Here is a 57,671-nt window from a genome sequence, read left to right as displayed (position 1 = left end):
GGCTTCGTGCTCGGCGGCGCCGTGGTCTGCCTCGCGGTCTGGCTGGTGACCAGCCACGCCAAGCCGGCCAGGGCGCAGGAGTAGGGCAAAGCCTCATCTGTCGGGCCCCATGGCTCGGCAGATGGGCACAACTGGGGTAAGATGGCCCCCATCGTTTCTCCCGCCCCGGCGGACACCACAGCAGGGCCAGCCTTGAATCAGCTCAACCAATCCAGCCAGAACAAGCAGCAGATCTTTACCGTCACCCGCCTCAACAGCGCCGTGCGCATGATCCTGGAGCAGGATCTGGGGCTGGTGTGGCTGACCGGGGAGCTCTCCAACCTCGCGATGCCAAGCTCGGGCCACTGGTACTTCTCCTTGAAGGACATGTCGGCCCAGGTGCGCTGCGCCATGTTCAAGGGCAACAACCGCCGGGTGCCGTTCCGCCCCCAGGACGGCATGCAGGTGCTGGTGCAGGCCCGGGTCTCCCTCTATGAGCCCCGGGGCGACTATCAGCTCATCATCGAGTCGATGCAACCCGCCGGGGACGGCATGCTGGCCCTGCGCTTCGAGGAGCTCAAGCGCCGCCTCGGGGCCGAGGGGCTGTTCGACGAGGGGGCCAAGCGCCCCCTGCCCCGCGAGCCCCGCGCCGTGGGTCTGGTCACCTCGGCCACCGGCGCCGCCCTGCACGACATGCTGACCGTCTTGCGCCGCCGCGCCCCGGACTTGCCCGTCTTCATCTACCCGACCCTGGTGCAGGGCAGCGCCGCCACCGCCCAGATCGTCTCGGCGATCATGCTTGCCAACCGGCGCGCCGAGGTGGATGTGCTCATCGTCGGGCGCGGCGGCGGGTCACTGGAGGATCTCTGGTGCTTCAACGAGGAGGCGGTGGCCCGTGCCATCCACGGCTCCGCCATCCCCGTGGTGAGCGCCGTGGGTCACGAGGTTGACGTCACCATCAGCGACTTTGCCGCTGACTTGCGCGCCCCCACCCCCTCCGCCGCCGCCGAGCTGGTGGCGCCGGACAGGAGTGCCCGCGCCCAGCGCCTCGTGCACCTGCGCCAGCGGCTCACCCAGGCCATGAACCGCCACCAGACCGCCGCCCGCCACGGCTTCGCCCTGCTGCAAAAGCGGCTCGACCACCAGGATCCCAAGCGCCGGCTGGAGCAGCAGTCCCAGCGCCTCGACGAGCTGTCCGCCCGCCTGCAGCAACTGCTGGCAAGCCGCCTGCATCAGGGGGAGCGACGCCTGGCCAATCTTGAGCTGCGCCTGCAGGCCAAAAGCCCCGAGAAGCTGCTGGCCGCCGGCAAGCGCCGCCACCAGCTCGCGGAGGAGCGGCTCCATGCCCTGATTGCCCGGCGCCAGGATGTGGCCGGACACCGCCTCGCCATGCTGAGCGCACGCCTCGACGGGGTCAGCCCGCTGGCCACCCTGGGACGCGGCTACGCCATCGTACGCACCCCGACCGGCGAGGTGATCAGCCGCGCCGCTCAGGTGAACGTCGGCCAGCCCCTGGTCACCACCCTGGCCGAGGGCCAGCTGCGGGTGCGCGTGGAAGAGGTGCACAACCCCTAACCCAGCGGGGGCACTCATGGCGCCCCCGCTGCACTGCACTTCACCTCCCTCTCCCACCCTCTACACCAAGGTGGGGTGTACCGCCGCCCGGTTGCCGGATGACCCGGCGCCCCCCTGCTCCCCCGCCAGCGGGTTGCGTTGCACGTATTCAAACAGCCCGGCCTGCAGATTGACGTTCCAGAAGCGTCCCGCCAGGGTGAGCTCAAGGCGCTCCTGACCGAGCTCGGCCAGTCCGTGCGCCTGCCAGCGCTCGAACAGCGGCAGCAAATGGGCCCGCAGCGGCGCAGGCAGGCACGTCAGATCCAGCCAGCCCGCGTCCAGGCCTCCCCGCAGCAGACCGTCGATGCGCACATCGGGGGTCTGCCCCATCACCATGCCTGGGGGGCGTCGCCCTTCGGCCAGCGCCTCGTGCCAGGCGGCCAGATCCCGCCCCTGCATCAGGCCGTGGCCGTGAATGTTGCCCCCCGCCCCCGCCCCGAAGGGAAGGATCTCGGCGCCGCACTTCGCCATCTGGTTGTAACGGCTGCGCTCGGCGGGGGTGCGCCGCCAGTGGCTGCAGGAGAGGCGCTGCCAGCCTCCCGCCTCCAGCGTTTGGGCGCCCTGGGCATACATGGCAGCCCGCTGCGGGCCATCGGCGGCCCAGCCCAATGTCCCCTTCTCCCCGGCGCGGGCCAGGTTGGTGCCCGCCATGGCGATGAGCTGGTAGAGATCCACCCCGTGCACGCCGCTCGCCATCACGTCCGCAACGTCCTGGCGCCACACGAAGTCGTCCTGGCCGGGCAGACCGAAGATGAGATCCGCCGCGATGACGGCCTCGTCGTGGCGGGTCAACGCCCCTAGCCGGGCCAACAGGGTCTCCCTGTCGTCGAAGCGGGCCGCCTGCTGGCGCACGCGAGTATCAAAGCTCTGCACCCCGAACGAGAAGCGGTTGAAGCCCCCCGCCAGCGCGGTCTCCCACTTGGCGTCATCGAAACCGTTGAGGCGCCCCTCCAGGGTCAGCTCCACATCCGAAGTCAGGGGGAAGCGACCAATGGCATTGGCCAGCAGAGCCAGATCGCCCGCCGCCATGTCGGTGGGCGTGCCCCCGCCCACATAGACGGCGGAGAAGGACTGGCTCTGCACCAAGGGGGTCTTGGCCGCCCTGGTCAGCTGCTCGCAGAGGGCCGCCATATAGCGGCTCATGCGCGCCGGATTGGCGCCATTTTCGAAGAAGTTGCAGAAGCTGCAGCGCTTGCGGCAAACGGGACGTGGATGTAGAGCGCCCGCGCCTCGGCCTGGCTCGGTTGCTGCCACCAAGCCTGCCAGCCCGCCTCGTCGAGCATCAGGGGCCCGGCACCGCCGCGGCTGGCGTGGGCTGAGGTCTTGGCGGTGAAGGCGAATGCGAGGGGATCCGGGGTCGCAAGACCCGTCATGGTCGGGGTAAACAGGGGGGTCATCACTGTGGCTACCATCTGCAAATAATGCAAATGATAACCAATATCAACAAAGCCACCCTTGTGCTGGATCAAGTTCTGGACCTGGGTGCTCAGCCAGGATTCTCAGGAGCGGAGGAGGTTCAACGCCGTCGAAGCGGGTGCGGAAACAGCGGGATGAATAGAAGAAAGGGAAGGACAATGCTGGAGGAGGAAGAGAGCCACTCCCCGGCAGGAGAGTGGTATCACACACGCAGTCGGACATCAGAGACAGCCTCGTCATGCCGACGCAGGGACAAAATGGCTCAGCCGTTGTCGATGACGATGGCGACCCGGCGATTCTCCGCTCGTCCGGCGGCGGTGCCGTTGTCGGCGATGGGCGCCGCTTCACCCCGGCCGCGGATGTCCAGGTTCGCAGGTGGCATGCCCACCGACATCAGGACATCGGCCACGGAGCGGGCCCGTTTGAGCGAGAGCTGCTCGTTGTAGCTCGCCTCCCCGTTGGAGTCGGTGTGGCCGTCCACCCTGGCCCGGTTCAGACCGACGCCGATGAGGGTCTTGCCAAGACGCTCCACCACCAGGCGGGTCTGGGGAGTGAGGGCCCCGACATTGTTGGCAAACAGCACCTTGTTGGAGATATCCAGGGTCCAGCCCTCATCGGTCAGCTGAAATCCCTGCTCCCTGAGGGTGGCGATCTGCTCCGCCGTGAGCCCCTGGGGCGCACTCTGACACCCGGCCAGCACTCCCAGCAGCAGCGCAACAAGCCCGATTTTTAGCGCCTTCAAAATGATCATTGTTATGGTCCTTTCACTATGTCCGGTTCAACTTCACGTGGTTCTCCTGTGTGCTTCTTCCTCCTTACGTTGTCGTTTGGCTTGATACATGGCGTCGTCGGCGAACTGCAACAGGGCCTCCGCCGTCTCCCCCTGCTCGGGGTAGAGGGCGGCGCCGATGCTGATGCCCACCCCGAGGTGGCGGCCGTCGCTCAATACCACAGGGGTGCTCATCCCCTGCTGGATCCGCGTCATCACCTCGTGCACCTCGTGCTCGTCCCGGATCGGGGCGAGCAGGATGACAAACTCGTCGCCCCCGAGGCGGCACACCAGATCCAGCGGTCTGAGCTGGTGCTGCACCCGCCGCGCCAGAGCGATCAACACCTCGTCGCCTACCCCGTGGCCCAGGGTGTCGTTGATCTGCTTGAAGCGATCACAGTCGAGGTAGAGCAGGGCGAAGCGCTCCTGATCCCCCTGGATGGCCTGCCCCAGCCGCGCCTCGAACAGAGCCCGGTTGGGCAGGCCGGTGAGGGCGTCGTGGGTGGCCCGGTGCAGCAGGCTGGCATTTTCCCGCTTCTGGTGGGCCTGCCAGGCCTCCAGCTCGTCGAGCAGGGTGTTGAAGTCCTCCCCGAGCGCGTGCAGCTCGGCGATGTTGGCCGCCGGCACCCGCTGCTTGAGGGCGCGCTGGCGACTGACACTGTAGGCGACCTCGGCCAGGGCCTTGAGGGGCGCCGTGATGGAGCGCTGCATGCGGCGCGCCACGTGGAGAGCCCCGAGGATGCTGAGCAACAGGCGCACCAGGGTCGCCAGCAGGGTCTGCAGCAGGAAGTGCAGCAGATATTGTCCGTGCCCCACCAGGTGCACCCGGGCTATCTCCCGGCTCTCCCGCACCATGGCCACTTCCACCGGCCCCGGCAGGATCAGGCGGGCCAGGTGCTGCTCCAGGGTAGTCCAGGGGGTGGTGATGGCACGGCGCCAGCTTGCCAGCACCTGGCCATCGGGCAGCACTATGCTGGCGCTCGCGATATCCTCCCGGGAGGTGATGGTCTCCAGGGCATCTTTCGCCGCCTCCTCGTCATCGAACACCACGGCGGCCTCTGAGGTGTAGCTGATGGCGCGGGCCACCAGCTCGAGGTTGTGATCCGCATAGAGGCGCAGCGCCAGCAGCGCCGTGATGGTCAGGAACAGGCCCGCCATGCAGACGGCGGTCAGGGAGATCATCATGTGGGTGCGGCCCAGGCTCTGTCGCAGGGTGAGCCTGGGGCTTGCGGGTGCAGTCGTCATCGTGCGCCCTCGTCAGCCTTGGCGAGCTTCAGCACGGCCGGGTGCACCCGCACGCCGCTGCGGGCGAGCGCATCCAGGTTGACCCGAAAGCGGACCCGATCCGTGTCCGGCTGAAGGCAGAAGACAGCGTCGGCGATGCACTCCCTGCTCTGTTCGCTGATGCTGAGGATGGCGTGCCCCTGCAGTCGCTCGAACAGGGGGAGACGCCGCTCCGGGGCCAGCACCCCCAGATAGATCACATCGCAGCGCTGGATCAGTGCCTCGTCGTCGAGCCCGTAGCGATGCACGTCCACCGGGCGCCCGTTGGCCTGCCGCTCGATGGCAAAGAGGGCGCCGGCATATTCCGTCGGCGCCGCAATGCAGAGCCGAAGCTTTGCAGGCTCCTTGGGCCAGCGGGTGTAGCTGAGGATGTCGAGCACGGTCTGGCGCACCAGCTCGCTGCGAAGCTCGGCCGAGGTCGCCGCCACGGCCGCATTGGCCAGCACCAGCGTGCAGCCCAGTGGCAACAGCCACACAAAAATCCGGATGAAAGACAACAACTGCATGATGTCCGCACTTATGTTTACGTCGACAATGGGGTGGGCCGACGCCCATGAAGGGATAGCCTGAAGGGAGTCGTACCGAGCTTATCAGCCCGAGGGGGTTGCCCCATCCGCCCGCACGCAGGGTGCGTCACGAGGTGTCGCAGTGCCGCCCGGGGTGCGCGTCAGCGCACGCCACGGGCAGCTCAGCCGCTACTTCTTGCCAATCCCATATTCGCGCAACTTGTTGGCGATGGCGGTATGGGAGACACCGAGCCGTTTGGCCAGTTGGCGGGTGGAGGGGAACGCCGGGTAGAGCCGCTCCAGCAGGCGGCTCTCGAAACGCTTCACCGCCTCGTCGAGCCCCCCTTCGAACCACTCGTCGATGAGCGGCATGGCATCGGCCGCCACCGGCAAGTCCACGTGCTCGGGTCCAATCTCGTCCCCTTCCAGCAGGGTCATGGCCCGATAGAGGCAGTTGCGCAACTGGCGCACGTTGCCGGGCCAGCGGTAGGCGGTGAGGTACTCGGCCATGTTGCGGGTAAAGCGCGGACGCGGGCGCTGCAGTTCGCTCGCAAAGCGCGACACGAACTGCTGGGCCAGTGCCATGATGTCCGCCTTGCGCTCGCGCAGCGGCGGCAGATTGAGGCTAAGCACATTGAGGCGGTAGTAGAGATCTTCGCGAAACTTCCCTTCATGGACCAGATCCAGCAACTGCTTCTGGGTGGTGCAGATGAAGCGCACGTTGACCCTCACCTCCTGCTCGTCACCGACCCGGCGAAACACGCCATCTTGCAGCACCCGCAGGAACTTGGTCTGCAGATGGGGGGACATGTCGCCGATCTCGTCCAGCATCAGGGTGCCGCCGCTCGCCAGCTCCAGCACCCCGCGCTTGCCCTCGGTGTTGTTGCCAAAGGCGCCGGGGGCATAGCCGAACAACTCGCTCTCCGCCACGTTGTCCGGCATGGCGGCGCAGTTGAGGGCCATGAAGGGGTGGCTGGAGCGCAGGCTGGCGCCGTGGCAGGCGCGGGCCAGCAGCTCCTTGCCGGTGCCGGTCTCGCCGACGATGAGCAGCGGCGCATCCTGCATCGCGAGCTTCGCCGCCTGGGCCAGCACCTCCTTCATCTTCTGGCTCTCGGCCTGCAGGTGTTCAAAGCCCCCCACTTCCACCGCGTGCAGGGCACTGAAGTGCATGCCGACCCGGCGGGCGGATTTGAGCACCACCACGGCGCCGGCCAGAGCCTGCTTGCCCTTCTCTTCGGCCACGAACAGCGGCATCAGATCGCCCAGGTACTCTTCGCCACCGAGGCTCAGCTTGCAGGTCTGGGGCTTGATCTCCCCCGACTCCAGCCAGCGGCCAAACGAGAAGCCCTTGACCAGGGAGGAGATCGCCACGCCGCGCACCTCGTCCGGTGGCAACGCCAGGGTGGTGAGGGCGGCCTGGTTGGCCTGGGTCACCCGCCCCTTGCTGTCGAGGGAGAAGACCAGGTCCGGCAGCGCCTTGAGCAGGGCCTCTATCTCGTGGTGCTCCCGCTCGGAGGGCATGTAGGGGATGGTCTTGACGTCATAGACGCCGGGAATGCGGCGAATTTCCGGCATCAGATGCTGAAAGTCACGGAACTCCAGCTCGGGAAAATTGAGATAGATGATGCCTGAGGTATCGATTTCGATGCCGCGCAGATCGATGTTGTGCTCCACCAGTCGGTCGAGCAATTCCCGGGTCAGGCCCAGACGGTCTTCACAGCTGACTTCAAGACGCATTCGGCACACACTTCCTAGCTAACATTCTGAATAACGGGATAATACAGACTCGATCCCGCCAGTGCGAGCGCTCCCCCACAAAAATGCGGGCCTGCCCCGCTTTCACCGGGCAGGCCCTGTCTGCGCTGGCGCCAGACGGCGGTTACTTCATCAGCGCGTCGGTGCGGGCAGCCATGATGCAGTCGTTGCGATGCAAGCCGCCTATCTTGTGGGTCCACCAGCTCACGGTCACCTTGCCCCATTCAAGCAAGATCGCCGGATGATGGAACTCCGCCTCCGCCAGTTCTCCGAGGCGGTTGGTGAACGCCAGCCCCTCCTTGAAGTTGCGAAACACAAATTCACGACGCAGTTGCAGCTCGCCGTTCACCACCAGGGGCTGCCAGTCGGGGATGAGGTGCATCAGCTCCCCCAGCTCCTGATCGCTCACCCTGGGGGCATCGGCGCGGCACGCCTCGCATCGTTGACTCGCCAGTTCAGTCATTCGGGACTCCTTTCATGAAACATCGTGGGAATGAATTCGGGTCAGCTCGCCTGCTTGCCGGCAACGGGGGCAAAGCGGGGTGGACGCAAGCCAAGACGACGGGCCTCGGCCACGGCCGCCATGATCCCCTGCCCCTCCAGACCATAGAGGGTATCGAGACGAGGCAGCACGAAATAGGTCGGCTGCATGATGTCGATGCGATAGGGGGTACGCAGGATCTCCAGCAGATCGAAGGGTTGCAGATCGGGCTTGCCCGAGAGGGCATAGGCGGTCTCGCCGATGGAGGAGAGAATGCCGCCGCCGTAGATGCGCAGCCCCTCCTCCCCCTGCAGGAGACCGAACTCCACCGTGAACCAGTAGAGCCGCGCCAGATAGACCCGCTCCTCCTTGCTGGCATGGAGTCCGAGCCGACCATACAGGTGGGTGAAGTGGGCAAAGGCCGGGTTGGTCAGCATGGCGCAGTGGCCGAAGATCTCGTGGAAGATGTCGGGCTCTTGCAGGTAGTCGAGCTCGTCCCGGCGGCGAATGAAGGTGGCGACGGGAAAACGGCGATCAGCGAGCAGCGCGAAGAAGTGATCAAAGGAGATGAGGGCTGGCACCGCCGCCACCGACCAGCCGGTAGCGGGCATCAGGGCGGCGTTGATCTCGCCCAGCTGGGGGATGCGGTCCAGAGGCAGGTCGAGGCGTGCCAACCCGGCCTGGTATTCATCGCAGGCCTTGCCATCGAGCGCCGCAAGCTGGCGTGCAATCAGGATCCGCCAGGTGCCGTGCTCCTCGTCCGTGTAGTGGATCCGGCCCTGCCCATCCGGTTGGCGGGCCGTGTAGAGACTTGCCATGAGTGCTCCCATCCTTCGGGTGCCAGCCGCCATCCGGGCGGTCACTGGCCGTTGAGTCATGGGATCACTGTAACGGTTTGCCCCTCAAAAAAGCAGCCGACCCCGGGGTCGGCTGCTTTTGACAATTGTAAATAATTTGTGACATCCCTATCGAACCCCAGCCACCTCACGACTTGTTGAGATAACCCGCCAACTGGCCGATCAGCCGCTTGCGCAACTCCCCCAGCTTCGGCTTCTCGTCGGCACACCAGGGGAGCGGGCGACAGGCTTCCATGGTACGCATCCCGAGGCGCGCGGTGAGCAACCCGGCCCCGACCCCTTGGGCGGCGCGGGCGGAGAGCTTGGCGGTCAGCTCGGCCCCCAGCAGATCCATTCCCACCTCGGTCACCAGCTCGGTGGCCCCCGCATAGAGCATGTTGCGAAACACTTGGCGGATGAGGCGGATGCGGCTCCAGTAGCCAAGCTCGATGGCGTAGACATCGGCGATGTCCTCGATCATCCGCAGGTTGCGCCAGAGCATCAGCATCATGTCGACCGTGGCGAGCGGGCTCAGGGCCACCAGCACGGCGGCCTCCCCCGACCATTTGGCGACGCGGGCCTGGGCCAGCTTGTCCCGCTCGGTGAGCACCAGCTGGCTGTAGAGGGTCAGCACTTCCCGATCGTTGTGGCTCTCGTCAAGCTGGGATAGCCAGGTGCGATACCCTTCCCGCCCCTTGTCACCGCTCTTCTCGGCCAGGGCCTCGCAGAAGGCCTGCCCCTGACCCACCCCCTGATGGGCCAGCAGATCTTCGGCTCTTGAGCGCACATCCTGGCGCCGCTTCAAGGTGCGCAGCCGCAGCCATTCGCGCCCCGCCACCCCGGCGGTGCCCACCGCCACCAGGCCAGAGGCGAGCAGCCAGGCCCCGCCCCAGAAGGGGGAGGCGGCAAACTGATCCACCAGAAAAGCGCCAAACTGGCCAAGGGACAGCAGCCCCACCCCACCCAGCCCCCAGGCCAGCAGACGATGGCGGCGCCGAGGCCTGACGTTAAGCGCGGGTTCCACCTCGGTGAGCTCGTCCAGCGCGTCCAGAGGCTCGAAGCTCTCCTCTTCCAGCCGCCGGGCCGGGGCGGGTGGCTGCGCTTCGCTTGCCACCGAGGGCGCGGGCTCCAGCGTCACCTTGCCTTGCAGGGGTGCGGCGTCATCGGTGCGCCATCTTGTCTGATCGTTCATCGCATTCTCTCCTGTGGGCGCCCCTCGAGCACAGCGGGCCACCCACCCGTTATTCGAGGTGATCCCCGAGCAGGAATTCCAGCGCCGCATCGAGCCGGATATGGGGGAGCGCCTGATGGGCGCTCATGGGCAACGGGCGAAAGGCCTGAAAATCAAACCCTTGAGTTTTCCACCACTGCGCAGGCGGGATCTGGGCAGGCACCTCCCCCGGGAAGAGCAGCAAGGGATCGCCCGAGAGGGTAGTGCCACGAATGGCGGGAAATTCCCGTCCGTCTGCCACCCCCTTGCCCACCTCGGTGGCCTTGATGGCGGCGAGCGCCAGGCATTCGGTCTCTATCCCCTCGAAGCGGGCCTGACCCCGGCCACGGCTCACCAGGTGCTGCAGGAGCGACACCAGAGGTCCGTGCTGCTCCGGCGTGACGTGATCGGCCTTGCTCGCCACAAACAGCAGCTTGTCGATGCGCGGGGCGAACAGACGGCGCCACCAGTTGCTCTTGCCGTAGGCGAAGCTCTCCATGATGCGGGCGATGGCCTGCTGCATGTCACCAAAGCTCGCGGCACCGGCATTGAGGGGCGCCAGGCAGTCCACCAGCACGATCTGGCGATCAAAGCCTGCAAAGTGCTGCTCATAGAAGCCCTGTACCAGATGCTGCTTGTACTGCTCGAAGCGCTGCTTGAAGGTGGTGTAGAGGGTGCCGTCTTCGGGGGAGTGTGTGGGCATCTCCCACACCCAGGGCACGAATTGCAGCAGCGGCGCACCGGCATACTCGCCGGGCAACACGAAACGCCCGGGCTGGATGAGGTGAAGCCCGAGCGCCTGCTTGCAGGCGTGCAGATAATCGGTGTAGCGGGCGGCCAGTTCGCTGGCGGCCCGCTCCTCGAAGGCTTGATCCGCCTGCCAGTGCGGCGTCAACCAGCCTGCCGCCAGGGCTTGCAGCTCGGGGCGGCACAGTTGCTCCCGCACCTGCTCGCTCCACTGCTCGTAGTTCAGATCCAGCAGCGGCAAATCCAGCAGCCACTCCCCGGGATAATCCACCAGATCCACATAGAGGGTGGAGATCTCACCCAGGTGCCGACGCAGCGGATGGCGGGTGCGATAACGGATCTCGAGGCGTACCTCGGCCACCCCTCGGGTCGGCGCGGGCCAGGCGGGCGGATCGCCAAACAGGGCATCGAGGCCCCGTTCGTAGGGGAAGGTGGGAATGTGGGCGTTTTGCTGGGGCACCCGGCGAGCACCGAGGATGCGTCCCTGGCGCTGGGCGTCCCAGAGCGGCAGACGACCGTCGATGGCCGCGTGCTCCAGTTGATTGACCAGCGCCGTGATAAACGCGGTCTTGCCACTGCGAGAGAGGCCGGTGACCGCCAGCCGGATGTGGCGATCCCGGGCCCGGTTCACCGCGTCAACGGCCTTGTGCTGGAGCACCGACCAGGAGTGTTCGAGTTTGTTGCGTATCAAGGCGGGTCTTTTTCTCCTTGTGATCACATCAGAGAGACGGCCGCGAGGCGGTATCCTCGCGGCCCGGCACGATTAGAGCTTGCTGAACTCCCGTTGCAGGGTGAACTCCTTGGAGGTCACCAGCTTCTCGATGCGCTGCACCCTGGGCTCCAGTGCATCCAGCTCCTGGCCGATACGGGCAAGGGCCTGATGAGGTGTGACGCCTGCCTGCCAGCTGCGCGCCTTCATCCGCACCTCGGCGAACTCGGCATCTTCCTGGGAGTAGAGGGTGACCGGCTTCTTGTCGAGCAGGAACCAGGCGGCAATATAGGCGGTGAAGGTGATGAAACCGGCGAAGATGAGACCACTGATGGCTAGCAGCCGCACGATCCAGGTCTCCACCCCGAAGTACTCTGCCAGACCGGCACAGACCCCGGCAATCTTGCCCCGCTGGGGATCCCGGTACAGGTTGCGCCCTTCACGACTGACACTGTTCATACCTTGTTCCTCCAACCGGGGACTTCCGCATCCAGAATCGACGCCAATACGGTTCCGGTCCGCTCCGGCTTTTTGCCACAGTCATGACATCTCTCATTGAAAACCGTCATACCTTGTTTCTCCAACCAGGAACCTCGGCATCCAGAATCGACTCCAGGGCGCCGACCCGTTCCTGCATCTTCTCGGCACGCACCAGCAAGCCCTGCAGCTGTTCACGCTCACCATCGGCAAGACCGGCGCCAATGCGTCCCTTGGCGCGGTAGTGCAGCACCAGCCAGATGGGGGCCACCACCACCATGAAGACCACCATGGGAACCATCAATACACCCAGCAGATCTTCCATCTGTTACTCTCCCTGTTTCGGTGCCGGATTGTGCTGGCCCAACTTCTGGCGCATGGCTTCCAGCTCGCGGCTGATCTGGTCGTCCGCTTCCAGCTCGGCAAATTGCTGGGCGAGCGCCTTGTCGGACTGCCCCAGATCGGCGCGGGCTTCCATCTCGTCGATGCGGCGCTCCATGCGCTCGAACTTGCTCACCACGGCCTGACTGTCGCCACGGGCCACCTGGCTTTGCACGTTGAGGCGGCTGCTGGCGGCTTCGCTGCGAATGGCCATCGCCTTCTGGCGGGCACGGGCGTCTTCCAGCTTGGCTTCCAGCTGGCGGATCTCCTCCCCCAGCTTCTCGATGCCGCTGTCCACCGCCTGCTGCTCACGAGACAGGGCGTCGGCAAGCTCCGCCTGCTTGCTCTTCTCGATGAGGGCGGCCCGGGCCAGATCTTCGCGCCCCTTGGTCAGGGCCAGCTCGGCCTTGCCCTGCCACTCGACGACCCGCTCCTGATGGCGGCTCACCTGACGGCCGATCTCTTTTTGATTCGCGAGGAAGCGGGCCAGATTGGAGCGCTCCTTCACCAGTTCATCTTCCATTTCCTGGATGATCAGACGCACCATCTTCTGGGGATCTTCCGCCTTGTCGAGCAGGGCCGTCAGATTGGAATTGATGATGTCGGCCAGGCGAGAAAAAATGCTCATGATTGTACTCCTGTGATAGGCATCGGGTTGTGTCTCCATTGACAATGGCAACTTGTGTGCCAATCTGGAACAATATTTAACTTGTTGATTTATATGGGCACTCAGAATGCAGTTCAAGTCCCGGGGAAACAAGTGATGATTAAAATAACCAACTTTTGGTAAGATTAACCAGATTTTTCAACTCACAGGGGCAGGGATGACCACGGCCACGGAAAGTCTGTTGGGTGAATCCAACGCATTTCTAGAAATCATCGAGCAGGCATCGCGCCTCGCGCCGCTGCGCAAGCCCGTGCTCATCATCGGCGAGCGTGGGACCGGCAAGGAGCTCATCGCCCACCGCCTACATTATCTCTCGGATCGCTGGGATCAAAGCTTTGTCACCATCAACTGCGCCACCTTGAGCGAGAGCCTGCTGGAGACCGAGCTGTTTGGCCACGAGGCGGGCTCCTTCACTGGCGCCGCCAAACGTCATCAGGGGCGCTTCGAGCGGGCCGACGGCGGCACCCTGTTCCTCGACGAGCTGGCCACCACCAGCGCCCGGGTGCAGGAAAAACTGCTGCGGGTCATCGAGTACGGGGAGTTCGAGCGGGTGGGCGGTGCCAAGCCCCTCAAGGTGGATGTGCGGCTGGTGTGCGCCACCAACGAGGATCTGCCTGCACTGGCAGAGAAAGGACGGTTTCGTCACGACCTGCTGGACCGGCTCGCCTTCGACGTCATCACCCTGCCCCCCCTGCGGGAGCGGCGCGAGGACATCCTGATGCTGGCGGAGCACTTCGCCCACGGCATGACCCGGGAGCTGGGGTATCCGCTCTTTGCCGGCTTCTCGCGCAAGGCGACCCAGCTGCTGCAAGATTACCCCTGGCCGGGCAACGTGCGGGAGCTCAAGAACGTGGTGGAGCGCAGCCTCTATCGCCAGGGCAACCCCCAGCTGCCGCTGGCGGAGCTGGTGCTCAATCCCTTTGACTCCCCCTGGCGCCCCCGTGCCCGAGGTGACGCCGCCCCTTCCACGGACGCGCCGACCTCGGCAGAGACGGCCCCGACCCCGACCCTGCCGCTGGATCTCAAAGGGGCGGTGGCGGAGTACGAGATTAATTTACTCAAGCAAGCGATGCAGCAATCCCAGTATAATCAGCGCAAAGCAGCCCAGTTGCTGGCCCTGAGCTATCACCAGTTCCGGGGGATGCTGCGCAAATATCAATTGCTGGACGGGGATGACAACAGTGGCAACCAGGAGGCGGGCTGATGCCTGGCACCGGGTCTGTGCGCGCGGATAACGCGGCGCACGTCACCCCCGACGGGAGCGCCTGCACGGCCGCCCCCCGCAACGCGCCCGCCCCCTGGCGGGCAACTTTGTCTGAAAACATGGTTCCAACATGAGAATGCTCACCCCCCTGCTGCTTGGTCTCCTGGTCCTGGTCAGCGGCTGTCAGAAACGCGATGAAGCCTCCAAAACCGGGCTCATCTATTGTGCCGAAGGGGCACCCCGAACCTTCAACCCGCAGCTTGCCAATTCGGATGCGACCCTGGATGCCAGTGCACGTCCCATCTACGATCGCCTGCTCGAGGTCAATGCCAACACCCTCGGCATCGAAGGGGGGCTCGCCACCCGCTGGCAAAGCAGCGAGGACGGCCTCTCCTATACCCTGACCCTGCGCAAGGGAGTGACCTTCCACCGAACCCCCTGGTTCAGCCCGACCCGTCACTTCAATGCCGACGACGTCCTGTTCACCTGGCAGCGTCTGCTGGACGAACACCACCCCTTCCACGCCGTCTCCGGCGGCGAGTACCCCTATTTTTACAGCCTGGGGCTCGGCAACCTCATCAAGCGGGTCTACAAGAAGGGGCCCTATGAGGTGGTGTTCGAGCTGAACCGCCCCGATGCCTCCTTCCTCGCCACCCTGGCCAGCGACTACGCCATCGTGCTCTCCGCCGAGTACGGGGAGCAGATGCTAAAGGCCGGCACCCCGGCGCAGCTGGACAGCCGCCCCATCGGCACCGGCCCCTTCAGCTTCAAGGAGTATCGCCACAACGAGTTCGTGCGCTACCTGCGTCACCCCGGCTACTGGGGCGGCGAGGCCAGAATGGAGCAGCTCATCTACGACATCACCCCCAAGTCCTCCAAGCGCCTTGCCAAGCTGCTGACCGGCGAGTGCGACGTGATGAGCACCCCCTCTGCCAGCCAGCTGTCGGTGATAGACAAAGACTCCCACCTGGATCTGTCGGTACAGTCGGGGATGAACGTCGCCTTCCTCGCCCTCAATACCCGCAAGGCCCCTTTCAACAAGGTGCAGGTGCGCCAGGCCCTCGCCAGCGCCATCAATGTGCAGAATCTGCTGCAGGCGGTCTATTTCGAGACCGGCCAGAGCGCCGCCAGCCTGCTGCCGCCCCTCTCCTGGGGTTACAACCCCTCCCTGCCCCAGCGCAAGCCGGATCTCACGCTCGCTCGCCAGTTGCTCAAGGACGCGGGCTACCCCAACGGCTTCGAGATGCAGGTGCTGGTGCAACCCGGCGCCCGTCCCTACAACCCGGACGGCCTCAAGACGGCGCAACTGATGCGCAGCGATTTCGCCAAGATTGGGGTGAGCCTCAAGATAGTGCAGCAGGCCTGGCCGGTCATCGAGACCCGGCTCGCCCATGGACAATATGACAGCCTGCTCTCGGGCTGGATCGCCGACAACGCGGATCCGGACAACTTCTTCCGCCAGTTGCTGAGCTGCGCCGCCGTCGAGCGGGGCAACAACTACAGCCGCTGGTGCAGCCCGGCGTTTGATCAGCTGCTGGACGATGCGGTGACCACCCCGCAGCTCGCCTTCCGCCTGCGCAACTATTACTATGCCCAGTCCTTGCTCAACGAGCAGTTGCCGCTCATTCCCCTGGCCCATGCCCTGAGAACCCAGGTGAGTCGCAGCGACATTCAGGGGCTGACCCTGATGCCCTTTGGCGGCACCACCTTCAACCAGGCCCATCGGGAGTGACCATGACAGATAACCACTCCATCGTCGGGCCATCGGCGCACCGTCCCCAGGAGGCATAAGCATGTTTTTCTATATCCTGCGCCGCATCACCCTGCTGGTGATCACCCTCCTGGTGCTGACTCTGGGGGCCTACCTCCTGGAGTTTCGCCTCATCACCCAGGTGCTGGATTTCTGGCACGGCTATCCTGACTTCCTCCAGCGCATCGCCGCCGGGGATTTCGGGCTCTCCAGCGTCTCCGGCCAGCCGGTCCTCGACGAGATCCGTCACTACTTCCCGGCGACCCTGACCCTCTGCCTCGCCGCCTTCGCCATCTCGCTGCTGGTGGGCATCCCCCTGGGCACCCTGGCGGCCCTCTATCAGGGGCGCAGCCCGGACCTCTCCATCATGGCCGCCGGCCTCGTCGGCTATGCCATCCCGGTCTTCTGGCTGGGGCTGCTGATGGTGATGTTCTTCTCCCTGGATCTTGGCTGGCTCCCCTCCTCCGGCCAGATCAGCCTGCTCTACGACGTGCCCTCCATCACCGGGATCGCCATCGTCGATGTGCTGATGAGCCAGGAGCCCTGGCGGGAGGCGGCCCTGCACGATGCCCTGCGCCATCTGGTACTGCCTTCCCTGGTGCTGGCCGTGGTGCCCACCACCGAGGTGATCCGCCACGTGCGCAGCTCCCTCATCGACGTGATGAAACAGAACTACATCAAGGCCGCCGCCAGCCGCGGACTCTCCCGCCGCCAGATCGTCTGGCGTCACGGGCTCAAAAACGCCCTGCCCCCCGTGTTGCCGCTGCTGGGGCTGCAACTTGGCAGCGTGCTCACCTCCGCCATGATCACCGAGGTGGTGTTCGACTGGCCCGGCATCGGCCGCTGGCTGGTGAGCAGCATCGCGCTGCAGGACTACGCCGCCATCCGCGGCGCCTTCCTGGTGGTGGCGAGCTTCGTCATCTTCATCAGCGTCAGCACCGATCTGCTGACCACCATCATGTATCCGGCACGGCGTAAAGAACTCTATGCAAGACAAGATTGATTGCGGTCTGTGGATGAGCCACGGCGGCCCATGGGTCACCGGCGCACAGACGTGCCCATCCCCTTGCGACCGGCACGGGAGCCTGCATCATGCACGATAAATCGAACATCTATCCGGAGCTCAAGATCCTCTCCCCCCTGGAGCAGACCTGGGCCTCCTACCGACGCAACCCGCTGGCCATGGCGGGGCTCTGGTGCTTCGGTCTGCTGCTGCTGGTGACCCTCATCGGTCCCCTGGTGATCCCCTACGGCATCGACGATCAGCACAGCAACCACCTGTTGCTCGCCCCCTCCTGGGCCAACAGCGGCAACATCGATTACTTCCTGGGGACCGACGATCTGGGGCGCGACATCCTCTCCCGTCTGGTGGCCGGGGCCAGGCTCACCTTCGGCAACGCCCTGCTGGTGGTGCTCATCGCGCTGGTCATCGGCTCGGCCATCGGCATCCTCGGCGGCATGAGCAAGGGGGTGAAGTCGAGCGTGCTCCATCACCTGCTCGATACCCTGCTCTCCATCCCGTCCCTGCTGCTGGCCATCATCGTCGTGGCCATCCTGGGGCCGGGTCTGTTCAACACCCTGATCGCCATCACGCTCGCGTTGATACCGCCTTTCATCCGGGCCACCTACAACGCGGTCCACGCCGAGATGCAGAAGGAGTACATCATCGCAAGCCGCCTCGACGGCTCTCCGCCCCAGCGGATCATGCGTCTGGCCATCTTGCCGAACATCGTCGAGACCCTGGTGACCCAGACCACCCGCACCCTCTCCGCCGCCATCCTGGACATCTCTGCGGTAGGCTTCCTCGGTCTCGGGGCCCAGTCTCCCCAGCCGGAGTGGGGTGCCATGCTGGCCGATTCGAGCGATCTTATCTATCTGGCCCCCTGGACGGTGACCCTGCCCGGGATGGCCATCCTGTTCAGCGTGCTGGTGACCAACCTGGTGGGCGAAGGCATTCGCGAAGCACTCAAAGAAGGGAACGACTGATGTTGCCAGCCTTGTTATCTATCCCCGCCCCCGGACGCCCTGAGCGACCCGGCTGCGCCCTGAACGGGGGACGTTGCTGATGCCCCTGCTCGACATACGCAACCTCACCATCGAAATCGACACCCCCCAGGGCAAGGTCAAGGCGGTGGACAGAGTCAGCCTGACCCTGAACGAGGGGGAAATCCGCGGGCTGGTGGGGGAATCCGGCTCGGGCAAGAGCCTGGTGGCCAAGGTGATCGTTGGCATCCAGAAGGACAACTGGACGGTGCGCGCCGACCGGATGCGCTTCAACGACATGGACCTGCTGACCATGGCGCCCAAGGAACGGCGCCGCATCATGGGGCGGGAGATAGCGATGATCTTCCAGGACCCCATCAGCTGCCTCGACCCCTCGGAGGAGATAGGCACCCAGCTCGAAGAGGCCATCCCTACCAGTGCCTTCACCGGCAAGTTCTGGCAGCGCTTCCAGTGGCGCAAGAAGCGGGCCATCGCCCTGCTGCACCGGGTCGGGGTCAAGGATCACCGCAAGGTCATGCGGGCCTATCCCCACGAGCTGTCAGACGGCATGTGCCAGAAGGTGATGATCGCCATGGCCATCGCCAACCAGCCGCGCCTGCTGGTGGCGGACGAACCCACCAGCGCCATGGAGTCCACCACCCACTCCCAGATCCTGCGGTTGCTGGACAAGATGAACAAGCTGGGCAATACCACCATCCTCATCATCAGCAACGACATCGCCGCCATCGCGAACCTGACCGACACCCTCAACATCATGTATTGCGGCCAGATGGTGGAAGTGGGGACCCGGGACCAGATCCTGGAATCCCCTCACCACCCCTATACGGATGCCCTGCTCAAATCCATCCCGGACTTTGACAAACTGGTGCGCCACAAGTCCCGGCTCGAGACCCTGCCCGGGGTGATACCGCCGCTGCAGCACCTGCCCATCGGCTGCCGCCTCGGCCCACGCTGCCCCTACGCCCAGAAGCAGTGCGTGCAGACGCCGCTGATGAGCAAGGTCAAGGGGCATCAGTTCAGTTGCCACTTCCCGCTCAACATGGAAGAACCGAAGAAATGAACCGGCACCAGACCCTGATCCGGGGCACCTGCCCGCCCCGTCAGCCCCTCTATCCGGCGAGCACACCCAAGGAGACCACGTCGTGACCGAACCTTCCCTGTTGCAGGTCAGGGGCCTGTGCAAGACCTACCAGAACCGCACCGGCCTGTTCAGGCGCCGCGCGGTGGAGGCGATAAAGCCCCTCTCGTTCGATCTCGAGGTGGGCCAGACCCTGGCCATCGTCGGGGAGGCGGGCTCGGGCAAGAGCACCCTGGCCCGCATTCTGGCGGGCATGATTGAACCGAGCGGCGGGGAGATCGCCATCGAGGGGCAACCCATGGTCCACGGCGATTACCAGACACGCTGCAAGCTGCTGCGGATGATCTTCCAGGACCCCAACACCTCCCTTAACCGGAAAATCCGGGTCGGCCAGATCCTGGAGACCCCCCTTCGCCTCAACACGGCCCTGAGCGAGGAGGAGCGCCGGGAGAAGGTGATCCAGACCCTGCGCATGGTGGGCATGCTGCCCGACCACGCCCTCTTCTATCCCCAGATGCTCTCCGCCGGCCAGCAGCAGCGGGTGGGGCTGGCACGGGCGCTCATCCTCAATCCCAAGATAGTGGTGGCGGACGAGGCGCTCTCGACCCTGGATATTTCGGTACGCTCCCAGATCATCAACCTGCTGCTGGAGATGCAGGAGACCATGGGGCTGAGCTATGTGCTGGTGGCCAACGATCTGGGGATCGTGAGCCACATCAGCGACGAGGTGCTGGTGATGCACGAAGGGCGTGTGGTGGAGCGCGGCAAGACCTTGCGGGTCTTCGCCGACCCCCAGCACGACGTCACCCGCCGCCTCATTCAGAACTACAACAACGAATACCGCCGCTGATCCCGCGGCGCGTTTCCCCTTGTGCCAGACATAAAAAAACCCGGCCTGATGTCTCATCAGTCGCCGGGGGATTGCGCTCAAAAAGTGATTGCGTCGCTCGTAGTAGGAACAGGGGAATGGTAGGCAGCCCCCGTCACCTCAACAACTGTCAGATCTGACAGGCAGTCCGCTATGGAACCGGAATTGCGGATCCGGCGAACAGATGAGCTCGGCCTCCAGGCGACCGAAGAAGGCCACCCGCTCGCTGATGTCTTCGTCTGCGAACGTCTGTGCCAGGGCCAGGTAGTCCTGATAGTGACGCGCCTCCGAGCGCAGCAGGGAGACATAGAAGCGGCCAAGCTCCTCGTCCAGATGAGGGGCCAGCCTGGCAAAACGCTCGCAGGATCGCGCTTCGATATAGGCACCGATGATCATCTTGTCCACCACGGCCGCCGGCTCGTAGGTGCGCACATGGGTCAGCAGGCTGCGGGCATAGCGGGAGGCGGTGACGGGACCATAGGGGATGCCCCGTGCGGCCATGATCTCCAGCACCTGCTCGAAGTGGTGCAGCTCCTCCTGGATGAGGCGCACCATGGGGAACAGCAGGGGATTGCGCTCCAGCTCGGCAAACACGCTCCTGTCTGATTCGCCCATGGTGCGCTTGCCGAGGATCTCCGCCTTCTCCGGCAAGGCATCGAGCTCCCGGTAGAAGGTCAGCTTGGGCAGCAGGTGACGCTTCTCCTTGGGCAGGCAGTAGCGGCGCACCAGGCTGTGGGCGGTGAGTGCCGCCTTGTTCTCGCAGTTGGCGTGATCGATAAGCAGGGTCGGCAACTGGGCGGGATCCCGCGCCATTTCCACCCACTCATCCGGGGTCTCGCAATGCAGGAACTGGCGAACGGGGGCTAACAGGTCATCCATCTGAACTCTCATCTGTTGATACGACACGCGGCGCCTGGCGCCGGGGGGCCTATGCTAACGGATCCCGCCCGGCCTGCCCACCGCCATCATGGCTCAGCCCGTCAGACGCCTGAGGGAGTCACGGCGGATCAGGGTGCCGCTGAAGGCGGGCAGTGCGTCCCGGCTCCCCTCCTCCACCATGGTGATCAGGCGGTTGATGGTCTCCTGGATCATCCCGTTCACCGGCATCTTGACGCTCGACAGCGCGGGAATGACGTAAGGGGCCAGGGGGATGTCGTCAAACCCCACCACCGAGACCTCGTCAGGCACCATCACACCGGCTTCGTGCAGCCGTTTGATGGCCCCGATCGCCATGTCATCGTTGCTGGCCACCAGGGCGCTGAAGCGAGCGCCTCGCGCCAGCAAGGTCGAGACGGCGGCCGCGCCACAGGCGGGGGTCCATTTGCCGGGGGCGATCAAGGTCTCCTGCACGGGGATGCCGTGCCGGATCAGCGCCTGCCGGTAACCGGCCAGGCGCTCGGCGCCGGTGGGGGAATCCGCAGAGCCTGCAATGAAGGCGATCTCCCTGTGCCCCATGGCCACCAGCTTCTCCACCACCGCCTCCGCCGCCGCCTGCTGATCCGCATAGACGCAGTGGGCCGGATGGCGGCTCAGACGCCGGTTGAGCACCATGATGGGCTGCTCATGCTGCTCGATGATCTCGTCCATCTCCTCCACCCCAAGAAAACGTGGATAGATGATGACGCCATCGCAACGGGAATCGAGCAGATACTGGATGGCCTGGCGCTCCTCGTCGGCGCTGTGCTTGCCGTCCGCCAGTATGAGCTGGCGCCCGCGATCCTCTGTCATCCGCGCCACCTGGGAGAGCAGCTCGCCGAAGTAGACGCCGTGGTAGAGGGTGTTGGTGACCACCAGTCCCAGGGTCCGGGTGTGCCTGGTCGCCAGCTGCCTCGCCACCAGGTTGGGGCGATAGCCGCACTCCTCGATGGCCTGCTGCACCCGGTCCCGGGTCTCCTGGCTGGTGTAACCGTTGCCCGACAACACCCGGGAGACCGTCGCCTTCGACACCCCTGCCCGCCTTGCCACCTCCAGCATCGTCGTCATTGTGTTCTCCCTTGCTCGTAACGGGGCGCAGTGTACTGCACCGCCCCCGGCTTGTCGTCGCACGAATGGCGTGCAGGCCCGGGTTCAGTGATGCCATTCACGGATCCGGACGCTCGCTGCACAAGATGCTTGTCTCCCGCGCTCAGGCCGCGCACTCTACGTGGAACCGGTTCCACACTCAGTTTCATGCGCGTTCCCGCCCTTCGCGGCGGCGGGGGCGAGCAGGCCCACTTGGTGAAAAGGATCTACCTCGATGTCAAAAAACTATGCGGCTCTGGCCGGTACCGTCATCACCGCACTCGGCGGCGCCGACAACGTCGTCGCCGTGACCCACTGCATGACGCGGCTGCGCTTTGTGCTCGGCGATCCCGCCCGGGTCAATGGCCCTGCCCTCAAGGCGATCACGGGCGTGCTCGGGGTGGTGCAGGCGGACAACCAGTGTCAGGTGATCATCGGCAACACCGTCTCCCACGCCTATCGCGAGGTGCTGGCCCTGCTGCCCCAGGGCGGCGGGCAGACTCCGCTTCCGGAAGTTTCCGCTGGCTGGAGCCTGCGCCGCATGGGCGCCGCCATCCTCGACGCCCTGATCGGCACCATGTCCCCCCTCATCCCGGCCATCATCGGCGGCTCCATGCTCAAGCTGCTGGCCATGGTGCTGGAGATGACCGGCGTGCTGGAGAAAGGCTCCTCGACCCTCACCATCCTCACGGTGGCCGGGGATGGGGCCTTCTTCTTCCTGCCCCTGATGGTGGCCGCCTCCGCCGCCGTCAAGTTCAAGACCAACATGTCCCTGGCCATCGCCATCGCAGGCGTGCTGGTGCACCCCAGCTTCATCGAGCTGATGGCCAGAGCCGCCGAAGGGGAGCAGGTGACCTTCGCCCTGGTCCCGGTGACCGCGGTCAAATACACCTACACCGTCATTCCGGCGCTGGTGATGACCTGGTGCCTCTCCTACATCGAGGGCTGGGTCGACCGCATCACTCCGGCGGTCACCAAGAACTTCCTCAAACCCATGCTGATCGTGCTGATCGCGGCGCCGCTGGCCATCCTCTTCATCGGCCCCGTCGGCATCTGGATTGGCACCGCCATCTCCGGCCTGGTCTACACGGTCCACGACTACCTGGGCTGGCTGTCGGTGGCCATCATGGGGGCGCTCTGGCCCCTGCTGGTGATGACCGGCATGCACCGCGTCTTCACCCCGACCATCATCCAGACCATCGCCGAGACCGGCAAGGAAGGCATGGTGATGCCCTCCGAAATCGGCGCCAATCTCTCTCTTGGCGGCTCGTCCCTGGCGGTGGCCTGGCGCACCCGTAACCCGGAACTGCGCCAGACGGCGCTCGCGGCGGCCGCCTCCGCCATCATGGCGGGGATCTCCGAACCCGCGCTCTACGGTGTGGCCCTGCGCCTCAAGCGTCCGCTCATCGCGAGCCTCATCAGCGGCTTTGTCTGCGGCGCCGTCGCCGGCATGGCGGGGCTCGCCAGCCACTCCATGGCCGCCCCCGGGCTCTTTACCAGCGTGCAGTTCTTCGATCCGGCCAACCCCATGACCATCGCCTGGGTGTTCGGCGTGATGGCCCTCTCGGTGGTGCTCTCCTTCGTGCTGACCCTGGTGATGGGGTTCGAGGACATCCCGGTCGAGAGCCCGGCCCCCCGCGCCGAGCCCGTGCAACCCGTCGCCACCAGCCAGGCACAGGCCGGGCTGTGACACCCCATTCAGACATGACAAGAGGTAACCAATGTCGTTAACAAGATTTCCCGAGGGCTTTCTCTGGGGCGGTGCCCTGGCCGCCAATCAGGCGGAGGGCGGCTATCTCGAGGGGGGCAAGGGGCTGACCACGGTAGACATGATCCCCCATGGCCCGCGCCGCATGGCGGTCAAACTCGGCCAGGAGAAGCGCATCACCCTGCAAGATGACGAGTTCTACCCAAGCCACGGGGCTATCGATTTCTATCACCGCTATCGGGAGGACATCGCCCTGATGGCCGAGATGGGCTTCACCGTGTTTCGCACCTCCATCGCCTGGGCCCGTCTCTACCCCAGGGGGGACGAGCGCGAGCCCAATGCCGAGGGCATCGCCTTCTACCGCGCGGTGTTCGAGGAGTGCAGAAAGTACAACATCGAGCCCCTGGTGACCCTGTGCCACTTCGATGTGCCCATGCACCTGGTGACCGAGTACGGCTCCTGGCGCAACCGCCAGATGGTGGAGTTTTTCACCCGCTACGCCCGCACCTGCTTCGAGCAGTTCGACGGCCTGGTGAAGTACTGGCTCACCTTCAACGAGATCAACATCCTGCTGCACAGCCCCTTCTCCGGGGCGGGGCTGGTGTTCGAGCAAGGGGAGCACCAGGATCAGGTGAAGTATCAGGCCGCCCACCACGAGCTGGTGGCCAGCGCCCTGGCGACCCGGATCGCCCACGAGGTGAACCCGGCCAACCAGGTGGGCTGCATGCTGGCGGGGGGCAACTTCTACCCCTACTCCTGCAAGCCCGCCGACGTCTGGACCGCCCTCCAGAAAGATCGGGAGAACCTCCTCTTCATCGACGTACAGGCCAGGGGCGCCTATCCGGCCTATGCGCAGAGGGTGTTTCGTGACAAGGGGATCACCCTGGTGAAGGAGCCGGAAGATGACGAGATCCTCAGGCACACCGTGGATTTCGTCTCCTTCAGCTACTACGCCTCCCGCTGCGCCGCCGCCGACATGAATGCGGGCAACACCAGCGAGGCCAACGTGGTCAAGTCCCTGCGCAATCCCCACATCGAGGTGAGCGAGTGGGGCTGGGGCATCGATCCCCTGGGCCTTCGCATCACCCTCAACACCTTGCACGATCGCTACCAGAAGCCGCTCTTCCTGGTGGAAAACGGCCTGGGGGCGGTGGACGAAATGAACGAGCAAGAGGAGATAGAGGACGACTACCGCATCGACTACCTGCGCGCCCACATCGAGGCCATGGGGGACGCCATCGAGGACGGCGTGCCCCTGATGGGGTACACCAGCTGGGGCTGCATCGATCTCGTCTCCGCCTCCACCGGCGAGATGAGCAAGCGCTATGGCTTCGTCCACGTGGACCGGGACGACGCCGGCCATGGCACCCTGGCCCGCCGGCGCAAGAAGTCGTTCTGGTGGTACAAGAAGGTGATCGCGAGCAACGGGGAGGATCTGGCCTGAGGCCCCCTCAGTTTCGCCGCAAGGCGCATCCATGCAACAGGGGGGCCGAGGCCCCCCTGTTGTTCATCACGCTGGCAATCTGAAAACGTTTAACTGCCTTCGTTGAAGATCTCGAGGTTGCTGGTCCCTTCCTGCCACTCGCGCACGGCCTTGTTGTCGTCGCTGCGCAGGGCATTGAGGTGGTCCAGATAACCCTGATCCACGTCGGAGGTCACATAGTGACCGTTGAAGACCGAGGTCTCGAAGTGGCGCAGCTCGGGGTTGATCTCCCGCACCGCCTCTTCCAGATCTTCCAGATCCTGGAAGATGAGGCCGTCAGCACCGATAAGCTTGCACACCTCTTCCACTTCACGGCCATGGGCAATGAGCTCGTTGGCGGTGGGCATGTCGATGCCGTAGACGTTGGGGAAGCGAATTTCCGGTGCGGCCGAGGCGAAGTAGACCTTGGCGGCCCCCGCTTCACGGGCCATCTGGATGATCTGCTCGGAGGTGGTGCCCCGCACGATGGAGTCGTCCACCAGCAACACCTTCTTGCCCTTGAATTCGGAGCTGATGGCGTTGAGCTTGCGGCGCACCGACTTCTTGCGCTGGGTCTGACCCGGCATGATGAAGGTACGGCCGATGTAGCGGTTCTTCACGAAGCCCTGACGGTACGGAAGGCCCAGGGTGTGGGCGATTTCCAGTGCCACGTCGCAGGAGGTCTCGGGGATGGGGATGACCACGTCCACGTCGAGATCGTCCCACTCCCGTGCGATCTTCTGGCCCAGCTTGCGACCCATGTTGAGGCGGGCGGCATAGACGGAGACCTTGTCGATGAAGGAGTCGGGACGGGCGAAGTAGACGTATTCGAAGATGCAGGGGTTCATCTGCGGGTTCTCCGCACACTGCTCGGAGAAGAGCTGGCCCTGCTCGGTGATGTAGATGGCCTCGCCCGGGGCGACGTCACGCACCGTCTCGAAGCCGATGGCATCGAGGGCCACGCTCTCGGAGGCGAGCATGTACTCCACCTGCCCCTGCTCGTCGACCCGGCGACCCAGGATCAGCGGGCGAATGCCGTTGGGGTCGCGAAAGCCGATGAGACCGTGGCCGATCACCAGAGAGACCACGGCATAGGCGCCGCGGATCTGCTGGTGCACCTTGCGCACCGCCGAGAAGATATCTTCCGGGCGCAGCGCCATCTTGTCGCACAAGTCCAGCTCGTGGGCCAGCACATTCAACAGCACTTCGGAGTCCGAGGTGGTGTTGATGTGGCGGCGGGCCACCTTGAACTGCTGCTCCTTGAGCTCCTTGGCGTTGGTGAGGTTGCCGTTGTGGGCCAGCACCATGCCGTAGGGGGAGTTCACGTAAAACGGCTGCGCCTCTGCCGCACTGGAGCTGCCTGCGGTGGGATAACGGACGTGTCCGATGCCGATATTCCCTTTCAGGCGCTGCATGTGGCGCACTTCAAACACATCCTTCACCAGACCGTTGGCCTTGCGTTGCCGGAAGTTTCCACTGTCAATGGTCACGATCCCGGCGGCATCCTGTCCCCTGTGCTGCAACACCGTCAAGGCGTCGTAGAGGGCCTGATTGACGGGGGTGGTGCCAACTATACCGACAATACCGCACATGTCTTTGCTACCTCGAAGTCACTGTACCTGTTGAAGAAAACTGGACGAGTTCATCATGAACCCGAAAAACCACTGGATCACCGGCTTGAACTCCGGCACCAGCCTGGACGCCACCCACCAGTCGCTCTGGGAGAGGCTGGTGAAGGTATCCATGAAAAACAGCAGGGCGCTGACGATCAGCACCCCGCGAATGGCGCCAAAACAGACCCCGAGCACCCTGTCGGTGCCGGAAAGCCCGGTCTTTTCCACCAGCAGGCCCACCACGTAGTTCACCACGCTGCCGAGGATCAGGGTCGCCACGAACAGGGCGGCGATGGCCAGACCGTTGCGAACCATGGCATCGGAGAAAGAGGTGAAATAGACGGCGAGATCAGGATAGAAATGGCTGGCAATGAAAAAGGCGACGAACCAGGTGACCAGAGACATGGCCTCCTTGAGAAAGCCGCGCACCAGGCTGATGAGGGCGGAGAAACCGACGATGCCGATGATGGCGTAATCAATCCAGACCATAGAAAAAGATGTCCTGCGAAATTGCGGCGCAGTCTAACAAAAACGATTGCGCAATGCTTGATAAAATTGTGTTACAGGCCCGAAGGGAGCTATCCCTTCCCCTTGCGGCGGGTTTCCCGGGCCCAGAATGCACAACGCCATGGCATGCCATGGCGTTGTCGTCTGCAACGAGCGCTTACCCGATGTGGGTCAGGCCGCCCATGTAGGATTGCAGCGCAGCCGGGATGGCGATGCGGCCATCTGCCTGCTGGTAGTTCTCGAGCACGGCCACCAGGGTACGACCCACCGCCAGACCGGAACCATTCAGGGTGTGAATGAGCTGCGGTTTGCCGTCGATGCGCACGCGAGCCTGCATGCGGCGCGCCTGGAAGTCGGTGCAGTTGGAGACGGAGGAGATCTCGCGATAGGTGTTCTGGGCCGGCAGCCACACTTCCAGATCGTAGGTCTTGGCGGCGCAGAAGCCCATGTCACCGGTGGAAAGCGCCATCACGCGATACGGCAGCTCCAGCAGTTGCAGCACCTTCTCGGCGTGACCCACCATCTCTTCCAGGGCATCCCAGGATTTTTCCGGGTGCACCAGTTGCACCATCTCGACCTTGTCGAACTGGTGCATACGGATGAGGCCACGAGTATCACGACCGTAGGAGCCCGCTTCGGAGCGGAAGCAGGGGCTGTGGGCGGTCATCTTGATGGGCAGCTCCTGCTCGTCGAAGATCTCGTCACGGGCCATGTTGGTGAGCGGCACTTCGGAGGTCGGGATGAGGGAGAACTTGCGCACCTTGCCTTCGTCTTCCCCTTCCCCTTCGATGCCGGTATTGAAGAGATCCTGGGAGAACTTGGGCAGCTGGCCGGTGCCGTACAGGCTGTCCGGGTTGACCAGATAGGGCACGTAGCACTCGGTGTAGCCGTGCTGCTGGGTGTGCAGGTCCAGCATGAACTGGGCCAGGGCGCGGTGCAGACGGGCAATCTGGCCCTTCATGACCACGAAACGGGCGCCGGAGAGCTTGACGCCGTTCTTGAAGTCGACCCCCTTGGCCGCCTCACCCAGATCGATGTGATCGCGCACCGGGAAATCGAACTCACGGGGAGTGCCCCAGCGGCGGACCTCCACGTTGTCGTTCTCGTCACGGCCCACCGGGGTGGTCTCGCTCGGCAGGTTGGGGATGGCGTCGGCGATCCCCTTGAGCTGGGCCAGCAGGGCCTCCAGTTCGACCTTGCTGGTCTCGAGCTCGTCGTTGATCTTGGTCACCTCGGCCTTGAGGGGGGCAACATCTTCACCACGACGGGCAGCCTCACCGATGGACTTGGAGCGGGCGTTGCGCTCGGCCTGCAGCTCCTGGGTGCGGGACTGCAGATCCTTGCGTTTCTCTTCCAGAACATTGACCGCCGCTACGTCCAGAACGTAGCCACGTGTCGCCAGACGAGCGGCAGCTTCGGTGATGTCGCTGCGCAGATATTTGGGATCCAGCATGGTTTACCTACTTTTTTTAATGGGATCTGGGCCCGGGTCATCGTGACCGGGTTGGGAAACAGATCCGGAAGTTAACATCGGTTGGCGCACCCCTTTGCCTTCGGAATCGGGCCTTCGAAATCAAGAAGATGGTGCAAGGCCTAGACAACCGGGGTCAGACGGGCAGTGTAGCAGACCGCCCCCCCGCCCGAACAGGGACTATTGCGCCCGTTTTTGCCGGGAACCCCCTCCCCTGATGCCCTGGCCGTGCCCTTTTCCGGGCAAGGAGCTTGGAGGCCTTTCCTATCGCTTGCGCGGGCTCTGCTTGTCCAGCTCATGCAGATAGTCGAGCTTCTGGGCTATCTGCTTCTCAAGCCCCCGCTCGGTGGGTTGATAGTACTGCTTGCCGGCAAGCTCCGGGGGGAAGTACTGCTCGCCGGCGGCATAGGCCCCCGGCTCGTCGTGGGCGTAGCGATACTCGGCGCCGTAGCCCAGCTCGCTCATGAGCTTGGTCGGGGCATTGCGAAGGTGCGGCGGCACCTCGAAGTCCGGCAGGTTCTTGGCGTCGTGAAGCGCCGCCTTCCAGGCGGTGTAGACCGCATTGCTCTTGGGGGCGCAGGCGAGGTAGACGATGGCCTGGGCGATGGCCCGCTCCCCTTCCGCCGGGCCGATGCGATGGAAGCAGTCCCAGGCCGAGAGCGCCACCTGCATGGCACGGGGATCGGCGTTGCCCACGTCTTCCGAGGCAATCGCCAGCAAGCGGCGGGCGATGTAGAGGGGATCGCAGCCGGCGCTCACCATGCGGGCATACCAGTAGAGGGCCGCATCCGGTGCCGAGCCGCGAATGGACTTGTGCACCGCCGAGATGAGGTCGTAAAAGTGATCGCCGCCCTTGTCGAAACGGGCCACGTGCTCCCCCACCACGGCGGCGAGCAGGGTACTGTCGATCACCCGCGCCCCTGAGCTGTCGGCCTCGGCCATGTCGGCCAGGAGCTCCAGATAGTTCAGAGACTTGCGCCCGTCCCCGTCCACGGCTTTCGCCAGCGCCTCCTTGGCCCCGGGGGCAAAGCGCAGGCTAGGGTCATTGAGACCGCGCGGGTCCTGCATCGCCTGATCGATCATGGCGAGGATGTCCTGCTCCTCCAGCCTCTTGAGCAGATAGACCCGGGCCCGGGAGAGCAGCGCATTGTTGAGCTCGAACGAGGGGTTCTCGGTGGTGGCGCCGATGAAGGTGATGGTGCCGTCTTCGATGTGGGGCAGGAAGACATCCTGCTGGCTCTTGTTGAAGCGGTGGACTTCATCCACGAACAGGATGGTGCGCACCCCGCGCCAGCCGTTCTCCTTCGCCTTGTCGAGGGCCGCGCGGATCTCCTTGATGCCGGAGGTGACCGCCGAGAGCCGCTCCACCTCCGCCTGGCAGTAGTGGGCAACCAGTTCTGCCAGCGTGGTCTTGCCGGTGCCGGGGGGCCCCCAGAGGATCATGGAGTGGCAGTGCCCCGCCAGGATCGCTTTTCGCAGGGGCTTGTCCGGCCCCAGGATATGCTGCTGGCCGATGTACTGCTCGAGGGTTTGCGGCCGCATCCGGGCCGCCAGCGGACGAAAGTCCGAGGAGAAATCCAGGGATAAATTGTTCATCTGCATTGACCTTGCATCTGATCGGTCATAAACAACACCCGGTCAGACGATAACGCCGGTATCGGCTGGCTCATCAGCGCTGGTCGTCCAGCTCGACCCCCTTCGGGATCTTGAAGACAAATTCGTTGCCCTTGAGCACCGGCTTGCGGTTGAAGCTGCTCAGAGTGAACTCGCTCCACTGCCCTTGCGCCTCTTTCACGTCGAAGCGACTGATGTTGTTCTGACGGTCGAAGGTGATGCGAAAGGAGGCGATCAGCTCGTCCTTGTTGCGGCTGGTGACGGTATAGACATCCCCTTCCTGGGTCACGTCATAGTTCTTCCAGAGGCTGTTGTCGTTGCCCGCGATGAGCACGAAGGGGGTGTTGAGCACCGCATCCTTCATCTTGAGGGCGGTGACCTGCTCGACGAAGGGATCGTACACCCACACATCCTTGCCATCGGCCACGATCAGACTCTCGTCCGGGGAGGTAGTGTGCCAGTTGAAGCGGTTGGGTCGCTGCACCAGCAGGGAGCCGCTCGCCTTTTGCAGCTCCTTGCCCTTGCTGTCATAGACGGTCTGGGCAAACGTCGCGGAGAAGACATTGACGGAGGAGAGCTTCTCCTTGAGATCGCTGGCCGCATCGGCCCACACCTGGCTGCTGGCAACCAGCAGAATGGAACCCATCAACAGTTGTTTTTTCATCAGGCTCTTCATAGGGAGGTTCTCGATAAAAGGCCACGCCCGCAGAGGGCATGGCCAGAATGATACAGGAGTTAGGCTTAGTCACGAACCGGCGGCGGTGCCAGCACGTCGCGCTGGCCGTTCCCGCCCGGGGCGCTGACGATGCCCTGGTTTTCCATCTGCTCGATGAGACGGGCCGCCCGGTTGTAACCGATCTTGAACTTGCGCTGGACGCTGGAGGTGGAGCCACGGCGGGATTCCACCACGAAGGCCACCGCCTCGTCGAACAGGGGATCGAGCTCTTCATCGCCGCCCCCGCCGAAGTCGCCACCGCCGCCCTCGCCGTCCGACTCGCCGGAGAGGATCTCGTCGATGTAATCCGGCTCGCCACGCAGTTTCCAGTCCGCCACCACCTTGTGTACTTCGTGGTCATCGACGAAGGCACCGTGGACACGGGTGGGGTTGGAGGTGCCGGCAGGCATGTAGAGCATGTCACCCATGCCGAGCAGGGATTCGGCGCCCCCCTGGTCCAGGATGGTGCGCGAATCGATCTTGCTCGACACCTGGAAGGAGATCCGGGTCGGGATGTTGGCCTTGATGAGGCCGGTAATGACATCCACCGACGGACGCTGGGTCGCGAGGATAAGGTGAATACCGGCCGCCCGCGCCTTCTGGGCGATACGGGCGATAAGCTCCTCCACCTTCTTGCCGACGATCATCATCATGTCGGCGAACTCGTCCACCACCACCACGATGTGGGGCAGTTTTTCCAGCTCCGGCGGCATCTGATCCATGGAGTCGCCCGGACGCCACAGGGGGTCGACCAGGGGATCTCCCGCCTCGATGGCCGCCAGCACCTTGTCGTTGTACCCCTTGAGGTTGCGCACCCCGACCGCGGACATCAGCTTGTAGCGACGCTCCATCTCGCCTACGCACCAGCGCAGGGCGTTGGCGGCATCCTTCATATCGGTGACCACCTCGGTCAGCAGATGCGGAATGCCTTCGTAGACCGAGAGCTCCAGCATCTTGGGGTCGATCATGATGAAGCGCAGATCCTCGGGGGAGGATTTGTAGAGCATGGAGATGATCATGGTGTTCACCCCCACCGACTTGCCCGAGCCCGTGGTACCGGCCACCAGCAGGTGAGGCATCTTGGCAAGGTTCACTACCACGGGTTCCCCCGCGATGTCCTGACCCAGCCCCATGGTGAGCGGATTGCGGCTGGCCGCGAACGCCTCGCAGTCCAGGGTCTCCCGCAGGTAGACGGTCTGGCGTACCCGGTTGGGCAGCTCGATCCCGACGAACGTCTTGCCCGGGATCACTTCCACCACCCGCACGCTGCTGGCAGAGAGAGAACGGGCGAGATCCCGGGAAAGATTGGTGATCTTGCTCGCCTTCATGCCCGGCGCCAGGTCCAGTTCGAAGCGGGTAATGACGGGACCGGGATAGACGCCCACCACCTTGGCCTGCACGTTGTAATCGGCGAGCTTCGCCTCCACCAGCCGGCCCATGCGCTCCAGCTCGTCCTTGCTCATCATCTGGGTCTTGGCGGGTGGCCTGTCCAGCAGATCGATGCTCGGCAAAGGGGCCAGACCGGGCTGGGGACGACGCTTGGCTTTCACCGGCGCCGCGGCAACGGGAGCATCGGGTTCATCATCCCCCTCCGCCCAGGGCAAGTCGAGGTCATCTTCTTCCTGGCGCACGGCGGGACGCGGACGGCCATTGGCCACGCGCTTGCCCTTGGCGGCAGGCGCCGGAGCCTCGTCCTCTTCGTCGTCAAACTGCGGATCGAACTGGAAGGTGTCTTCGTCAAGCTCCGGCAGCCATTCGTCAGCTTTTGTCTTTTGAGCGCGATTCTTCGCCTTGGGGTTGCGTGTCCAGCTGCCGTGGGGGTCTTCGTCATCCTCTTCCTGATCGAAACTGCCCACGCCCCCTTCCAGCAGGGGATCCGGCCCCTCATAGCGGGGCTGACGCCAGCCACCGGTGAGCCAGCGGCCAAGAGTGGTGGGGAAATGGTAGATGGCGCTGACTGAGCCGGTGCAGGCGGCACCGATGCGCTCGACTATGGTGAGCCAGGACCAGCCGGTAAAGAGGGTGATGCCGGTCGCCACGAAGCAGAGCAGCATCAGGTTGGCCCCCACGCCGCCAAAGAGCGGCACCACGGCTGAGGCGATCACATCCCCCACCAGGCCGCCGGCGGAAAAGTTCTGCAAGTCGTTGAAGTTCATGCTGGCGATGGCGGACATGCCGAGCACCGTCAGCACGAAGCCGATGATCCGTACCGACAGGGTGAGGTAATCCACTTCCAGCAGCTTGCTCGGGCGCCAGAACAGGCTCCAGCCAAGCAGCACCACCAGAGGGGGCACTAGATAGGAGAAGGCCCCGAAGGTAAACATGGTGATGTCGGCGAGCCAGGCACCGGCGCTGCCCGCGAGGTTCTTCACCTCCCCTTGCCAGGAGGTTTGCGACCAGCCGGGATCGGCGGGATGGTAGGTCAGCAGGGCAAGCAAAAGATAGGCAGCCATCAGGGTGATGGCGATCAAGACGGCCTCGAAGATCCGTTGTGTACCTGATAAAGGAGTAAACAGCTTTTTATCGGCCAAACTCCGGCTCCTTTGTGAAAACATGAATGCGGGGATAGGGGGCCTAGTATCCCTGAAAAGCCCACCGATTGTCAGCCAGTGCCTGAGGGCGGGCCTGAAACTCTCTATAAGAAGAAACGAGCGGACCGGCCGCTCGTTTCTGACTATCGTGACTCATCATGGAACTTGCAAGTCACAGCACAACCCCGCTTATCGGGTGCTGATCACCAGACGACTGCTCTGTTTGACCTCTTCCATCACCACGTAGGTGCGGGTGTCGTTGACGCCCGGCAGACGCAGCAGGGTTTCACCCAACAGGCGGCGGTAAGCGGACATGTCGCTGACGCGGGTCTTGAGCAGATAGTCGAAATCACCGGACACCAGATGGCACTCCTGGATCTCTTCGAGCACCTGAACAGCCTTGTTGAACTGCTCGAACACATCGGGGGCGCCACGATTGAGGGTAATTTCCACGAACACCAGCAGAGACGCGTCCAGATAATGAGGGTTCAGAATGGCGGCATATCCTTCGATATACCCTTGTCGCTCCAGGCGACGAACCCGTTCCAGACACGGTGTGGGACTCAGGCCAACTCGTTTGGACAACTCAACGTTCGAAATCCTGCCATCCTTTTGCAGTTCATTCAGAATGTTGCGGTCAATCCTGTCCAAATCCTTTAGCCGACTCTTAGCTTCCATCATTTAATTCCATCCTTTGGCTATTTTTTGGTAAGAATCACCAGTCACTTTATAATAATGGTCACAAATCCTGTCAATACCTGAATATACTAGGCGCAAATATCGCTTAACATCTAGGCAACATAAACCACCAATCGATAGACGAGGGATAGCATGATTATCGGTGTACCTAAGGAAATAAAAAACCATGAATATCGCGTAGGCATGGTTCCGGCCAGTGTACGTGAACTGACAGCACGAAACCATACTGTTTTCGTCCAAAGCGGCGCAGGAAATGGCATTGGGTTCAGTGACGCAGATTATCTGGCTGCCGGAGCCGAGATCCTGGCCTCCGCTGCCGAAGTTTTCGCCAAGGCGGAGATGATCGTCAAGGTCAAGGAACCCCAGGCAGTGGAACGGGCCATGCTGCGTCCTGGCCAGACCCTCTTTACCTATCTGCATCTGGCGCCGGACCTGGCCCAGACCCAGGATCTCATCGACAGTGGTGCCGTCTGCATCGCCTATGAAACCGTCACAGACGGTCGTGGCGGTCTGCCCCTGCTGGCCCCCATGTCGGAAGTGGCCGGACGCATGTCTATTCAGGCCGGTGCCCAGGCACTGGAGAAATCCCGTGGCGGCAGCGGCGTGCTGCTCGGTGGTGTGCCCGGTGTGGAACCGGCCAAGGTGGTGATCATCGGTGGTGGTGTGGTGGGCTCCAACGCAGCCCGCATGGCCGTCGGCCTGCGTGCCGACGTCACCATCCTCGACAACAACGTCGATACCCTGCGCCGTCTCGACAGCGAGTTCCAGGGGGCTGCCAAGGTGGTCTACTCCAACCGCGAGACCCTGGAGCGCCATCTGCTGGCGGCGGACCTGGTCATCGGCGGCGTGCTGGTGCCTGGCGCCACTGCGCCAAAACTTGTCAGCCGTGACCACATTGCTCGCATGAAACCCGGTGCGGCCATCGTGGACGTGGCCATCGACCAGGGCGGCTGTGTCGAGACCTCCCATGCCACCACCCATGAAGATCCCACCTTCATCGTCGACGAGGTGGTGCACTACTGCGTGGCCAACATGCCGGGTGCCGTGGCGCGGACCTCCACCGTGGCCCTGAACAACGCCACCCTCCCCTTCATCATCAAGCTGGCCGAACAGGGCTATCGCAACGCTCTGCTCGCCGATCCCCACCTGTTGCACGGCCTGAACGTGATGGCGGGCAAAATCACCTGCAAGGAGGTTGCCGTGGCCCACAATCTGGCTTACACGGATCCCCTGACCCTGCTGAACTGATCGCGTCCCTGCAAAGGGAGGTAGATGAGTGAAAATCCGCCCGCGATGGGCGGTTTTTTTATGCCTGCCATCCCCGGCTCACCCCTCTTGTTGGCGATTGCCCCAATCGATGCGCTGGCCTTTGACCACGGATCACGAATTACCTACAATCGCGCAAACTCATCACGTCTCGGAAATCACATCATGAGCCAAGTCACTCACAGCAAACTGCTGATCCTGGGATCCGGTCCGGCAGGTTACACTGCGGCCGTCTATGCCGCTCGCGCCAACCTCAATCCCCTGCTCATCACCGGCATGCAGCAAGGTGGTCAGCTGACCACCACCACCGAAGTGGAAAACTGGCCAGGGGACGCGGAAGGGCTGACCGGCCCGGCCCTGATGGAGCGCATGAAAGAGCATGCAGAGAAGTTCGATACCCGCATCCTCTTTGATCACATCAATGAAGTGACGCTGACCGAGCGTCCCTTCCGCCTCAAGGGCGACAACGGGGAATACACCTGCGATGCGCTGATCCTCGCCACCGGCGCCTCCGCCAAATACCTGGGTCTGCCCTCAGAAGAGGCCTTCAAGGGCCGCGGCGTCTCCGCCTGCGCCACCTGTGACGGCTTCTTCTACCGCAACCAGGAAGTGGCCGTGGTCGGTGGCGGCAACACCGCCGTGGAAGAGGCTCTCTATCTGGCCAACATCGCCAAGAAGGTGCACCTCATCCATCGCCGCGACGAGTTCCGCGCCGAGAAGATCCTGATCAAGCGCCTCAACGACAAGGTCAAGAGCGGCAATATCGTCCTGCACACCCATCAGACCCTGGACGAAGTACTGGGTGACGACATGGGCGTCACCGGCGTGCGCCTGCGCAGCACCCGGGATGACACCACCTCCGAGCTGCCGCTGATGGGGGTCTTCATCGCCATCGGTCACCAGCCCAACACCCAGATCTTCGAAGGGCAGCTGGCGATGGAAAACGGCTATCTGAAGGTGCGTGGCGGACTGGAAGGGTTCGCAACCCAGACCAGCATCCCGGGCGTGTTCGCCGCCGGCGACGTGGCCGATCACGTCTACCGCCAGGCGATCACCTCCGCAGGGACCGGCTGCATGGCCGCCCTCGATGCAGAGCGATATCTGGACGCACAATAATCGGAAGGATATAAAGGGCATGCCAGTTGGCATGCCCTTTTTTATTGCAAGGAGCAGGATGAAACGAAAAATAATGATAGTGGAAGACAGCCTGACGGTACGCCGCATGCTGACCCAGGCCATTGCGCAGCAGACCGGGCTGGAAATCGACGCCTTCGATACCCTTGAAGGGGCTCGCGATTGCCATGGGGAAGATTATGTGGTCGCCCTGGTGGATCTCACCCTGCCGGACGCCCCCAGCGGAGAAGCTGTCAATGTGCTGAGGGAGCGTGGGTTGCCGGTGGTGATCCTGACGGCCGACATCAGCGAAGAGAAGCGGGAAGCCTGGCTGGAAGCCGGGGTGCTGGACTATGTGATGAAGGATTCACGTCACTCCCTGCAATATGCCGTCGGTCTGGTGCACCGCCTCTACCTCAACCAGGCCATCGAAGTCTTGGTGGTCGACGATTCACGCACCTCCCGTCACCGTACCGCGGCCCAGTTGCGCAAGCAGTTGTTGCAGGTGCACGAGGCCAATTCAGCCCGCGATGCGCTGGCGCAGCTCGAGCAGCACCCCGCCATTCGCCTGATGCTGGTGGACTACTACATGCCGGAGATCGATGGCATCAGCCTGGTGCGAATGCTGCGCGAGCGCTACAGCAAGCAGCAGCTCGCCATCATCGGCATCTCGGTGTCGGACAAACACGGCCTCTCGGCACGCTACCTCAAGCAAGGGGCGAATGATTTTCTCAATCAGCCCTTTGAACCCGAGGAGCTGCAGTGCCGGGTCAGCCACAACCTGGAGGCCCTTGAGCAGTTCAACAACATCCAGGAATCGGCCAACCGAGACTACCTGACCGGACTTTACAACAGACGCTACTGGTTCAACGAGGGTCAAAAGTGGTTCGAGGAGCATCAGCGCCATCAGGCGCAGCTCTCCCTGTGCGTGCTCGATGTGGATCACTTCAAGCAGGTCAATGATCACTGGGGGCATGCCATCGGCGATCAGCTGCTCTGTCATCTGGCCAGGCTGCTCACCCAGTTCTTCCCGGATGCCATGATAGCCCGATTCGGTGGTGAAGAATTTGCCCTGATGGTGCCCCACTGCCCCGTTCCCGTGCTGCTCAAGCGACTGGAAGGGCTTCGTCTGCAAATGCGCCAGCAACCGCTGTCGCGGGAGATATCGCTCTTTGTACGCGCCAGTTTCGGCGTCATCAATGTCGGGCGGCTCTCCATGGACGAGGCGCTGAGCGAGGCAGATCGCCAGTTGTATCAGGCAAAGAATACCGGGCGAGACAAGATAGTCTGTCAGGACGTCTGAGCAAGCATCAGCAGAGACACTCCGTGTAGTACCGCCCGGCGCCCCTTGTGTGGCGGCCGCCGGGTCAATCCCTTCTTCACCGTTCAATAGGTCTTGTCGACCCGCACTCCATCGTTGAAATAGAGGATGCGTACCTTGTCGCCCTGCGCAAAGACCATGGCCGGATCGTAATCCTGGATCACGTTGATGAGCCCATTCTGCTCGTTGCGGATCAGCAGCTCCACCAGCTTGTTCTCCACCACGCTGCCCCCTGACTGAAACTGCTGCACCGCCGCCGCTCCCGCCAGTGCCCCGACCGCAGTGGCAATCTCCCGCCCGTGCCCACCGCCAAACTGGTTGCCGAGCAGCCCGCCAAGCACGGCCCCTCCCAGAGTTTTCCAGCCGGAATGCTCTGATTCCACCATCTGGCGCTGGGTGATGTTGCGCACCGCATCCACCTGGCCGAAGACCACCTGCTCCACCGGACGCGCCGTGTTGCGTTCATACACCGCACTCCAGGCCGGTGCCGTGACAAAGCCAAGCAAGCTGGATACTATCAGGATAATGGCCTTCATCTATGAACCTCTGCCTTATGTCTCGCTATCTTACCGAACTGGATGATGAGCTGTGCTGGTTTCCCTCCCCCAGCCATGCGCTGGAAGAGCCCAACGGGCTGCTCGCGATTGGGGGAGATCTCTCCCCCACTCGGTTGCTGGCAGCTTACCACAGCGGGATCTTTCCGTGGAATGAACCCCATCAGCCACTGCTGTGGTGGTCACCGGATCCCAGGGGAGTCATCGTGCCCGAGGAACTCCACATCGGCCGCAGCCTGCAGAAGTGTTTGCGCCGCACCCCCTTCGAGATTTACATCAATCGCGCCTTTGATGACGTCATTGCAGCCTGCGCCGCCCCCCGTCGCACCGCCAGCGGCACCTGGATAAGTGCCCCCATGATCGACGCCTATCGGCGCCTTCATCGCCTCGGTCATGCCCACTCCATCGAGATCTGGCAGGATGATCAGTTGCAGGCAGGCCTCTATGGTCTCTCCCTGGGTCGACTCTTTTGTGGTGAATCCATGTTCAGCCGCATCGACAATGGCGCCAAACTGGCCATGGTGGCCCTCTGTCGCCACTTTGCAGGGCACGGCGGTGCCCTCATCGACTGCCAGATGCAAAACGACTTTCTGGCCACGCTGGGCGTCCAGGAGTGGCCAAGGCAGCGCTTTCTGACCACCCTGGCCACCCTGACCCGGCAACCGTTGCAAGAGGGATGCTGGCAACCGAGGAGAATCAGCCTATGAGTGAAGAAGTGATCCTCAAGGTCGGGCTGACCCCCAGGCACCCGTGCAGCTACCTCGGTCACGAGCAGGAGCAGTTGCTGGTCCTGATGGACCATGAATTGCTCAACGCCGCCGGGTACGAACGGCTGCTGACGGCAGGATTCCGGCGCAGTGGCAACGACATCTATCGTCCTCACTGCCCCGCCTGCAGCGCCTGCCAATCCTTGCGCATACACAGTGAACGCTTCACCCCGAGCCGTGGGCAGAAACGCATCCGCCAGTTGAACCGAGATCTCGAACTCGTGCTGAGCTATGACGACAAGCCCGAGTATTACCAGCTCTATGAACGCTATATCCGTGAGCGCCATAGGGATGGCAGCATGTATCCACCGAGCCGGACCCAATACAAGGGGTTCCTGCACTGCGACTGGATGCCCCCCCTCTATCTGGAGATGCGCAAGGAGGGACGCCTCATCGGCGTGGCCACCACGGACCTGCTTCCCCACTCTCTGAGCGCCATGTACACCTTCTTCGACCCCGACTATGCCGACCGGTCGCTCGGCACCTTCGCCATCCTGAGCCAGTTGGAACTGGCCAGACGTACCGGTCGTCAGTGGCTCTATCTGGGGTATCTGGTGGAGGAGTGCCGCAAGATGAATTACAAGCGCCAATACCTGCCCCATGAGCTGCTGGTACAGGGCGAATGGAAAAAAATCGACACCAAGCCCGAGTAAACTTTACACATAGCCTTAAATCCGGCATGATCCAGCGGTTTTTTGTTGTGGCTTATCAAGAGGATTCAATGGCTAAAGAAGACAGTATTGAGATGCAGGGTACCATTCTCGAAACCTTGCCCAATACCATGTTCCGTGTGGAACTGGAAAATGGTCACGTGGTTATCGCTCATATTTCCGGCAAGATGCGCAAAAACTACATCCGTATCCTGACTGGCGACAAAGTAACGGTGGCTCTGACTCCGTACGATCTCTCCAAGGGACGTATTGTTTTCCGCTCTCGCTAAGCCAGGAATTCAGCAAAAAACCCCAGCCTCTCGGTTGGGGTTTTTTGTCATTTCCGGCCTTGCTCACAGTCAGTGAGAGACAGCTTCAACGTTGACCTGAAAATCAAAGCTGAGGCTGTTGTTCACCAGCTCGACCTTCACGATGCCGCCATCGACCAGGGAACCGAACAGGATCTCGTTGGCCAGGGGCTTCTTGAGGTGCTCCTGAATGACCCGGCCCATGGGTCTTGCCCCCATTGCCCTGTCATACCCTTTCTCTGCCAACCAGTGGCGCGCCTCTTCAGACACCTCCAGTGAAACGCCCTTGGCATCCAGCTGAACCTGCAACTCGACGATGAACTTGTCGACCACCTGATGGATCACTCTCATGTCGAGATGGTTGAACCAGATGGTGTGATCGAGCCGGTTGCGGAACTCCGGACTGAACGTCTTGTTGATCACCGCCATGGCATCGTGGCTCATGTCCTGCTGCTGGAAACCGATGGACTTGCGCTGGGTCTCCTGAACCCCTGCGTTGGTGGTCATCACCAGGATCACATTGCGAAAATCTGCCTTGCGCCCGTTGTTGTCCGTCAGGGTACCGTTGTCCATCACCTGCAGCAGCAGGTTGAAGACATCCGGGTGCGCCTTCTCGATCTCGTCAAGCAGCACGACGGAGTGCGGATGCTTGAGGACGGAGTCGGTCAACAGCCCTCCCTGCTCGAATCCCACGTAACCGGGAGGAGCCCCGATCAACCGGGACACGGTATGGCGTTCCATGTATTCCGACATGTCAAATCGCAATACCTCGACCCCGAGCGCCTTGCCCAGTTGCTGGGTCACTTCGGTCTTGCCCACCCCGGTCGGGCCGGCAAACAGGAAGCAGCCCACAGGTCGACGTTCGTTGCCAAGCCCTGAACGTGACAACCGAATGGCATCGGTCAGCACCTCGATGGCCTTGTCCTGCCCGAACACCACCATCTTGAGATTACGCTCCAGGTTCTTCAGCACTTCCTTGTCGGAGGAGGAGACAGATTTCTCGGGAATACGGGCAATCTTGGCAACAATGGCTTCGATTTCCGGCACATTGATCACCTTCTTGCGCTTGCTGACGGGCAAGAGGCGTTGCCCTGCCCCCGCTTCGTCGATGACGTCGATGGCCTTGTCAGGCAGATGGCGATCATTGATGTACTTGGCGGAGAGCTCCACCGCCGCCCGGATCGCCTTGACGGTATAACGCACGCCATGGTGAGACTCATAACGGCTCTTGAGTCCCATCAGAATGCGAGTGGTGTCGTCTACTGTGGGCTCGACGATGTCGATCTTCTGGAAGCGACGAGCCAGAGCCCTGTCCTTCTCGAAGATCTGGGCATATTCCTGGTAGGTGGTGGAGCCCACGCAGCGCAGCAAACCATTGGAGAGCAGCGGCTTGATGAGGTTGGCCGCATCCAGCTGGCCACCGGAAGCAGCACCAGCGCCAATGATGGTGTGGATCTCGTCGATGAAGAGGATGGCCCCCTCCTGACGTTCAATCTGCTTGAGCAGCACCTTGAGGCGCTTCTCAAAGTCACCACGATACTTGGTGCCCGCCAGCAGGGAGCCCATGTCCAGGGAGTAGATGGTGCTACCCGCAATCACCTCGGGCACATCCCCCTTGACGATACGGTAGGCAAGCCCTTCGGCGATGGCGGTCTTGCCCACACCGGCTTCCCCGACCAGCAAGGGGTTGTTCTTGCGGCGGCGGCACAATACCTGAATGGTGCGATTGAGCTCCTGATCACGGCCGATGAGCGGATCGATACGCCCCTCCAGCACCAGCTGGTTGAGGTTGGTGGCAAAGCTTTCTATCTGGGCAGAGGATACCTCGTCATCAGATTCCGCATTGTTGCCACCACTCTCGGGCTTGTTGTCCTTGCGCACCCCGTGGGACAGGAAGTTCACCACATCCAGGCGGCTTATTTCGGCTTTTTTCAGGAAATAGGCGGCCTGGGACTCTTGTTCGCTGAAGATGGCGACCAGGACGTTGGCACCGCTGACCTCGGTATTGCCCGACGACTGGACATGGAACACGGCGCGTTGCAGCACGCGCTGGAAACCAAGGGTCGGCTGGGTCTCTCTGTCTTCGTCATCACGGGGGATCAGCGGGGTTGTTTGATCGATGAATGCGCGGATCTCCTTGCGCATCTGCTCCACATCCGCACCACACGAACTCAGCGCCTCATGGGCTGAGCTGTTATCCAACAGGGCTAACAACAGGTGCTCGACGGTCATGAATTCGTGGCGCTCGTCACGGGCCAGCTTGAAAGCCTCGTTCAGCGTCTTTTCTAGATCTTTGTTCAACATAGGCACCTCCCCTCAGTACAGCAACAATGCGGTGTCGTTATCGCCATCAAGTCATCAGCTTCAAGCCTTTTCCATGGTACATAGCAGTGGATGTTCGTTGTTACGTGAATAGGTGTTGACCTGGACCACCTTGGTTTCGGCAATCTCGGCGGTGAATGTGCCGCAGACTCCCTTACCACTATAATGCACGCTCAGCATCACCTGAGTGGCCTTCTCCAGATCCATACCAAAGAACCTTTGCAGCACCTCCACCACGAACTCCATCGGTGTGTAGTCGTCGTTGTTCAGGACGACCTTGTACATGGGTGGCGGTTGCAGCTTCGTTTTCTCTGCTTCTGCAATCTCTTCATTAGCAAAGAGTTCTTTCTGCTTGCTCATAATTGCGCTTTGGTACCTCTAGATTACTACCGTCTCGTTCTCGATTGTCAATAGACTTGTTAACCAGATCACATCGGTTGTTAACAACTTCTTGACTCGCTTAAAAGTTGGACTAGATTGGTTACTTGCTAATCGGCGCCCGTCTGCTATGGGGTCATGCCCTAGTTATATAAGGCCGGCGCAGGTTACTCAACGACTTCAGGGTAATCAATAAAAGGATGTAGATGTATGGCAACCGGAACAGTCAAGTGGTTCAACAACGCAAAAGGATTTGGGTTTATCTGTCCGGAAGGCGGTGGTGAAGATATCTTCGCTCACTACTCCACGATTCAAATGGAAGGTTACAAGACCTTGAAAGCAGGTCAGGCAGTCAATTTTGAACTGCAACAGGGGCCGAAAGGAAATCATGCCTCTGTCATCGTGCCAAACGAAGCACAGAACATCTAAGAGTCAGACTGGATAAATTAAAAAACGGCATCCTGCAGGGATGCCGTTTTTTTATTGGGTTTGCTACACCGCAGAACAGGGAAGGCCAGACCTTCCCTGTTCTTTCGCAATATGCGCTCAGCGGGCCAGCAGGATGTTGAGCATGCGGCGCAGCGGCTCGGCAGCGCCCCACAACAGCTGATCGCCCACGGTGAAGGCGGCCAGGTACTCCGGACCCATGTTGAGCTTGCGCAGACGACCCACCGGGATGCTGAGGGTGCCGGTGACGGCCGCCGGGGTCAGCTCGCGGGCGGTAATGTCGCGATCGTTGGGGATCACTTTCACCCAGTCATTGTGGGCAGCCAGCAGGGCCTCGATTTCGGGGAGCGGCACGTCTTTTTTCAGCTTGATGGTGAAGGCCTGGCTGTGGCAGCGCAGGGCACCGATGCGCACACACAGACCATCCACCGGAATGGCGGCGCTTTCTAGCCCAAGGATCTTGTTGGTCTCCGCCTGACCCTTCCACTCTTCACGGCTCTGGCCGTTGTCGAGCTTGGTGTCGATCCAGGGGATCAGGCCACCGGCCAGGGGCACGCCGAAGTTGTCTACCGGCAGGGTGCCGGAGCGGGTCTTCTCGGTGATCTTGCGCTCGATGTCGAGAATGGCGGAGGCGGGATCCGCCAGCTCCACCGCCACTTCATCGCGCAGCATGCCCATTTGGGTGACCAGCTCGCGCATGTGGCGCGCACCGCCACCGGACGCGGCCTGATAGGTGGCCACGCTCACCCACTCCACCAGATCGGCCTTGAACAGGCCGCCCAGAGCCAGCAACATCAGGCTGACGGTGCAGTTGCCGCCGACGAAGGTTTTGATGCCGTCATTCAGTGCCCGCTCGATAACGTCACCGTTGACCGGATCCAGGATGATGACCGCGTCCTTCTCCATACGCAGGGAGGAGGCCGCATCAATCCAGTAGCCTTGCCACCCGGCGGCTTTCAGGCGCGGATAGACATCTTTGGTGTAATCGCCGCCCTGGGCGGTGATGATGATCTCCTGTGCGGCCAGCGCCTCGATGTCGAAGGCATCCTGCAGGGTGCCGGCATCGACGCCGAAGTTGGGTGCGGCCTCACCGGCCTGGGAGGTGGTGAAGAAGGTGGGTTGAATATGGGCGAAATCCTTCTCTTCCTGCATCCGGCTCATCAGGACCGAACCCACCATGCCACGCCAACCGACCAAACCTACTTTTTTCATAATGTCCTACCCTGGATAGCTGCTTATAGAAATCGTGTGTGGTACCCGTGACCCCCTGCCTTGGCGCCAGCCGTTTACAAGGGATTCACAATATATGAGTTGCAAAAAATGCGTCTGTCCACATTACGGATTGTGACGGCGGGCGCAAGTCGAATTGCGCAATATTCTGTGCCATTCGCTGCAATATCCGTCGGCCTGGCCGACCTGCGGGCAGCCGATTGGCATCCTGCCTCCAGTTGGGGCATCATTGAGACCGACCGGCAGCCCCGCTGCCCCTCGGGGACGGCCCCGAGGCCTCCTGATACGCAGGGACGACCCTGCTTCCTGCGGAATCTGCCTTATGTCGTGGTTGCTCCTGCTGTTGGCCGGCCTATTCGAGGTCGCCTGGGCCATCGGCCTCAAGTACACCGACGGTTTCAGCCGTCCCCTCCCCACCCTGCTGACCCTGATCGCCATGGCCGTGAGCGTGCTGCTGCTCGCCATGGCGGTCAAACAGCTGCCCCTTGGCACCGCCTACGCGGTCTGGACCGGTATCGGTGCGGTCGGCACCGTGCTGATGGGGATCTGGCTGTTCAACGAGCCGGCCACCCTGGCCCGGGTGCTCTGCCTGCTGCTGATCATCGGCGGCATTCTGGGGTTGAAAGTAATAGGTTAGTCACACCCCTGAGTGGCCGGCCCACGACCTGCTGGCTGGCAAGTGACAGAGCAGTAAAGAAGCCGCGGTCATCACTTCAGATCGCCAGCGGCAAGCGAGCATGCCGTCATGCCTCGTCAGATGCCCCTATCAGGGTCGTCTCAATCCTGGCCTCCGGCATCATCTGCAACAGTCCCGCCACCAGCCGATCGCCAGCTTCGTGCAGCGCCGCCAGTGGCATGGGAGGCAAGCTCTCCAGAATGAACCACATCTGGGTGCACTCCACGCTGAGCCGGGTCCGGATCCCCTGACGCCAGTTCCAGCGGCGGCAGGTCACCCCCCTGTCATCCCGCCACACCACTTCCCCGGGTTCAGGTGCCTCGTGGGCCGGCGCCCCTTCCTTTATGGTGTCAAAAAGCTCGCTGCCATCGGCGATCACCAGGCGTGGCGCGCCCTCATAGGCCGTCAGATTTTCCCCCCCCCACGGGAATGGCGTACTCAATGCTGACGGCATTGTAGAGATCGACCACGGGGTCGATGCTGGGCATGGTGCCATCGCGCAGCACCCGTTTACGCAGGGCCTCTGCCGAGCAGGGGGTGCGCTGTGGCTTGGCGCCAAAGCGTTTGAACACCTCGCCCCACTCGGCCAGATGGGCCTGGGCCCAGGGCGCAGGCTCGGTGTCGCACGCCCGTACCAGCGCCTCGGCGCCCACATGCGGGTTCGTCACGGGGGCCGCCTCCACCAGAATGCTGAGGGCTCTGAAACCGGGAGCAAGGGTGGCGATGTCGGGGTCAATACGGGGGATCATGAAGGGCATAACAACTCCCGGTCAGCCAGGGATGACCAATGTCAGTAATAAGGAGGGGTGAAGAGGCCAGATAAAGGCCGTGCAGCCGGCTTGGGCACGCGCTCTTCATCGAGCAGGGGCCATGATGGAAGAAGCCTTGGCACAATGACATCGACATTCTCTTAAGGGGGTTAAGCAAAACTGATACCCAGCCCTTCTCGCCTGCGCCGCCGTATTGCCCTGGCCGCTTTCCCCGTCACTCATGCTATTATCTGCGACCAAACATGAGCCCATTAAAATCAGGACATTGTGATGACCGACCACACCTTTATTCCCGGCAAGGACGCGGCGCTGGAAGACTCCATCGAACGCTTCCAGACCAAGCTGCAAGCCCTGGGGTTTGATATCGAAGAGGCCTCCTGGCTCAACCCCGTGCCGAACGTCTGGTCCGTGCACATCCGGGACAAGGATTGCGCCCTCTGCTTTACCAACGGCAAGGGTGCCAGCAAGAAGGCGGCGCTCGCCTCCGCTCTTGGCGAATATTTCGAGCGTCTCTCCACCAACTACTTCTTCGCCGACTTCTATCTGGGCGAACAGGTAGCGAATGGCGACTTCGTGCACTACCCGAACGAGAAGTGGTTCCCCATCGAGGGGGATCAACTGCCGGCCGGTCTGCTCGACTCCTTCACCCGCAAGTTCTACAACCCGGACGGTGAAGTGACCGCCGACATGCTGGTGGATTTGCAATCCGGCAACGAGGAGCGTGGCATCGTCGCCCTGCCCTTCGAGCGCCAGTCCGACCACCAGACCGTCTATATCCCGATGAACATCGTCGGCAACCTCTACGTTTCCAACGGCATGAGCGCTGGCAACACCCGCACCGAAGCACGCACCCAGGGCCTGTCCGAGGTGTTCGAGCGCCACGTGAAGAACAAGATCATTGCCGAGGCCATCAGCCTGCCGGAGATCCCGACCGAGGTCATCGCCCGCTACCCCGGCATCAAGGCCTCCATCGATGCGCTGGAGGCCGAAGGCTTCCCCATCTACAGCTTCGATGCGTCACTCGGCGGCCGTTATCCGGTCATCTGCGTGGTGCTGCTCAACCCGAGCAACGGCACCTGCTTTGCCTCCTTCGGCGCCCACCCGCGCTTCGAAGTGGCCTTCGAGCGTACCGTCACCGAGCTGCTGCAAGGCCGCAGCCTCAAGGATCTGGACGTCTTCGTGCCGCCGTCGTTTGACAACGAGCAGGTGGCGGATCACCACAACCTGGAGACCCACTTCATCGACTCCTCCGGCCTCATCAGCTGGGATCTGTTCAAGCAGGAGTCCGACTTCGAATTTGCCGACTGGGACTTCCGCGGCACCTCGCAAGAAGAGTTCGACCACCTGATCGGCATCTTCCACGAGCTGGAGCAGCCGGTCTACATCGCCGATTACGAGCACCTGGGCGTCTACGCCTGCCGCATCCTGGTACCCGGCATGTCCGACATCTACCCGGTGGAAGATCTGCTGCTGGCCAACAACACCATGGGGGCCCACCTGCGGGAGACCATACTGGCGCTGCCATCCCTGGAGTGGGACGCAGAACAGTACATGGCGCTGTTCGACCAGCTGGATGAAGAGGGTCACGACGAGCGGACCCGGGTGCGCGAGCTGCTCGGCATCGCCGCCGCCAAGGGCAGCGCCCTGCACACCCTGCGGGTCGGTGAGCTCAAAGCCATGCTGGCCCTGGCCGCAGGCGAGCTGGAGAGCGCGCTCGATCTCATCGACTGGACCATGGAGTTCAACCAGTCGGTGTTCCCGGCCGATCGCGCCGCCTACTACCGCGCCCTGCGCGCCTGCGTCGAGCTCTTCCTGGACGAGGATCGCGACCCAGAGCAATACCGTCCGGTGTTCGCCCGCATGTTCGGGGAGGAGACCCTGGCACAGGCCTGGGCCAACGCCCGCGGCGAGGCGCGCTTCCACGGTCTGGAAGCCGCCGATTTGTCGCTCTCCCAGTTCCCGCTGCACCAGAAACTGCTGGCCGCTTACGAGAAATTGCAAAAAGCCAAACGAATCCACACCTGGAACTGATATGCTGATGTGACGAAGGGGCCTGAGGGCCCCTTCTGTTTTATGGTCTACGCTTTGGCTGGCCGTGCCACAAAGATGAAATAAAAGACAAAAAATACCTCTTAGGGGGTTGTTAATTTGGCACTCATGGTGCAGCGCCGCCGCAAAGATGCCTTGCCGGTACTTTTTTAGGGGCGCTCTTTATAAGTTCTTAAAAATCATGAAATTAATAACAGACCTATTTATGTTTCACCTGAAACCTGGTGTAAAGAAACGCTTCCGGATAGCAAAAAATCCTGTAGTAAAATTACATTCACAATCTGTAATTCTTGATCGGTGTCAATTTTGGGGATCTGCCCCTTTGTTATGATTTCCACAGGCAAAATATGCAGGTAACGAGAATTGAAAGCAGAATCTCCCTTTGATTGTCTGAAGCCCGAAGCCATCGCCGCACTGGCCGAAGACATTACCTATGCCAAGGCCACCAAGCCCGCATACAAGACTATCCCTCTGGCCATCACGGCAGGCGCCTTCATCGCCATCGCCTTCGTCTTCTACATCACCGTCACTACCGGCTCGAGCGGCATGTCCTGGGGCATGGCCAAGCTGGTCGGTGGTCTCTGCTTCTCCCTCGGCCTCATCCTCTGTGTGCTGCTCGGCGCCGAGCTGTTCACCTCCACCACCCTGACCCTGGTGGCCAAGGCGGCCAACCGCATCAGCTGGGCTCAGCTGCTCAAGAACTGGGGACTCGTCTACTTCGGCAACCTCATCGGCGGGCTCATCATCGTCGGCCTCATCATCATGTCGGCGGAATACATGGCGGCAGATGGTCAGTGGGGACTGAACGCCATGAAAGTGGCCCAGCACAAGATCCATCACACCTTCTTCGAAGCCGTGGCCCTTGGCATCCTCTGTAACCTCATGGTGTGTCTCGCCGTGTGGATGGCCTTCGGCGCCCGCAGTGCCACCGACAAGGTGATGGTGATGCTGCTCCCCGTCGCCATGTTCGTGGCCTCCGGTTTCGAGCACAGCATCGCAAACATGTTTATGATCCCGGTCGGTATCGCCATTCACAGCGTCGCGGGCCCGGAATTCTGGCAGGCCATCGGTCAGGACCCGGCGACCTTTGCCGACCTGACCGTATCCAATTTCGTCTTGCACAACCTGATCCCTGTCACCATTGGCAATATCATTGGTGGTGGCGTCATGGTAGGACTGACTTACTGGTTTATCTTCCGTCGCCATCATTAAGGATGGCGGCAGACACATAAATACCTTGAGAGGTAATGAAAATGGCAGAACTTAACGAACAGTTCCAACAAGCATGGGAAGGCTTCGCAGCCGGTGAATGGCAGACCTCTGTCAACACCCGTGACTTCATCCAGAAGAACTACACCCCGTATGAAGGTGACGAGTCCTTCCTGGCTGGCGCGACCGAAGCCACCACCAAGCTGTGGGACAAGGTCATGGAAGGCATCAAGATCGAGAACCGCACTCACGCGCCAGTCGATTTTGATACCGACCTGCCCTCCACCATTACCGCTCACGATGCCGGCTATATCGATCAGGGCCTGGAGCAAATCGTTGGTCTGCAGACTGACAAGCCGCTCAAGCGCGCCATCATCGCCAACGGCGGTATCAAGATGGTCAAGACCTCTTGCGAAGTGTACGGTCGCCAGCTTGACCCCATGGTCGAGAAGATCTTCACCGAGTACCGCAAGACTCACAACCAGGGCGTGTTCGACGTCTACACCAAAGACATCCTGAACTGCCGCAAGTCCGGCGTCATCACCGGTCTGCCGGATGCCTACGGTCGTGGCCGCATCATCGGTGACTACCGTCGTGTTGCCCTGTACGGTATCGACTTCCTGATGGCCGACAAACTGGCCCAGTTCAAGTCCCTGCAGGCTGACCTGGAAAACGGTGTCAACCTGGAAGCCACCATCCGTCTGCGCGAAGAGATTTCCGAGCAGCACCGTGCCCTGGCCCAGATGAAGGTGATGGCTGCCAAATATGGCTGCGACATCTCCGTACCGGCCAAGACCGCCAAAGAAGCCGTACAGTGGACCTACTTCGCCTACCTGGCGGCCGTCAAGTCCCAGAACGGCGCGGCCATGTCCTTCGGTCGTACCTCCAGCTTCCTGGACATCTACATCGAGCGTGACCTGCAAAAAGGCCTGATCACCGAGCAAGAAGCCCAGGAGCTGATGGACCACATGGTCATGAAGCTGCGCATGGTTCGCTTCCTGCGTACCCCGGAATACGATTCACTGTTCTCCGGCGACCCGATGTGGGCCACCGAGACCCTGGCCGGTATGGGCGTTGATGGCCGTACCCTGGTCACCAAGAACAGCTTCCGTATGCTGAACACCCTGTACACCATGGGCCCGTCCCCCGAGCCGAACCTGACCATCCTGTGGTCCGAGAAGCTGCCGGTCGGTTTCAAGAAGTACTGTGCCAAGGTATCCATCGAGACCTCTTCCGTTCAGTACGAGAACGACGACCTGATGCGTCCGGACTTCAACAACGATGACTACGCCATCGCTTGCTGTGTGTCCCCGATGATCGTCGGCAAACAGATGCAGTTCTTCGGTGCCCGTGCCAACCTGGCCAAGACCATGCTGTACGCCATCAACGGCGGTATGGACGAGAAGCTCAAGATCCAGGTCGGTCCGAAGACCGAAATGGTCACCTCCGAGTACCTCGACTACAACGACGTGATGGACAGACTGGATCACTTCATGGACTGGCTGGCCAAGCAGTACGTCGCCGCCCTGAACATCATCCACTACATGCACGACAAGTACAGCTACGAAGCCTCCCTGATGGCGCTGCACGACCGTGACGTCTATCGCACCATGGCGTGCGGCATCGCCGGTCTGTCCGTGGCGGCTGACTCCCTGTCTGCCATCAAGTACGCCAAGGTCAAGCCGGTACGTGATGCCGATGGCGTCTCCATCGACTTCGAGATCGAAGGCGAGTACCCGCAGTTCGGTAACAACGACGCTCGCGTCGATGACATCGCCTGCGACCTGGTCGAGCGCTTCATGAAGAAGATTCAGAAGCTGAACACCTACCGCGGTGCCGTGGCTACCCAGTCCGTGCTGACCATCACCTCCAACGTGGTGTACGGCAAGAAGACCGGTAATACCCCGGATGGCCGTCGCGCCGGTGCGCCGTTCGGCCCGGGTGCCAACCCGATGCACGGTCGTGACCAGAAGGGTGCCGTTGCTTCCCTGACTTCCGTTGCCAAGCTGCCGTTCGCCTACGCCAAAGATGGTATCTCCTATACCTTCTCCATCGTGCCGAACGCGCTGGGTAAAGACATGGAAGCCCAGAAAGCCAACCTGGCCGGCCTGATGGATGGTTACTTCCACCACGAAGCCAACCTGGAAGGTGGTCAGCACCTGAACGTCAACGTGATGAACCGTGAAATGCTGCTGGACGCCATGGAAAACCCGGAGAAATATCCGCAGTTGACCATCCGCGTATCCGGTTATGCCGTTCGCTTCAACTCTTTGACTAAAGAACAACAGCAAGACGTCATCACCCGTACCTTCACCGCCTCTCTGTAATAGAGTCTCGGTGAGCAAAAACCGGCGCCCAGGCGCCGGTTTTTTTATGCCTGATAGTCAGGGAGCATGGCCTGAAAACCTGCAGGCAAGGCCGGCTCTCCCCTCCTCTCATCCCGCCTTGTTCAGGGTCGCTCACCCGCAGTCAGACGGCGGTTGATATCGGCGATGACCGGGGCGATGTCGGCCAGGGTGTCGATGACGTAATGCGCTCCCGCCGCCCGCAGTTTGGCCTCCGCTGGTGCGTGCCTCTCGGCGATTTCGGCTTCGCTCATGGCGGCGAACGCCTCCCAGGTGGCGCCAAATTCGTTGCCGGAAACCGACAATCCCACGGTCCACATGCCCGCGTTCAACCCTTCGCTGATGCCCGGCACGGCATCATCCACCTTGATGCAGCGATGCACGGCGCTTATTCCCAGCTCAATCACATTGGCCAGCGCCATCCAGGGGCCGGGACGACCGCCCGCCTTGAAGTCATCGGTGGCAACCCAGTGATCCGGTCGGTAGCCGTGATCGGCCGCCGCCGGTACCAGCGCCTCCATCACCGGACGGGGATAACCGGAGCAGGAGCCGATGCGCAGCCCCTGGCCCCGCAGTGCCTCCAGCACCGGCAGTACCCCGGGAATGGGTGCGGCAAAGCGGGTCACGGCGGCAATCTGCAGCGGCATAAAGGTGTGATAGAGGTGGTCCACCTCGGCGTGGCTCATGGGGTGGCCGAAGCGGGCCTGCCAGCGCGCATCCACCGAGGGCAGACGGCCGAGCGCGGCGATATGATCCCACTTGCCCAACCCCATGGGCTGGCGCGCCTCATCCAGAGTCACTGCAAAGTCATAGGTGCGGGCGAAGGCCTCCACGAAGATGGAGGTGGGGGCGAAGGAGCCGAAATCGACGACGGTGCCAGCCCAGTCGAGGATCAGCGCCTCTACGTCGGTGGTCGGGTCTGCGGCAATCTGCAAGTCAGTCATGGTGATCTTCCTGTTTCGGTGAAAGGGCGATCTCGCCGAGGGCGCGATCGAGAATGGCGATGGCGCGCACCAGATCGGCGCGAGCGATATTGAGCGGCGGCGAGAGCTGGATGACATTGCCCTGGGAGACCTTGAAGCTGAGCCCCAGCTCAAGACAGCGGTAGAGCAGTCGCTCGGCGGCCTGGCTGTTGCGGGTGCGACTCTGGTGATCGACCACCAGATCGAGCGCCCAGAGCAAACCTATGCCGCGCACCTGCCCGATCAGCGGGTGGCGTTCGGCAAGCGCTGCCAGTTCGCGCTCCATAAAGCGACCATCCTCCCGCACCTTGGCTAGCAACCCCTCTTCTCGGATGGTAGCGATGGTGGCGAGGGCCGCCGCGCAGCCAATGGGGCTCTTCTCGTGGGTGTAGTGACCGAGCGAGATGGCTGCCGCCTGGTTGAAACGATCCCGGGTGATGAGCGCCGCAAACGGCACCATCCCGCCCCCCAACCCCTTGCCCAGACAGATGATGTCGGGCTCGATGCCGAATTCTTCAAAGCTGAACCAGTGGCCGGAGCGCCCCAAGGCATTCGGGATCTCGTCGACAATCAGCAGCACCTTGTGGCGATCGCAGATCTCCCGCACCCGCTGCCAGTAGGCCCTTGAGGGCACCTGCACATCGGTGTTGCGGATGGGCTCGGCGATAAAGGCGCCGATCCCTCCCTCCTTCTCGATGACGTACTCCAGATAATCGGCATAGTGCAGGTCATCCCCCTCCCCGCGATACCAGACACCGCGATAGCGGGTGGGCGGCGGAATGCGCTCCACACCGGCCATCAAGGGGCCCATGCCGGCGCGAAAACAGGCCTCGCCGCCGACCGAGATGGCATCGAGGGAGGCGCCGTGAAAGGCATCCCACAGGGATACCACCTTGCTGTTGCCGGTGATGAAACGGGCAAGCTTCAGGGCAATCCCCACTACCTCGCTGCCACCGGGGGCGAACAGCACCCGGTTGAGATCGCCGGGGGCCAGTTCGGCCAGGGTGCGGGCGCAGTCGATGGCGACCTGATGGGTGTAGCGGCGGGGCGCAAACGGCAGATCGGCGAGTTGCTGTTGCACCGCGGCCACCACGTTAGGATGACCGTGGCCCAGCTGATGGACGCTGTTGCCGTGGAAATCGAGATACTGTTTGCCCGATACACTGGTCAGCCAGCTCCCCTGCGCGCGCTCAATCAGATCCAAACAGGGGGTGGAGAGCGCCTGATGGAGAAAGTAGCGGCTATCCTCCGCCAATCCGGCCTGTACCTCTTCGCTCATCACCATGCTGGTGGTGACCATCGCCTTTGGCTACGCCTATGCCCTCACCCGCACCTGCATGCCGGGCAAGCCCCTGTTTCGCCTCATCGGTTTGATCCCGCTGTTGATGCCCTCCCTGCTGCCCGCCATCAGTCTGGTCTACTGGTTTGGCAATCAGGGGGTCGCCAAGGGGCTGCTCGGCGGCGAGAGCATCTACGGCCCCATCGGCATCGTCATCGGTCTGGGCTTCTGGTGCTTCCCTCACGCCCTGATGATCCTTATCACGGCGCTCGGTCAGAGCGACACCCGCCTCTATGAAGCCTCCCGGGTGCTCGGCAGCAGCGGCTGGCGCACCTTTGTCACCGTCACCCTGCCCACCGCCCGTTATGGCCTGCTCAGCGCAGCCATCGCGGTCTTCACCCTCACCATCTGCGACTTCGGGGTGGCCAAGGTGATTGGCGGCCAGTACAGCGTGCTGGCTACCGACATCTACCGGCAGGTGATCGGGATGCAGAACTTCTCGCTGGGCGCCGTTGCCAGCGTCACCCTGCTGCTGCCGGCACTGTTGAGCTTTGCCCTGGAGCACAGAGTGCGCAGCAAGATGCAGGAGCAGAGCAGCACCAAGGCGGTGCCCTATCAACCCAAGCCCCATCGGCTGCGGGATCTGCTGGCGCTCGGCTGGTGTACCCTCTGGGCCCTGCTGTTTCTGGCGCTGGTGGGGATGGCCGTTTACGGCTCCCTGGTGCAGTTCTGGCCCTACAACCTCGCTCTGACGCTGGATCACTACGCCTTTGACAGCAACAGCGTCTATGGCTGGCAGCCCTTTACCAACACCTTGCGGCTGGGCCTCTATACCGCGCTGATCGGCACCGTGCTGGTGATGGTGCTGGCCTGGGTGCAGGAGAAGGGACGCCACTTCGCGCCGCTGCGCCAGCTGCTGCATCTGCTCGCCATGCTGTCGCTGGCGGTACCCGGCATGGTGCTGGGGCTCGGCTACATCTTCTTTTTCAACGGCAATCCGCTCTTTGGCGGCCTCTACGGCACCCTGCCACTAATGGTGCTCTCCTGCGTCATCCACTACTACACCGTGGGCCATATGACAGCGCTGACCAGCCTCAAGCAGCTGCCCAAGGAGCTGGAGCTGGTGGCCATCTCATTGCGCATTCCGCTCTGGAAGGCGTTCTGGCGAGTGACGCTGCCCGCCTCCCTGCCCGCGCTGCTGGAGATCTTCATCTATCTGTTCGTCAACGCCATGACCACCACCTCGGCGGTGATCTTCCTCTATTCGAGCGACAGCGTGCTCGCCTCCATTGCCGTGCTCAATATGGAAGATTCCGGCGACACCGCCGCGGCCGCCGCCATGGCCACCCTGATCCTGCTGGCCGCCGCCACCGTCAAGCTGCTCCAGCTCTTTTTGAGCCGCGCCCTGCTGGATCGCACCCAGCGCTGGCGCCATCAATAACCTTATCGAGGAGTCATCATGTCCACTCTCCCCTTCTGGCTGGCCGAAGCGCTCGCCGCCGAACAGCCCGCGCCCCCCACGCCACTTCACGGCATCCACGAGGCCGATGTCTGCATCGTCGGCGGCGGCTTTACCGGGCTGTGGAGCGCCATCGCCCTTAAACAGGCCGAGCCACACTTGCGCATCATGGTGCTGGAGAAAGATCGCTGCGGCAGCGGCGCCTCCGGGCGCAACGGCGGCTGTTTGCTCACCTGGTCGGCCAAATACCTGACCTTAAAGCGCCTCTTTGGCGAAGAGCAGGCCGCCTGGCTGGTACAAAGATCCGAGCAGGCGGTGCACGAGATCGCCCGCTTCTGCGAAACGCACAACATTGAGGCGGAGCTGAGGGTCGAGGGCACCTGCTACACCGCCACCAGCGAGGCGCAGCGCGGCCTGATGGAGCCGGTATTACGGGAGCTACAGCGAGCCGACCTTAACCAGTGGCAGGCGATTGCAGAGGGTGAACTGGCGAGCCAGAGCGGCTCCCACGTTCATCTGGAGGGGCTCTACAGCCCCCACGCCGGTTCGGTGCAACCGGCGCTGTTGGTGCGCGGCCTGCTGCGGGTGGCGCGGGAGCTGGGGGTCGAGGTCTATGAGCACTCCCCCATGCAGCGCCTTGAGGCGTGCCAGCCTGCACGGGTGCAAACACCGCAAGGTGAGGTGTGTGCCCGCAAGGTGGTGCTGGCCCTCAACAGCGCCATGGTGCAGCACTTTCGCGAGTTTCGCCGCAGTATCGTACTGGTCTCCTCCGATATGGTGATAACCGACCCCGCGCCGGATGCACTGGCTGCCCAGCAGCTTGCGCACGGCCGCTCCGTGGTGGATGGCCGCACCTTTGTGCATTACTACCGCACCACCGCGCAAGGGCGGCTGATGCTGGGCAAGGGGGGCAACACCTTCGCCTTTGCCAACCGCCATCTGGCCGAGTTTGATGCGCCGAGCCGTTATCTTGCCCCCCTTACCCGCACCCTGCGCCGCTTCTTTCCGGCGCTCAAAGAGGTGCCCATCGCTGCCAGCTGGTGCGGCGCCTCCGACCGCTCGGTGGATGGCCTCCCCTTCTTCGGCCACTGGCGAGGGCAGCCCAATATCGTCTATGGCCTCGGCTACTCCGGCAACGGGGTGGCGCAGAGCTGGATGGGCGGTCAAGTACTGGCGGCTTTGGTACGCGATGAGGTGCGGGAAGCGGACAAGCCGTGGCGCGACTGCGCGCTGGTCAGCGGCCCGCGCGGCTATTTTCCGCCCGAGCCGTTTCGCTGGCTTGGCGCCATGGCGGTACGCAATGCCATCCGGCGCAAGGAGCGGGCGGAAGATGAAAACCGTCCGGTGGCCTGGTATGACAAACAGCTGGCCAAACTTGCCGATGCGGCGGGCAAGGCGGACAAATAGACGCCTTCACAGCGCTTCGGAAAATCCAGAAAGCCGAAGGGGCAGGAGAGTGATGACTCCCCTGCCCCTTCGCGGTTGGTACGGCTCGCGGCTGGCCCGATAGACAGGCCTGGCGTTAGCTGGCCCAGGTAATGATGTGATCGATCCAGTCGCCGGCATCCACCTCGTGCACCACCTTGCCGCGCACCGACTGACCGGCCTGGTGCATGGCGCTGCGGCTACCGGTGATCAGCGGATGCCACTCTGGCAGGCCCTGCCCCTCCGCCAGCAGGCGGTAGGCACAGGTCGAGGGCAGCCAGTCATATTCGGCAATCTTGTCGTGAGTGATCTGCAGGCAGTCCGGCTCTTTCTTAAAGCGGTTGCCGTAGTCGGAGCACTGGCAGGTCTTGGTATTGAGCAGGTTGCAGGCCACGTTGGTGAACACCAGCTCCTCGGTGTCCTCGTCGATCAGCTTGTTCAGGCAGCACTTGCCACAGCCGTCGCACAGGGACTCCCACTCCGTCATGGTCATCTGTTGCAGGCTTTTTACCTGCCAAAAGGGGGCGTTCTGCACGGGTTCACTCTGCTGCATAAAAGGTGGCTCACTCAATACACTGACAAGCGCGTGGTTATACGCGCTATGGCCCGATTTTTCAAGGTTTGCGACTGAGGTTAATGTGAGCCTTGCTGGCTCAGCATTAACCTGCCACATCTGTAAGTTATGGGAGATACTCAGAAGTCCAACATAAGAAACTCTATTAAATCACCAAGTCCTTATTGGCGACACCAAACGGGATATGTACAGATGGTAAAATAGATGATGACTGTAGATGTAATTTTTGATCATCGAAAAATATGTGCGGCCTTAATATATTTAACACTTTTGACTTTTCAACCCCTCCCATAAAGAATGCCTCATTTACAGAAATCCCCCAAGAACGCATTGTATTGATAACACGCTTATGCGAGGGTGCATTTCTAGGGAAGGTGCGAACAAGTCCCTGATATGAGATCATGTTTGTCATCTGGAGCCATGAAAAAGGGTTCATCATGAGTCATCAGCTCACCTTCGCCGACAGTGAATTCAGCAGTAAGCGCCGTCAGACTAGAAAAGAGATTTTCTT

50 protein-coding genes and 4 pseudogenes (1 of these 54 running past the window's edge) are annotated in these 57,671 nt (G+C 62.4%); 23 read left to right on the top strand and 31 right to left on the bottom strand.

The window, feature by feature from the left end; all coding sequences use genetic code 11:
- Positions 1-84: the 3' end of a DMT family transporter gene (locus J9893_RS11735; RefSeq protein WP_052815263.1), read on the top strand. The gene continues 816 nt to the left of window position 1, outside the view; 84 of the gene's 900 nt are visible here — the last part of the coding sequence; its start codon lies off the left edge, out of view; it ends in the stop codon at positions 82-84.
- Between the two features lie 108 nt (positions 85-192).
- Complete coding sequence (xseA, locus tag J9893_RS11730) at positions 193-1,554, top strand: exodeoxyribonuclease VII large subunit (RefSeq protein ID WP_052815262.1); 1,362 nt, start codon at positions 193-195, stop codon at positions 1,552-1,554.
- A 60-nt stretch (positions 1,555-1,614) separates the two neighbouring features.
- Here xseA and hutW read toward each other — a convergent pair.
- The 12 genes and pseudogenes from hutW to pspA all read right to left on the bottom strand — a co-directional run bounded on the left by hutW (position 1,615) and on the right by pspA (position 12,792).
- Positions 1,615-2,990, bottom strand: a pseudogene (gene hutW / locus J9893_RS11725) (heme anaerobic degradation radical SAM methyltransferase ChuW/HutW).
- Positions 2,991-3,271: 281 nt separating this feature from the next.
- The gene (locus J9893_RS11720; protein WP_043760992.1) at positions 3,272-3,760 is read right to left on the bottom strand and encodes an OmpA family protein; all 489 of its coding nucleotides are present in this window, start codon (positions 3,758-3,760) and stop codon (positions 3,272-3,274) included.
- A 33-nt stretch (positions 3,761-3,793) separates the two neighbouring features.
- Positions 3,794-5,023, bottom strand: coding sequence for a diguanylate cyclase (locus J9893_RS11715; RefSeq protein ID WP_103858957.1), 1,230 nt, complete (start codon positions 5,021-5,023; stop codon positions 3,794-3,796).
- A complete protein-coding gene (locus tag J9893_RS11710; protein WP_052815260.1) occupies positions 5,020-5,568 on the bottom strand; it encodes a YfiR family protein in 549 nt (182 codons plus the stop codon). The genes J9893_RS11715 and J9893_RS11710 overlap by 4 nt, the downstream gene beginning before the upstream one ends.
- Before the next feature lie 189 nt (positions 5,569-5,757).
- Positions 5,758-7,305: a transcriptional regulator TyrR gene (gene tyrR / locus J9893_RS11705; RefSeq protein ID WP_043156202.1), complete on the bottom strand. Its 1,548-nt coding sequence runs from the start codon at positions 7,303-7,305 to the stop codon at positions 5,758-5,760.
- 142 nt (positions 7,306-7,447) lie between these two features.
- Positions 7,448-7,786: a 4a-hydroxytetrahydrobiopterin dehydratase gene (locus tag J9893_RS11700; RefSeq protein ID WP_049637168.1), complete on the bottom strand. Its 339-nt coding sequence runs from the start codon at positions 7,784-7,786 to the stop codon at positions 7,448-7,450.
- Between the two features lie 41 nt (positions 7,787-7,827).
- Positions 7,828-8,622 carry a phenylalanine 4-monooxygenase gene (phhA, locus tag J9893_RS11695; RefSeq protein WP_049637167.1) on the bottom strand — a complete coding sequence of 265 codons (795 nt, stop codon included), beginning with the start codon at positions 8,620-8,622 and terminating at the stop codon, positions 7,828-7,830.
- 166 nt (positions 8,623-8,788) lie between these two features.
- A complete protein-coding gene (locus J9893_RS11690; RefSeq protein WP_049637166.1) occupies positions 8,789-9,832 on the bottom strand; it encodes a TIGR01620 family protein in 1,044 nt (347 codons plus the stop codon).
- Positions 9,833-9,881: 49 nt separating this feature from the next.
- Entirely contained in the window at positions 9,882-11,288 is a 1,407-nt protein-coding gene (locus J9893_RS11685; RefSeq protein WP_049637165.1) for a YcjX family protein, read from the bottom strand.
- Between the two features lie 72 nt (positions 11,289-11,360).
- Positions 11,361-11,765 carry an envelope stress response membrane protein PspC gene (gene pspC / locus J9893_RS11680; protein WP_010674535.1) on the bottom strand — a complete coding sequence of 135 codons (405 nt, stop codon included), beginning with the start codon at positions 11,763-11,765 and terminating at the stop codon, positions 11,361-11,363.
- Between the two features lie 106 nt (positions 11,766-11,871).
- The gene (pspB, locus tag J9893_RS11675) at positions 11,872-12,108 is read right to left on the bottom strand and encodes an envelope stress response membrane protein PspB (RefSeq protein WP_005300084.1); all 237 of its coding nucleotides are present in this window, start codon (positions 12,106-12,108) and stop codon (positions 11,872-11,874) included.
- A gap of 3 nt (positions 12,109-12,111) precedes the next feature.
- Positions 12,112-12,792, bottom strand: a complete 681-nt coding sequence (gene pspA, locus J9893_RS11670; protein ID WP_049637164.1) for a phage shock protein PspA — start codon at positions 12,790-12,792, stop codon at positions 12,112-12,114.
- A gap of 196 nt (positions 12,793-12,988) precedes the next feature.
- Here pspA and pspF point away from each other — a divergent pair, with 196 nt between their 5' ends.
- The 6 genes from pspF to J9893_RS11640 all read left to right on the top strand — a co-directional run bounded on the left by pspF (position 12,989) and on the right by J9893_RS11640 (position 19,717).
- A complete protein-coding gene (pspF, locus tag J9893_RS11665) occupies positions 12,989-14,035 on the top strand; it encodes a phage shock protein operon transcriptional activator (protein WP_049637163.1) in 1,047 nt (348 codons plus the stop codon).
- Between the two features lie 136 nt (positions 14,036-14,171).
- The gene (gene sapA, locus J9893_RS11660) at positions 14,172-15,767 is read left to right on the top strand and encodes an ABC transporter substrate-binding protein SapA (RefSeq protein ID WP_202040833.1); all 1,596 of its coding nucleotides are present in this window, start codon (positions 14,172-14,174) and stop codon (positions 15,765-15,767) included.
- 61 nt (positions 15,768-15,828) lie between these two features.
- Positions 15,829-16,788: an ABC transporter permease subunit gene (locus J9893_RS11655; RefSeq protein ID WP_010674531.1), complete on the top strand. Its 960-nt coding sequence runs from the start codon at positions 15,829-15,831 to the stop codon at positions 16,786-16,788.
- 89 nt (positions 16,789-16,877) lie between these two features.
- Positions 16,878-17,771: an ABC transporter permease subunit gene (locus J9893_RS11650; protein ID WP_010674530.1), complete on the top strand. Its 894-nt coding sequence runs from the start codon at positions 16,878-16,880 to the stop codon at positions 17,769-17,771.
- Positions 17,772-17,850: 79 nt separating this feature from the next.
- The gene (locus tag J9893_RS11645) at positions 17,851-18,849 is read left to right on the top strand and encodes an oligopeptide/dipeptide ABC transporter ATP-binding protein (protein ID WP_010674529.1); all 999 of its coding nucleotides are present in this window, start codon (positions 17,851-17,853) and stop codon (positions 18,847-18,849) included.
- An 82-nt stretch (positions 18,850-18,931) separates the two neighbouring features.
- Entirely contained in the window at positions 18,932-19,717 is a 786-nt protein-coding gene (locus tag J9893_RS11640; protein WP_039039015.1) for an ABC transporter ATP-binding protein, read from the top strand.
- A gap of 138 nt (positions 19,718-19,855) precedes the next feature.
- Here the strand turns inward: J9893_RS11640 and miaE are convergent, their stop codons facing one another.
- Both miaE and J9893_RS11630 read right to left on the bottom strand, forming a co-directional pair.
- Positions 19,856-20,614, bottom strand: a complete 759-nt coding sequence (miaE, locus tag J9893_RS11635; protein WP_042016277.1) for a tRNA isopentenyl-2-thiomethyl-A-37 hydroxylase MiaE — start codon at positions 20,612-20,614, stop codon at positions 19,856-19,858.
- 93 nt (positions 20,615-20,707) lie between these two features.
- Complete coding sequence (locus J9893_RS11630; RefSeq protein WP_210600488.1) at positions 20,708-21,718, bottom strand: LacI family DNA-binding transcriptional regulator; 1,011 nt, start codon at positions 21,716-21,718, stop codon at positions 20,708-20,710.
- A gap of 253 nt (positions 21,719-21,971) precedes the next feature.
- On the opposite strand from J9893_RS11630, the gene ascF reads away from it, so the two are divergent.
- Together ascF and J9893_RS11620 are read left to right on the top strand one after the other, a co-directional pair.
- Positions 21,972-23,426: a PTS cellobiose/arbutin/salicin transporter subunit IIBC gene (ascF, locus tag J9893_RS11625; protein WP_139737209.1), complete on the top strand. Its 1,455-nt coding sequence runs from the start codon at positions 21,972-21,974 to the stop codon at positions 23,424-23,426.
- Between the two features lie 31 nt (positions 23,427-23,457).
- A complete protein-coding gene (locus tag J9893_RS11620; protein WP_210600486.1) occupies positions 23,458-24,888 on the top strand; it encodes a 6-phospho-beta-glucosidase in 1,431 nt (476 codons plus the stop codon).
- Between the two features lie 89 nt (positions 24,889-24,977).
- Here the strand turns inward: J9893_RS11620 and purF are convergent, their stop codons facing one another.
- From purF to lrp, 7 genes are all read right to left on the bottom strand, one after another.
- Entirely contained in the window at positions 24,978-26,498 is a 1,521-nt protein-coding gene (gene purF, locus J9893_RS11615; RefSeq protein ID WP_010674523.1) for an amidophosphoribosyltransferase, read from the bottom strand.
- Between the two features lie 18 nt (positions 26,499-26,516).
- Positions 26,517-27,008: a CvpA family protein gene (locus J9893_RS11610; protein ID WP_010674522.1), complete on the bottom strand. Its 492-nt coding sequence runs from the start codon at positions 27,006-27,008 to the stop codon at positions 26,517-26,519.
- 175 nt (positions 27,009-27,183) lie between these two features.
- A complete protein-coding gene (gene serS / locus J9893_RS11605) occupies positions 27,184-28,479 on the bottom strand; it encodes a serine--tRNA ligase (protein ID WP_210600484.1) in 1,296 nt (431 codons plus the stop codon).
- A 282-nt stretch (positions 28,480-28,761) separates the two neighbouring features.
- The gene (locus tag J9893_RS11600; RefSeq protein WP_282597914.1) at positions 28,762-30,099 is read right to left on the bottom strand and encodes a replication-associated recombination protein A; all 1,338 of its coding nucleotides are present in this window, start codon (positions 30,097-30,099) and stop codon (positions 28,762-28,764) included.
- Positions 30,100-30,166: 67 nt separating this feature from the next.
- Positions 30,167-30,775, bottom strand: coding sequence for an outer membrane lipoprotein chaperone LolA (lolA, locus tag J9893_RS11595; RefSeq protein ID WP_039039163.1), 609 nt, complete (start codon positions 30,773-30,775; stop codon positions 30,167-30,169).
- Between the two features lie 77 nt (positions 30,776-30,852).
- Entirely contained in the window at positions 30,853-33,357 is a 2,505-nt protein-coding gene (locus J9893_RS11590; protein ID WP_041211364.1) for a DNA translocase FtsK 4TM domain-containing protein, read from the bottom strand.
- A 189-nt stretch (positions 33,358-33,546) separates the two neighbouring features.
- Positions 33,547-34,038, bottom strand: a complete 492-nt coding sequence (lrp, locus tag J9893_RS11585) for a leucine-responsive transcriptional regulator Lrp (RefSeq protein ID WP_005300047.1) — start codon at positions 34,036-34,038, stop codon at positions 33,547-33,549.
- A gap of 150 nt (positions 34,039-34,188) precedes the next feature.
- On the opposite strand from lrp, the gene ald reads away from it, so the two are divergent.
- From ald to J9893_RS11570, 3 genes are all read left to right on the top strand, one after another.
- Positions 34,189-35,304: an alanine dehydrogenase gene (gene ald, locus J9893_RS11580; protein WP_010674517.1), complete on the top strand. Its 1,116-nt coding sequence runs from the start codon at positions 34,189-34,191 to the stop codon at positions 35,302-35,304.
- A gap of 183 nt (positions 35,305-35,487) precedes the next feature.
- A complete protein-coding gene (gene trxB / locus J9893_RS11575) occupies positions 35,488-36,438 on the top strand; it encodes a thioredoxin-disulfide reductase (RefSeq protein ID WP_104452880.1) in 951 nt (316 codons plus the stop codon).
- A gap of 58 nt (positions 36,439-36,496) precedes the next feature.
- Positions 36,497-37,738, top strand: a complete 1,242-nt coding sequence (locus J9893_RS11570) for a diguanylate cyclase (RefSeq protein ID WP_052815246.1) — start codon at positions 36,497-36,499, stop codon at positions 37,736-37,738.
- 83 nt (positions 37,739-37,821) lie between these two features.
- Here J9893_RS11570 and J9893_RS11565 read toward each other — a convergent pair whose 3' ends face one another.
- Positions 37,822-38,292, bottom strand: coding sequence for a glycine zipper 2TM domain-containing protein (locus J9893_RS11565; RefSeq protein WP_010674514.1), 471 nt, complete (start codon positions 38,290-38,292; stop codon positions 37,822-37,824).
- A 17-nt stretch (positions 38,293-38,309) separates the two neighbouring features.
- On the opposite strand from J9893_RS11565, the gene aat reads away from it, so the two are divergent.
- From aat to infA, 3 genes are all read left to right on the top strand, one after another.
- Positions 38,310-39,017 carry a leucyl/phenylalanyl-tRNA--protein transferase gene (gene aat, locus J9893_RS11560; RefSeq protein WP_029314435.1) on the top strand — a complete coding sequence of 236 codons (708 nt, stop codon included), beginning with the start codon at positions 38,310-38,312 and terminating at the stop codon, positions 39,015-39,017.
- Positions 39,014-39,730 (top strand): arginyltransferase, encoded by a 717-nt coding sequence (locus J9893_RS11555; RefSeq protein WP_010674512.1) that lies wholly within the window; start codon positions 39,014-39,016, stop codon positions 39,728-39,730. Before aat ends, J9893_RS11555 begins: the two co-directional genes overlap by 4 nt.
- 68 nt (positions 39,731-39,798) lie before the next feature.
- Positions 39,799-40,017 carry a translation initiation factor IF-1 gene (gene infA / locus J9893_RS11550; RefSeq protein WP_005300033.1) on the top strand — a complete coding sequence of 73 codons (219 nt, stop codon included), beginning with the start codon at positions 39,799-39,801 and terminating at the stop codon, positions 40,015-40,017.
- Between the two features lie 69 nt (positions 40,018-40,086).
- Here infA and clpA read toward each other — a convergent pair whose 3' ends face one another.
- Together clpA and clpS are read right to left on the bottom strand one after the other, a co-directional pair.
- Positions 40,087-42,339, bottom strand: a complete 2,253-nt coding sequence (gene clpA / locus J9893_RS11545) for an ATP-dependent Clp protease ATP-binding subunit ClpA (protein ID WP_210600480.1) — start codon at positions 42,337-42,339, stop codon at positions 40,087-40,089.
- Positions 42,340-42,399: 60 nt separating this feature from the next.
- A complete protein-coding gene (gene clpS / locus J9893_RS11540; protein ID WP_005325410.1) occupies positions 42,400-42,717 on the bottom strand; it encodes an ATP-dependent Clp protease adapter ClpS in 318 nt (105 codons plus the stop codon).
- A 228-nt stretch (positions 42,718-42,945) separates the two neighbouring features.
- Between clpS and cspD the strand changes: the two genes are divergently transcribed.
- A complete protein-coding gene (cspD, locus tag J9893_RS11535) occupies positions 42,946-43,164 on the top strand; it encodes a cold shock-like protein CspD (protein WP_010674510.1) in 219 nt (72 codons plus the stop codon).
- Positions 43,165-43,281: 117 nt separating this feature from the next.
- On the opposite strand, the gene asd is transcribed toward cspD, so the two are convergent.
- A complete protein-coding gene (asd, locus tag J9893_RS11530) occupies positions 43,282-44,394 on the bottom strand; it encodes an aspartate-semialdehyde dehydrogenase (protein WP_210600478.1) in 1,113 nt (370 codons plus the stop codon).
- Between the two features lie 340 nt (positions 44,395-44,734).
- On the opposite strand from asd, the gene sugE reads away from it, so the two are divergent.
- On the top strand, positions 44,735-45,049 hold the full coding sequence (gene sugE / locus J9893_RS11525) for a quaternary ammonium compound efflux SMR transporter SugE (RefSeq protein ID WP_210600476.1): 315 nt from the start codon (positions 44,735-44,737) through the stop codon (positions 45,047-45,049).
- Between the two features lie 106 nt (positions 45,050-45,155).
- On the opposite strand, the gene J9893_RS21680 is transcribed toward sugE, so the two are convergent.
- Positions 45,156-45,467, bottom strand: coding sequence for a hypothetical protein (locus J9893_RS21680; RefSeq protein WP_246875571.1), 312 nt, complete (start codon positions 45,465-45,467; stop codon positions 45,156-45,158).
- Between the two features lie 16 nt (positions 45,468-45,483).
- A complete protein-coding gene (locus J9893_RS21675; RefSeq protein ID WP_246875570.1) occupies positions 45,484-45,846 on the bottom strand; it encodes a phenylalanine--tRNA ligase beta subunit-related protein in 363 nt (120 codons plus the stop codon).
- Between the two features lie 282 nt (positions 45,847-46,128).
- On the opposite strand from J9893_RS21675, the gene ycaO reads away from it, so the two are divergent.
- The 3 genes from ycaO (at position 46,129) to pflB (ending at position 51,443) form a co-directional block, all read left to right on the top strand.
- Positions 46,129-47,889 carry a 30S ribosomal protein S12 methylthiotransferase accessory factor YcaO gene (ycaO, locus tag J9893_RS11515; RefSeq protein ID WP_043761049.1) on the top strand — a complete coding sequence of 587 codons (1,761 nt, stop codon included), beginning with the start codon at positions 46,129-46,131 and terminating at the stop codon, positions 47,887-47,889.
- Between the two features lie 381 nt (positions 47,890-48,270).
- Positions 48,271-49,119 (top strand): formate transporter FocA, encoded by an 849-nt coding sequence (gene focA / locus J9893_RS11510; RefSeq protein WP_043808422.1) that lies wholly within the window; start codon positions 48,271-48,273, stop codon positions 49,117-49,119.
- Between the two features lie 41 nt (positions 49,120-49,160).
- Complete coding sequence (gene pflB, locus J9893_RS11505; protein WP_134694988.1) at positions 49,161-51,443, top strand: formate C-acetyltransferase; 2,283 nt, start codon at positions 49,161-49,163, stop codon at positions 51,441-51,443.
- Between the two features lie 122 nt (positions 51,444-51,565).
- Here the strand turns inward: pflB and phnX are convergent, their stop codons facing one another.
- Both phnX and J9893_RS11495 read right to left on the bottom strand, forming a co-directional pair.
- On the bottom strand, positions 51,566-52,405 hold the full coding sequence (gene phnX, locus J9893_RS11500; RefSeq protein WP_210600474.1) for a phosphonoacetaldehyde hydrolase: 840 nt from the start codon (positions 52,403-52,405) through the stop codon (positions 51,566-51,568).
- A pseudogene (locus J9893_RS11495) lies at positions 52,398-53,699 on the bottom strand (aspartate aminotransferase family protein); the annotation flags it as partial. The pseudogene J9893_RS11495 and the gene phnX, both read right to left, overlap by 8 nt.
- Between J9893_RS11495 and J9893_RS11490 the strand changes: the two are divergent.
- Positions 53,698-55,143: pseudogene (locus J9893_RS11490) on the top strand (putative 2-aminoethylphosphonate ABC transporter permease subunit); the annotation flags it as partial. The pseudogenes J9893_RS11495 and J9893_RS11490 sit on opposite strands and share 2 nt — an antisense overlap.
- A gap of 18 nt (positions 55,144-55,161) precedes the next feature.
- Positions 55,162-56,568 (top strand): FAD-dependent oxidoreductase, encoded by a 1,407-nt coding sequence (locus J9893_RS11485; protein WP_210600472.1) that lies wholly within the window; start codon positions 55,162-55,164, stop codon positions 56,566-56,568.
- Between the two features lie 115 nt (positions 56,569-56,683).
- Here the strand turns inward: J9893_RS11485 and J9893_RS11480 are convergent, their stop codons facing one another.
- Complete coding sequence (locus J9893_RS11480; protein WP_043118980.1) at positions 56,684-57,139, bottom strand: YcgN family cysteine cluster protein; 456 nt, start codon at positions 57,137-57,139, stop codon at positions 56,684-56,686.
- Positions 57,140-57,305: 166 nt separating this feature from the next.
- Positions 57,306-57,518 (bottom strand): annotated as a pseudogene (locus J9893_RS11475) (5'-nucleotidase); the annotation flags it as partial.
- Between the last annotated feature and the right edge of the window lie 153 nt (positions 57,519-57,671).

Origin of the sequence: Aeromonas sp. MaB10011B, from assembly GCF_017939325.1 — a bacterium.
Lineage (GTDB): Bacteria > Pseudomonadota > Gammaproteobacteria > Enterobacterales > Aeromonadaceae > Aeromonas > Aeromonas caviae.
Note: the sequence above shows the minus strand (reverse complement) of the source record. Positions and strands in the feature narration are given on the sequence as shown.

Bases quoted from the DNA above. Each gene is read 5' to 3' on its own strand.
- J9893_RS11610 (WP_010674522.1), bottom strand. From the start codon at position 27,008: ATGGTCTGGATTGATTACGCCATCATCGGCATCGTCGGTTTCTCCGCC.
- J9893_RS11570 (WP_052815246.1), top strand. From the start codon at position 36,497: ATGAAACGAAAAATAATGATAGTGGAAGACAGCCTGACGGTACGCCGC.
- ald (WP_010674517.1), top strand. From the start codon at position 34,189: ATGATTATCGGTGTACCTAAGGAAATAAAAAACCATGAATATCGCGTA.
- ycaO (WP_043761049.1), top strand. From the start codon at position 46,129: ATGACCGACCACACCTTTATTCCCGGCAAGGACGCGGCGCTGGAAGAC.
- asd (WP_210600478.1), bottom strand. From the start codon at position 44,394: ATGAAAAAAGTAGGTTTGGTCGGTTGGCGTGGCATGGTGGGTTCGGTC.
- J9893_RS11480 (WP_043118980.1), bottom strand. From the start codon at position 57,139: ATGCAGCAGAGTGAACCCGTGCAGAACGCCCCCTTTTGGCAGGTAAAA.
- ascF (WP_139737209.1), top strand. From the start codon at position 21,972: ATGTCAAAAAACTATGCGGCTCTGGCCGGTACCGTCATCACCGCACTC.
- J9893_RS11720 (WP_043760992.1), bottom strand. From the start codon at position 3,760: ATGATCATTTTGAAGGCGCTAAAAATCGGGCTTGTTGCGCTGCTGCTG.
- lolA (WP_039039163.1), bottom strand. From the start codon at position 30,775: ATGAAAAAACAACTGTTGATGGGTTCCATTCTGCTGGTTGCCAGCAGC.
- trxB (WP_104452880.1), top strand. From the start codon at position 35,488: ATGAGCCAAGTCACTCACAGCAAACTGCTGATCCTGGGATCCGGTCCG.
- J9893_RS11600 (WP_282597914.1), bottom strand. From the start codon at position 30,099: ATGCAGATGAACAATTTATCCCTGGATTTCTCCTCGGACTTTCGTCCG.
- serS (WP_210600484.1), bottom strand. From the start codon at position 28,479: ATGCTGGATCCCAAATATCTGCGCAGCGACATCACCGAAGCTGCCGCT.
- pspF (WP_049637163.1), top strand. From the start codon at position 12,989: ATGACCACGGCCACGGAAAGTCTGTTGGGTGAATCCAACGCATTTCTA.
- infA (WP_005300033.1), top strand. From the start codon at position 39,799: ATGGCTAAAGAAGACAGTATTGAGATGCAGGGTACCATTCTCGAAACC.
- miaE (WP_042016277.1), bottom strand. From the start codon at position 20,614: ATGGATGACCTGTTAGCCCCCGTTCGCCAGTTCCTGCATTGCGAGACC.
- pspB (WP_005300084.1), bottom strand. From the start codon at position 12,108: ATGGAAGATCTGCTGGGTGTATTGATGGTTCCCATGGTGGTCTTCATG.
- J9893_RS11655 (WP_010674531.1), top strand. From the start codon at position 15,829: ATGTTTTTCTATATCCTGCGCCGCATCACCCTGCTGGTGATCACCCTC.
- phnX (WP_210600474.1), bottom strand. From the start codon at position 52,405: ATGACTGACTTGCAGATTGCCGCAGACCCGACCACCGACGTAGAGGCG.
- J9893_RS21675 (WP_246875570.1), bottom strand. From the start codon at position 45,846: ATGCCCTTCATGATCCCCCGTATTGACCCCGACATCGCCACCCTTGCT.
- J9893_RS11565 (WP_010674514.1), bottom strand. From the start codon at position 38,292: ATGAAGGCCATTATCCTGATAGTATCCAGCTTGCTTGGCTTTGTCACG.
- sapA (WP_202040833.1), top strand. From the start codon at position 14,172: ATGCTCACCCCCCTGCTGCTTGGTCTCCTGGTCCTGGTCAGCGGCTGT.
- J9893_RS11620 (WP_210600486.1), top strand. From the start codon at position 23,458: ATGTCGTTAACAAGATTTCCCGAGGGCTTTCTCTGGGGCGGTGCCCTG.
- pspC (WP_010674535.1), bottom strand. From the start codon at position 11,765: ATGAACAGTGTCAGTCGTGAAGGGCGCAACCTGTACCGGGATCCCCAG.
- J9893_RS11555 (WP_010674512.1), top strand. From the start codon at position 39,014: ATGAGTGAAGAAGTGATCCTCAAGGTCGGGCTGACCCCCAGGCACCCG.
- purF (WP_010674523.1), bottom strand. From the start codon at position 26,498: ATGTGCGGTATTGTCGGTATAGTTGGCACCACCCCCGTCAATCAGGCC.
- cspD (WP_010674510.1), top strand. From the start codon at position 42,946: ATGGCAACCGGAACAGTCAAGTGGTTCAACAACGCAAAAGGATTTGGG.
- J9893_RS11690 (WP_049637166.1), bottom strand. From the start codon at position 9,832: ATGAACGATCAGACAAGATGGCGCACCGATGACGCCGCACCCCTGCAA.
- J9893_RS11630 (WP_210600488.1), bottom strand. From the start codon at position 21,718: ATGACGACGATGCTGGAGGTGGCAAGGCGGGCAGGGGTGTCGAAGGCG.
- clpS (WP_005325410.1), bottom strand. From the start codon at position 42,717: ATGAGCAAGCAGAAAGAACTCTTTGCTAATGAAGAGATTGCAGAAGCA.
- pflB (WP_134694988.1), top strand. From the start codon at position 49,161: ATGGCAGAACTTAACGAACAGTTCCAACAAGCATGGGAAGGCTTCGCA.
- sugE (WP_210600476.1), top strand. From the start codon at position 44,735: ATGTCGTGGTTGCTCCTGCTGTTGGCCGGCCTATTCGAGGTCGCCTGG.
- pspA (WP_049637164.1), bottom strand. From the start codon at position 12,792: ATGAGCATTTTTTCTCGCCTGGCCGACATCATCAATTCCAATCTGACG.
- J9893_RS11485 (WP_210600472.1), top strand. From the start codon at position 55,162: ATGTCCACTCTCCCCTTCTGGCTGGCCGAAGCGCTCGCCGCCGAACAG.
- J9893_RS11700 (WP_049637168.1), bottom strand. From the start codon at position 7,786: ATGACTGAACTGGCGAGTCAACGATGCGAGGCGTGCCGCGCCGATGCC.
- aat (WP_029314435.1), top strand. From the start codon at position 38,310: ATGTCTCGCTATCTTACCGAACTGGATGATGAGCTGTGCTGGTTTCCC.
- clpA (WP_210600480.1), bottom strand. From the start codon at position 42,339: ATGTTGAACAAAGATCTAGAAAAGACGCTGAACGAGGCTTTCAAGCTG.
- J9893_RS11715 (WP_103858957.1), bottom strand. From the start codon at position 5,023: ATGACGACTGCACCCGCAAGCCCCAGGCTCACCCTGCGACAGAGCCTG.
- tyrR (WP_043156202.1), bottom strand. From the start codon at position 7,305: ATGCGTCTTGAAGTCAGCTGTGAAGACCGTCTGGGCCTGACCCGGGAA.
- J9893_RS11645 (WP_010674529.1), top strand. From the start codon at position 17,851: ATGCCCCTGCTCGACATACGCAACCTCACCATCGAAATCGACACCCCC.
- J9893_RS11650 (WP_010674530.1), top strand. From the start codon at position 16,878: ATGCACGATAAATCGAACATCTATCCGGAGCTCAAGATCCTCTCCCCC.
- phhA (WP_049637167.1), bottom strand. From the start codon at position 8,622: ATGGCAAGTCTCTACACGGCCCGCCAACCGGATGGGCAGGGCCGGATC.
- J9893_RS11710 (WP_052815260.1), bottom strand. From the start codon at position 5,568: ATGCAGTTGTTGTCTTTCATCCGGATTTTTGTGTGGCTGTTGCCACTG.
- lrp (WP_005300047.1), bottom strand. From the start codon at position 34,038: ATGATGGAAGCTAAGAGTCGGCTAAAGGATTTGGACAGGATTGACCGC.